Source organism: Corynebacterium sp. HMSC034B08 (assembly GCF_001835805.1).
Classification (GTDB): domain Bacteria; phylum Actinomycetota; class Actinomycetes; order Mycobacteriales; family Mycobacteriaceae; genus Corynebacterium; species Corynebacterium coyleae.
In genome coordinates, this window is record NZ_KV825964.1 from 480,319 (window position 1) to 521,125 (window position 40,807).

Below are 40,807 nucleotides of genomic sequence, written 5' to 3' on the forward strand. Positions count from 1 at the left end.
CTCCCCTGTCGCTGGTGTGATCCTGGAGATCAAGGCTGAGGAGGACGACACCGTCGAGATCGGCGACGTCATCGCGATTATTGGCGACGAGGGCGAAACCCCGGCCGGCGACGACAAGTCCGACGACTCCGCCGACGCCAAGGAAGAGGCGAAGGACGAAGAGCCGGCTGAGGAGCCGAAGGAAGAGAAGAAGGCTGCTCCGAAGAAGTCCTCTGGTGAGGGCACCAAGGTTGAGATGCCGGAGCTCGGTGAGTCTGTCACCGAGGGCACCATCACCACCTGGCTGAAGGAAGTCGGCGACACTGTTGAGGTCGACGAGCCGCTGCTCGAGGTCTCCACTGACAAGGTTGACACTGAGATCCCGTCGCCGGTCGCTGGCACGCTGATCGAGGTTCTGGCTGAAGAGGACGACACCGTTGAGGTCGGCGATGTCATCGCCCGCATCGGTGACGCTGACGCTGCTGCTTCCTCCGACGACTCCAACGAAGACGAAGCCGAGGCCGAAGAAGAAGCACCGGCTAAGGCTGAGGAGCCGAAGGAAGAGAAGAAGGCTGCTCCGAAGCAGGCTTCCGGTTCCGCTACCGATGTTGAGATGCCGGAGCTCGGTGAGTCCGTCACTGAGGGCACCATCACTACGTGGCTGAAGGAAGTCGGCGACGAGGTTGAGGTCGACGAGCCGCTGCTCGAGGTCTCCACTGACAAGGTCGACACCGAGATCCCGTCCCCGGTTGCCGGCACCATCATTGAGATCCTCGCTGAAGAGGACGACACCGTTGAGGTTGGCGACGTGATCGTGGTCATCGGCGACGCTGACGCTGCTGCTTCCGACGACTCCGCCGACGAGGCTGAGGCCGAGGTCGAAGAGGCCGAAGAAAAGGCCGAGGAGAAGGCTGAAGAGAAGAAGCCGGAGCCGAAGGAAGTACCGAAGAAGGAAGAGCCGAAGGCTGCATCCACCGACTCCAAGAACGCTTCGGCGAAGGTCAACAACGGCGACAACGTCGCGTACGTCACCCCGCTGGTGCGCAAGCTGGCTGAGAAGCACGGCGTTGACCTGAACACGGTTGAGGGCACTGGTGTTGGTGGCCGCATCCGTAAGCAGGATGTCCTGGCTGCCGCTGAGGGTGGTAAGGCTGAGGGCACCACCGCTGCGTCTTCGACGAAGGAGCAGACACAGCAGCCGAAGGGTGAGCGCGCTAACTGGTCCACCAAGTCTGTGGATCCTGCGAAGGCGGAGCTCATCGGCACCACCCAGCGTGTGAACCGCATCCGCGAGATCACCGCTGCGAAGATGGTCGAGTCGCTGCAGACCACTGCTCAGCTCACCCACGTGCAGGAAGTCGACGTCACCCGTGTGGCGGAGCTGCGCAAGAAGGTGAAGCCGGCGTTCGTCGAGAAGCATGGCGCAAACATCACGTACCTGGCCTTCTTCATCAAGGCCACGGCAGAGGCGCTTGTGTCCCACCCGAACGTGAACGCTTCCTACGACGCGGATGCGAAGGAGATCACCTACCACGAGGACGTCAACATCGGTATCGCTGTTGATACCCCGATGGGTCTGTTGGTGCCGGTGATCAAGCAGGCGCAGAAGAAGAACCTTGCGGAGATTGCGAAGGCGATCACCGACCTGGCCGAGCGCGCACGCAACAAGAAGCTGCGTCCGGACGACCTGTCTGGCGCAACCTTCACGGTGACCAACATTGGTTCCGAGGGTGCGCTGCTGGATACTCCGGTGCTGACCCCGCCGCAGGCTGGCATTCTGGGTACGGCTGCGATTGAGAAGCGCCCGGTCATCGTGACCGAGGATGGCATTGACTCCATCGCGATCCGTCAGATGTGCTACCTGCCGTTCACCTACGATCACCAGCTGATCGACGGTGCGGACGCTGGTCGTTTCGTCACGACCATCAAGGACCGCATCGAGGAGGGTGACTTCGAGGCTGACCTCGATATCTAACCTCTAGCAGGCGAAAGCCCGGCACTGATTTATGTCAGTGCCGGGCCTTCTTTTTATGTTTACACTGGCGCGCATGACAGGCACATTCAAATCTTTCCGCAACAACACTGAACATTTCATGCGCGAGGCACTCGGCGGCCTTGTGGCCGCGCATCCTTTTGCGGAGTGGCACAACGAGGGGTTCGTGGGGCTTTTGCGTGACGACGACTCCCCCGCCCGCGTCGCCGTCATCTCCGGCGGCGGGTCGGGCCACGAGCCGATGCACGCCGGGTTCGTCGGCGAGGGGATGCTGGACGCGGCTTGCCCGGGGCTGCTGTTTACGTCCCCGAACGCGGTGCAGATTGGCGCGGCAACGGAGTGGGCAGATCGTGGCCGTGGTGTTGTGCATGTGGTGAAGAACTACACGGGCGACGTCATGAACTTCACCGTGGCGGGCAACCACGCCGATGCGGAGGTGAAGCAGGTGTTGGTGGCTGATGATGTGGCCACTGAGATCGATAACGATGACTCGCCGGGGAGGCGGGGTACGGGGGCGACGGTGATCGTCGAGAAGATTGCGGGCGCTGCAGCGGCTCGTGGCGACGACCTCGACGCAGTTGCGAAGGTTGCGCAGCGGGCGGCGGATCAGTCGCGAAGCATGGCGGTGGCGCTGCAGCCTGGCCACTCCCCGACCAGCGACCGTGCAACGTTTGATCTGGAGGAGGGCCAGATTGAGGTCGGTGTTGGTATTCACGGTGAGCCGGGTGTGGAGCGTCGTGATCAGGCAGATTCGAAGCCGTCGGCGCAGGCGCTGGTTGAGGAGTTACTCGATGCGGTGCTGGCTTCGCTCAAGGACAGTGGTGTTGCGGTGGGTGATGCCATGCTCTTTGTCAACGGCCTGGGTGGCACAAGCGAGCTGGAGCTCGATCTGGTCTTCGGCGAGGCGCTCAAACAGCTGTCGGATCGTGGCGTGACGGTGCGTCGCGGAATGCGTGGCTCGCTAGTGACGTCGTTGAACATGGCTGGTATTTCGCTGACGGTGACAGCACTCGACGATGAACTCATCGACTTGCTCGACGCTGAGACACTGGCACCAGCGTGGCCTGATCTGGTGCGTGACCCGCAGTATGCGGACGCCACCATGACGGATGACGAACAGCAGCCAGACAGTGGCGAGGCAAACGTGTGGCTTTCGGCCTTTGTGGATCGCCTCGCAGCTGCCTACGACGACCTGACGGCGCTAGACCGCGAGGCCGGCGATGGCGACTTTGGCCAGAACATGGAGGCGGCCTTCGGTGATATGACTACCCCGATTCGGGGCAATGATTCCGAGGTGCTGAACTTCTTCGCCCATCGGATGTTGGTTCGCGCGGGTGGTACGTCGGGGGCGGTGCTGGGCACGTTCTTCCGCGAGATGGCTGACGTGTTTGAGCGCGCCAATGTGGATTCGCGGGACGCGGACGGCCAGGCATTCGGAACAGCACTGGCTGAGGGGCTGCAGAGCGGCGTGAATGCCATTACTGAGCTCGGTGGCGCGAAGGAGGGCGACAACACGCTTATCGACGCCCTCGTGCCCGCCGCAAAGGCCGCCGAATCGCTCGATGGAGCGGCCGACGTGGAGGACGTTCTTGAGCACGTATTCGCAGCTGCCGTCGAGGGCGCAAAGTCCACCCGCGGCATGCAGGCGAAGAAGGGGCGGGCCTCCTACCTGGGAGAAAGCGCAAAGGACGTGCCGGATCCCGGCGCGATTGCGGTGACGTGGTTGTTTGGTGCAGCGGACGTGAGGGAGTTCTAAAACCCTGGTAGACCGCTTTGTCTTATTGGTGGGTGTCACGGACGTGTTTGCCCGCTATGCTTGGGCGTGCTCGTACGCCCCGAGATAAGGAGCCTTCAGTTGGATTACATTTCCCGTCATATTGGCCCAAACCAGGATGAACAGCAGCAGTTGCTGGACGCGCTGGGTTACGAAAGTATCGATGCGCTGATTGCTGCAGCGGTGCCAGGCGGGATCCTGGCTGAGCAGCCACTTGATCTGCCGGATGCGCTTACGGAGTACGAGGCTCAGGCTCGTCTGCGTGAGTTGGCTGGCAAGAACAAGGTGCTGCGCGCGTTCTATGGCCAGGGCTTTAATTCCACGTTGACGCCGCCGGTGATTCGTCGTGGTGTGGTGGAGGATGCGGGTTGGTACACCGCGTATACCCCGTATCAGCCAGAGATTTCTCAGGGGCGTTTGGAGGCGCTGCTGAATTTCCAGACCATGGTGCAGGATCTGACTGGTTTGGATATTGCGAACGCTTCGCTTCTCGACGAAGCCTCGGCCGCCGCGGAGGCTGTTGGCTTGATGGCTCGTGTGGTGAAGAAGGGTCGTCGTGTGTTGTTGGATGCTCGTTTGCATCCGCAGGTGGTCAACGTGGCTGCGGAGCGCGCCCGTGCGATCGACCTTGAGGTTGAGGTCGTTGACCTCACCGAGGGTGTTGTCGGCGAGGACTTGGTAGGCGCGGTGTTCGCCTACCCGGGTACCGAGGGCGACGTTGTGGATCCGCGTCCGGTGATTGAGGCGATCCACGAGCGTGGCGGTCTTGTCGCCGTGGACGCGGATATCCTCGCGCTGACGCTGCTGGAGTCCCCTGGTGAGTTCGGTGCAGATATCGCGATCGGCACCACCCAGCGCTTGGGTGTTCCACTGTTCTACGGCGGCCCGCACGCTGCCTACATGGCGGTGCGCCAGAAGCTGCAGCGTCAGATGCCGGGCCGCCTCGTTGGCGTGTCCAAGGATGCGGAGGGCTACCCCGCATACCGCCTGGCGTTGCAGACGCGTGAGCAGCACATTCGTCGTGAGCGTGCGACGTCCAACATCTGTACTGCTCAGGCACTGCTTGCGGTCACCGCGTCGATGTACGCGGTCTACCACGGCCCGGACGGGCTGACGCAGATCGCTCGCACGATTCACCAGCGCGCGACGGGTTTTGCTGCCGCTCTTGAGAAGGCTGGCGTGAAGGTCAAGCATGCTGAGTTCTTCGACACTGTTGCGGTGGAGGTTGACGGGGCGCGTGGTGTCGTCGATAAGTTTGCGCAGGCGGGCTACCTCGTTCGCGCGATTGACGACAACACGGTCGGCGTGTCTTTTGGCGAGGACACCACGGATGCGGATGTTTCGGCGCTGCTGGCCGGCTTCGGCGCGGAGGCTGCGACCGGCGAGTCTCGTATCCCTGCGGCACTTGTGCGCAAGACCGAGTTCCTCACCCACGAGACGTTTAACCGCATCCACTCTGAGACCCAGATGATGCGCTACATCCGCGAACTCGGCGACAAGGACCTGGCGCTGGACCGCACGATGATCCCGCTGGGTTCCTGCACGATGAAGCTCAACCCGACCGCGGGCCTTGAGGCGATTACCTGGCCTGATTTTGCCAACGTGCACCCCTTCACCCCGGACGAGTACACCGAGGGATGGCGCGAACTTATCGACGAAATCCGCTCCTGGCTGGTCGAAATCACCGGCTACGCCGAGGTGTCCGTCCAGCCGAACTCCGGTGCGAACGGCGAGTTGGCCGGTCTGTTGGCGATCCGTCGCTACCACGTGGCCAACGGCGATACCGAGCGCAATATCTGCCTGATTCCGGCGTCGGCGCACGGTACGAACGCGGCGTCTGCGACGCTGGCGAACCTGCGGGTGGTCGTCGTCAAGACTGCTGCCGATGGCTCCATCGACATCAACGACTTGGACGAGAAGCTGGCCAAGCACGAAGGCCACGTCGCAGCCATCATGCTCACCTACCCCTCCACGCACGGCGTGTACGAGGAAGACGTTCGCGTGGTCTGTGACAAGGTGCATGCGGCTGGCGGCCAGGTCTACATCGACGGCGCGAACATGAACGCCCTGACCGGCATCGCCCGCCCGGGTGACTTCGGCGGCGACGTGTCTCACCTGAACCTGCACAAGACGTTCACCATCCCGCACGGTGGCGGTGGCCCGGGTGTTGGCCCGATCGGTGTGGCCGAGCACCTCATCCCGTTCTTGCCGTCCAACCCGAACGTGCCGCTGGAGCAGGCCGCTGCGGAGATCGACGGCTCGGCTGGCGTGCCGGTGGCCTCCACCCTGTTTGGCTCGGCTGGTGTGCTGCCGATTTCCTGGTCGTACATCGCCATGTCCGGTGCGGAAGGACTGCGCAGTGCCACGGCGCACGCGGTGCTGAACGCGAACTACATTGCGAAGGAACTCAACGACTCCTTCCCAGTCCTCTACACCGGCAACAACGGCCTTGTCGGCCACGAGTGCATCCTGGACCTGCGCGAACTCACCGATCAGTCCGGTGTGACCGCCGCCGATGTGGCCAAGCGTCTGGTGGACTACGGCTTCCACGCCCCCACCCTGGCATTCCCGGTTGCGGGCACGCTCATGGTGGAGCCGACCGAGTCCGAGGACCTGGCTGAGATCGACCGCTTCATCGAGGCAATGCGCTCCATCCGTGCGGAGATCCAAGAGATCATTGACGGCAAGATCGAGTACGAAAAGTCCGTGGTCCACAACGCGCCGTACACCGCGCACAGCGTGGCCCGTGACGAGTGGCCGTACGAGTTCACCCGTGAGCAGGCCGCCTACCCGGTGGATCGTCTCGTCCACCAGAAGTACTTCCCGCCAGTGCGTCGTGTTGACGAAGCATTCGGCGACCGCAACCTCCAGTGCGCATGCCCGCCGCCGGAGGCCTTCGACATCACTGACGACACTAACGGCACCGACAACTAGGAGTAAGGAGAACACCCATGCCACAGACTCCCCTGTTTGCTAAGCACGAGGCGCTCAACGCCTCCTTCACCGACTTCGGTGGCTGGACCATGCCGCTGAAGTACGCCTCCGAGTTGGAAGAGCACCGCGCGGTGCGCAACGACGTTGGCATTTTCGACCTGTCCCACATGGGCGAAATCGACGTCAAGGGCCAGGACGCTGCAGCGTTTTTGGACTACGCGTTGATCTCCAACATGTCCATCCTGAAGGTGGGCAAGGCGAAGTATTCGATGATTGTCGATGAAAACGGCGGCATCCTCGACGACTTGATCACCTACCGCTTCGACGACGACCACTTCATGGTTGTGCCCAATGCTGGCAACACCGCAGCCGTATGGGCGGCGTTCGAGGCACGCAAGGGGGACTTCGACGTCGAGCTGCGCAACGACTCCGAAGCCACCGGCCTGGTTGCCGTACAGGGACCACGCTCCCTCGAGGTGCTCACCCCACTTTTGGACGGCGACGCCAGCGCACTCGAGTACTACTCCGGCGCCTGGATGACCCTCTCTTCCGTCGACGATGCGAAGCGAGTCGACGTGTTTGTCGCTCGCACCGGTTACACCGGTGAGGACGGCTTCGAACTGTTCTGCGCGGCCGAAGACACCGTTGCCGTGTGGGACGCCGTCATCGGCTCCGGTACCCCGTGTGGTTTGGCTGCACGTGACTCGCTGCGTCTCGAGGCATCCATGCCGCTGTACGGCAACGAATTGACCACCGACATCACCCCGGTGGAGGCCGGGATGGGCCGTGCGTTTGCAAAGAAGGAGGCGGACTTCGTCGGTAAGCAAGCGCTCACTGGTCGCGAGCCGAGCGTTGTCATCGTCGGCCTGACGTCTGAGCAGCGCCGTGCCGCACGTCAGGGCGCCGAGGTGTACCTGGCGGGTACTGAGGACAAGATCGGCGTGGTCACCTCTGGCCAACCGTCGCCGACGCTGGGATACCCGGTCGCACTCGCACATGTGGATCCGGCACACACGGAAGTGGGCACCGAAGTGGAAATTGATATCCGCGGACGCCGTTACCCGTTTACTATTGCAGCAACCCCGTTTTACACCCGAGAGGACGCATAACTATGGCTCTGAAGCAGGACTTCTACTACTCAGAGGACCACGAGTGGATCAACGCCACCCCGGACACCGCCGTTGGCCAGACCGTACGCGTGGGCATCACCCACGTCGCTGCTGACCGCCTCGGTGAGGTTGTGTTCGCGGAACTGCCGCAGGTCGGCGACACCGTCACCGCAGGCGAAACCTGCGGTGAGATCGAGTCCACCAAGTCGGTCTCTGATCTGTACTCCCCGGTCACCGGCACGGTCACCGCGGTCAACGAGGACATCGACGGCGCGTATGAGGCCATCAACAACGACCCGTACGGCGAAGGCTGGCTCTACGAGGTTGAGGTCGAAGAGGTCGGCCCGCTCATGACCGCCGACGAGTACGGCGCCGCTAACGGCGTGTAGTACACATCTCTGCCGGGGACTAGGGTTGGGCGCATGACTGCGCCACGTGACCCGTTTTTCCCCGCCGAGAAGTCCATCCGAGCCTCAGACTCGCCCATTGACGTGCGCGAGCTGGGGCTCGTGGACTATCAGCAGGCCTGGGACCTTCAGGCCGAGATTGCCGCGCAGCGCGCCAAGGACGAGGTGGGCGACACCATCCTGGTGTTGGAGCACCCCTCCACATTCACTGCCGGCAAGCGCACCCAACCAGAGGATATGCCGGATGCTTCCTACCCCGTCCCGGTTGTGACGGTGGACCGTGGCGGTCGCATCACCTGGCACGGCGAAGGCCAACTCGTGGTGTACCCGATTATTAAGTTGGCCGAGCCGGTAGACGTCGTCGATTATGTGCGCCGCCTCGAAGAAGCCCTCATTCAGACCGTGCGGGCAGCCGGGGTGACCACCGCAGGGCGTATCGACGGCCGCTCGGGCGTCTGGGTACCCGCTGAAACCAAGGCGGCCTCCCCTGAGGCCTCGACACGTGAGCGCAAGATCGCAGCACTTGGCATCCGCATCACCCGCGGGGTGACCATGCATGGGCTGAGCCTGAACTGCGACAACACCCTCGAACACTACGAACACATCGTCGCCTGCGGTATCGACGACGCCGACGTGACCACCATGTCGCTCGAACTCGGACGCGACATCACGCCTGCCGATATGGCTGGCCCTGTCGTGCACGAACTCAAACGAGCTTTGGCTGGTGAACTGGTGGTTGCGGACCATACGTTTGCCACTCGGCCGGACCCGTCGAAGGGTTTGACAAAACATGTACGGTAGGGGGCGTGACTGTAGCACCAGAAGGACGCAAGCTGCTGCGCGTTGAGGCGCGCAACTCGCAGACACCAATTGAGAAGAAACCACGCTGGATCCGCAACTCTGTAAAGACCGGTCCCGAATACGAGGACATGAAGCAAAAGGTCAAGGGAGCGGGGCTGCACACCGTGTGCCAGGAAGCCGGCTGCCCCAACATCCACGAGTGCTGGGAATCGCGTGAGGCAACGTTCCTCATCGGCGGATCGCGTTGCTCGCGCCGTTGCGATTTCTGCGACATCGCCTCCGGCAAGCCGGATCCGTTGGACCGCGACGAACCGCGTCGCGTGGCAGAAGAGGTCAAGAGCCTCAACCTGAACTACTCCACCATCACCGGTGTGACCCGCGACGACCTCGAAGACGAGGGTGCTTGGCTATACGCAGAGGTCGTCCGCAAGATCCACGAACTTAACCCAAACACCGGCGTGGAAAACCTTACTCCGGACTTCTCCGGCAAGCCGGATCTGCTCCAGGAAGTGTTCGAAGCACGCCCTGAGGTCTTCGCCCACAACCTGGAGACTGTCCCGCGCATCTTCAAGCGCATCCGTCCGGCGTTCCGTTACGAGCGATCTCTGGACGTTATCCGCCAGGCACGTGACTTCGGTTTGATCACCAAGTCCAACCTCATCCTCGGCATGGGTGAGACCCGTGAAGAGGTCCTGGAGGCACTCAACGACCTCGTTGATGCCGGCTGCGACATCATCACCATTACGCAGTACTTGCGCCCAGGCCCGACCTACCACCCGATCGATCGTTGGGTGAAGCCGGAAGAGTTCATCGAATACCGCGACGCTGCTTACGAGATGGGCTTCGGCGCTGTCATGTCCGGCCCGCTGGTCCGTTCTTCCTACCGTGCAGGCAAGCTCTACGTGGAAGCAATGAAGCACCGTGGGCTCGAACTGCCGGAGAACCTGAAGCACCTCGCGGAAACGTCTCAGGGTGAGACCGCGCAGGAAGCCTCGTCGCTGCTGAAGAAGTACGGCGCGTCTGAGGACCACCCTGTAGAGACCCGCTAGGGGTCTTTGGCCCGCGTCTTAGCTGTGGCATACAGTATTGGCCATGGCTAAGACGCAGGACAAGGCAGCCGCAAAGGCTGCGAAACAGGAACAGCGCGCGGCGAAGCGCGCGAAGAGCAAGGCAACGCGCGGGCAAATCGTCCAGGCGTTTAATATTCAGCGTAAGCGCGACAAGGCGCTTATCCCGATCATGCTGGCCTGTGTGCTCGGCGTCGGGTTGCTATTCTTCCTCCTCGGCCTGTGGTGGGGCATGAAGTGGCTCTGGCTCGTCTTCGGCCTCGTTCTGGGTGCCGTGCTGGCAATGTTTGTCTTCTCCCGCCGCCTGGAGCGCTCCATGTACGAAGAGGTCGGCGACACCCCCGGCGCTGCCGGCTGGACACTGGAGAACATGCGCAACACGATGGGCATCGTGTGGCTGACTAAGACCGGCGTGCAGGCGAATACCCACATGGACACCGTCCACCGCGTAGTGGGCAACCCGGGTGTGGTCCTGGTCGGCGAGGGTAACCCGAACCGTTTGAAGGCCCTGATGTCCAAGGAGCACAAGCGCGTCGACCGTCTGCTGGCTGGTGTACCGATCTACGAGGTGTACGTCGGTGAAGGCGAAAACCAGGTGCGCACCCGCGACCTGCAGAAGCACCTGCTGAAGCTGCCGAAGAACTACCAGAAGAACGAGGTATACAACCTCGCAGCGAAGTTGGACGCAATGGATTCACGCGCACGCAACGGCCAGATGCCGGGCCTGCCGGGTGGTCCACTGCCAAAGCAGGCACAGAACATGGCGGGTATGAACCGCAAGATGCGCCGTATGCAAGAGCGCAAGGGCGGTAAGTAACCCCCGAATCCCCCCTATGATCCGCTCGCTACCTGGAGCGGATCACTGTTGTGGTGGTGGCGCGGTCATGCATGCCGCGCCCGTCGGCGTCGACAAGCGCTGCGGGCAACACGAAGCCGGTGAGGATGGTGCGCAACGCTGCGCGCCACAGTCCCACCGGCGCTTCTTCGTCTACACGCGCCACCCCCATGCCGAGTGCAGCCATACCGGGTGTGCGGGCGAACAACCAGCCTCCCAGGATTCCCAGCACGATCCACAGCAGGTAGGTCAGCGTGTACTTGTCCCCCAACGCTGCGGTGTTCTGGGTGATCAGGGATGCAGCGATCGCGCAGATTGTCCAGTCGATGAGCACCCCCACCATGCGTCGCGCCACCGAAGCTTGCGAGCCGGCACCTTTCTCCGGCATGCCGAGGAACTCCCCCGGATAGGACGGCAGATGGTCCTCGCCGTTGAATTGATTAGGGATTTCTGGGCCGTTGCGCCAGTCAGGTCGTCGATTAGCAGCCATACTCTATGAGCCTAGCGGTGTACAGGTCTACACTTGTAACCGCTTATGACAGCCGACCGACGAGGAGTACCGCCCGTGTCCTTCGACAACATCGAAGACGTTAAAAAGTTCATTGTCGACGAGGGGGTGGAATTCGTTGACGTGCGCTTCACCGACGTGCCCGGCATCGAACACCACTTCTCCATCCCGGCCTCCATGTTCGACGAAGACGTGATGGAAGAGGGCCTCGCTTTCGACGGCTCCTCCATCCGTGGCTTCACCACGATCGAAGAGTCCGACATGACGCTCATGCCGGACCTGGCCACCGCGAAGCTCGACCAGTTCCGTGGCTCGAAGACGCTAAACGTGAAGTTTTTTGTCAACGACCCGTTCACCCACGAACCGTTCTCGCGCGACCCGCGCAACGTAGCCAAGAAGGCCGAGGAGTACCTGCGCTCCACCGGCATCGCAGACACCTGCTCGATCGGCGCCGAGGCCGAGTTCTACCTGTTTGACTCCATCCGCTACGAGGTGGACGCCCATACTGCGTTCTACGAGATCGACGCGGAAGAAGGCTGGTGGAACCGTGGTGCCGAGGCTGATGTCGATGGCGGCCCGAACCTGGGCTACAAGAACCGTGTGAAGGGTGGCTACTTCCCCGTCCCGCCGCACGACAAGACCGTCGAGGTGCGCGACGCGATGGTGCGCAACCTGGCTGAATCCGGTTTTGAGATCGAGCGTTTCCACCGCGAGGTGGGCAACGGCGGCCAGCAGGAGATCAACTACCGCTTCAACACCCTGCTACATGCGGCGGATGACCTGCAGGACTTCAAGTACATCATCAAGAACACTGCCACCCAGTTCGGTAAGACCGTCACGTTCATGCCGAAGCCGCTCGCTGGTGACAACGGCTCGGGCATGCACGCCCACCAGTCCCTCTGGAAGGACGGCGAGCCGCTGTTTTACGACGAGTCCGGCTACGGTGGCCTGTCCGACATCGCCCGCTGGTACATCGGCGGCCTGCTCGAGCACGCAGGTGCCGTACTCGCCTTCACCAACCCGACGCTGAACTCCTACCACCGCCTGGTGCCGGGCTTCGAGGCCCCGATCAACCTGGTGTACTCCCAGCGCAACCGTTCCGCTGCCATCCGCATCCCGATCACGGGTGCGAACCCGAAGGCGAAGCGCATCGAATTCCGCGCACCGGACCCGTCGGGCAACCCCTACCTCGGCTTCGCAGCCATGCTCATGGCAGGTATCGACGGCATCAAGAACCGCATCGAGCCGCACGCCCCGGTGGACAAGGACCTCTACGAACTGCCACCAGAAGAGGCCAAGGACATCCCGCAGGCACCGACCTCGCTTGAGGCTGCCCTGCAGGCGCTTGAGGCTGACCATGACTTCCTCACCGAGGGCGACGTGTTCACCGAAGACTTGATCGAGACCTACATCAAGCTGAAGTACGACAACGAGATCACCCCGGTGCGCCTCCGCCCAACGCCGCAGGAATTCGAGATGTACTTCGACTGCTAAATCAGAGGCAAAACAGCGGCTCGACGGTGGCTGAAATAGGCGGTGGTTCTCCGCTAAGCCTTAGATAACTTTGTATAGCCTGACCTGCGGAAGGTCAGGCTATACATGCTTGCGCAGGCAAAACAATCGGTTCATAGTGGGCGCTATGACTGATCTGATGGCACGCCCCAATGACTGCTCCGCCGACTGCCCGGTGGTGTACGACCTGCACCCGATGCAGCACGTTGAGCCTGGCACCAGCGAGCGGCTCAACCGCCTCCGCGCGGCCGTCCTTGGCGCGAACGACGGCATTGTCTCCACGGCGGCTGTCGTCGTGGGTGTAGCGGGCGCGACCGCGAACCAGACGACGATTGCCATGTCCGGTTTGGCCGCCGTCGTTGGTGGTGCTGTGTCGATGGCGCTTGGCGAATACGTCTCGGTGTCGTCGCAACGCGACTCAGAGCGCTCCATGGGCTTTGCGGAGCACCAGCAGGTCAATCCATGGTCAGCCGGTATCGCGTCGTTCCTGTCGTTCATCTTGGGTGCGGTGCTGCCATTTGTGACCGCGATACTGGCACCGGAGTCCGTCCGCATTGTGTCGATCTTCGCTGTGACGCTCGTTGCGCTTGCACTCACCGGCGCACTGTCAGCAAAGCTTGGCGATTCCCCGGTGCTCCGCCCGGTTCTGCGCATCGTCGTCGGTGGAACACTCGGCCTAGCGATGACTTTTGCGGTGGGTTCGCTCTTCGGCGCCGCTGCACTTTAGTGTCCAGAGTGGCGGTAGCGATTTGGATCGTATCCGTTTGACGTGGGAAAACACCCAAACCACACAACTCCACACAAAGTACACAACTCCACACAAACCACATAACTTCACATAACATCGGTAGTGTCGCCGACATCCTGCGCGTGCCAGAGGATGAGTATCCCGAACTGCCGAATGGCCAGGTACAACAAAAGGGATTACCATACATGGGGTGATGAACAAGCTCCGCCAACTTCCTCCGGCCGGCCCCGCATGGGGCGGCAGCCTCATGGGTACGTCGATCGTGTCGCGACTGCTCGTCGAAAAGAACATGATGCTTGGCGCGAGCATCTTCGCAGCGATCGCCTCCGCAATCCTCGTTGTATTGGTGGTTGGCTTTGTCACATACCGCCAGCCGAGCTTCAAACGCACCTCAATGGCGGAATGGTCGATGCTCTTCATCGGAATCCTCGCGCTCGGCGCCGCACTGTCTGGGTTGACGGATGTGCCGGTGTACCGCCTGGTCGGCTTTTGGATCGGCGCGCCCGTCACCACCTTGACCTGGGCGATCCAACTCACGCGATTCGAAGGAAAACCACGGTTTACGTGGGGGCTGCCGCTTGTCGGCCCGATGATCTCCGCGTCTGTGGCCGGCTGGCTGGCCCGCGACTACGGGCAGATTTACCACGTCATGGGCACAGTGTTTTTCTTCATGTCGCTGCTGACCGCAGTGCCGGTGTTCATGCGCGTCTACTGGGCTGCCTGGCACGGTGAGGTTGATCTGTCGGGCCCGAACTCTGCGACCGCATGGGTGCCGCTCGGCGTGATCGGCCAATCCACTACCGCGTTGCAGATCCTCTACCCCGGCTACTTCTCGGTCCACTACGGCTACGTGGCGCTTATGCTGTCCATCCCGCTGGCCATCTACGCCATGGTCACCTTCTACCCCAACGTCGCACGCTGGACGCAGTACTCCCCCGCCTGGTGGTCGTGCACGTTCCCGCCGGGCACGGTGAGCATGGGTGGCCACCAGGTGGCGCTGGTCAACGGGTCGCACTGGCTGGACGCCGTTGCCTTGGCAATTCCGTTCCTGCTGCTCGCTCACTGGACGGTGTGCTCGAGCAGGTTTATCAGTTGGGTTATCGAAGGTCGCCGGGACAACAACTCGCAGTCGACGCAGACGCCCCAGACCTCGAAGGCTGCGCGCCAGATGGCGGCCTAGCGCGCCACGTTGAGGTCGACCTCGATCCCGCCAACGCGCCCGCGGGAGGTGAACTGCCACACCGCGGGTTCCGGGAACCCGAGCGGGCGCGGCCACTTCCCCAACTGCGCCGGGTCCGTCACGGTGTTGTCGCCCCAGTGCGCGAGCCACAGTTCCCCAAACTGTGCAGGGCTGGCCAGCCCCATGTGCCGGCGCCAGTACCAGGCGTTGGTGTAAACTCCGGCCACTTCCACGCCAGCTTGGGTGAAGCACTCTACAGCGGTGTGGACGTCGTCAAGCGTAAGCCCCGCGGGTGACTCCACGTCGAGCCACATGGGCAATTGCGTATCGACGAGCACCTCACACGCCACCTCCACCTGCCGCTGCACCGTCGTGCCCTCTGAGGGGGCGCGGAGAAAGTGGTAGGTGGAGGTGACGCAGCCGGCGGTGGTGGCGTCGAGAAGCAATTGCTCAAAACACGGGTCGCGGTAGGTGCCGTCCGTGGTGCGGATGATGGCGAAGTCGAAGCCGGTGAAGTCGAAGCCTCGTTGGTATTCGGAGACGTCGACGCCGAATCTCACCGCTTCTTCAGCCCCATGCGCGGGGTGAAGCTGCCTGGGTGGCGGCGCTGCGCTGCGGCATCAGCGATGGTCAGGCGCCACTTCGGGTCGGTCACCGGCATGTTGGAAATCGGGAACCAGCCGACCTCGATCGACTCGTCGTCACCGACGATGGGCACGGCGGTGGGGTCTGTAGCCTCGCAACGAATCTGCACCGACATGTACGTCGCCTTATCCCCGTTGTCGTGCGTGACCGGGCCAACCACGCCAACGCCGAGGATTGCCGCCGGCTCGACCTCCACACCAGTCTCCTCGAGCACCTCGCGCACCGCGGCCATGTGAGGCTCCTCGCTCGGGTCCGCGATGCCGGTCACCGGGGTCCAGTTCCCATTGTCGGCGCGGCGCACGAGCAGCACGTCCGGCACCGCCCAGTCGGAGGTGTCCGCTGAATCGCGCAACACCACCGCGCACACGCTGGGCACCCACATCAGGTCGGTGCCGATCTTTTTACGGGTTTCCACAATGAACTCCGGGATAGGCATGGGTGCGAGTGTACAATCCCTTCCGATATGAGCACTTCCGTGACCGAACCCGAACAGCCCACGCGCACCTTCCTGCAGCGCGTGCCCACGCCGGTGTTTGTCACGGTCTACGGCGCACTCGTCGTCGCCGCGGTGGTGGGGGCCGTGTTCGGGCTGCGATACACCGCAGACGCGGAAAGCACCGAGGCGTCCCTGCCACAACCGGTGCGCCCGTTTAACCCGGCCCCGGCCGATCCTGCCAATGTGGCGGCGAGTGTGCGCCCCCACCTGATCCAGAACCTGCAGGTAGGCAAAACCAACACTGGTGTGATGGCGCGTGGCGATCTCGCCGAGTACGTCATGAGCGATTCCACCGAGTTCGCCGGCCACGTCTCACGCCTGCTCGAGCAGAACTGCCTAGACACGCTCGAGCTGACCACCCCAGACGGCATGCGGGTGAACTTCTGGGGCTTTTGCTTTGCGACGATACCCGCTACCACCATCCAAAACACCTTCGATTTCGCGGTGGCCCAAGGCGCTGACTCCGCGTCCTTCGCCGTCTACCCCGCCCAGAACAACTTCCACGAAATCAGACTGATCTGGACCGACGCGGAAGCAACCGGCTACGACGCGAAGCAACTCGAGCGGCAGTGGAAGCAACTCGACCGCCCCGACGAGATCGACCGCATCGCGTTCTTCGGCTACTACGACGACGAGGTCATCGTGGTGGACAACGACAAGAAGGACGGCAGGTCCACCAAGACGTTCCCCGCCGGTGAGGCGTTCAACGAGAAGTGGGGCCTCGAGCGCTAACTACCAGCGCTCATTACCAGCGCTGGGGCACGAGATCCGCGTCAGGCACGACGTGGTTGATCACGGCCATCACCTGGTTGATGTTGGAGTAGCTCATCAGCAGCGGATCCTCCATGCCTTCGAAACACTCCTCCCCCGCACGGCCAGCCTCGGTGCCTGAGACCACTCCGATGACCGTGGCCCGGCCGTTGATCTCGGTGAACACCGGCCCGCCCGAGTCGCCCGAAGCGGCGCAGACGGAGGCGATGTCGCCGTGGGTTTGGGCCTCGGCGTCGTCGTCAAGGTTCACGATCTGCACACGCTGGGTCGCCTCAAACTTGCCGCAGGTATAGCCGGTGGTCGCGCCGGTTTTGCACACGCGGTCGAGATCGTGCAGGTCCTTGGCGATACCGGTCGCGATCGGAGCACCAACGACATCCATGAACCGCTCGGTATCGGTGATCTCGATGATGCCGACATCGATACCTTTCGTTTCCTCATTCGCGTCGCCGTACATGCCGGAATAGATGAACTTGCCTACCTCGTGCGCGTAGTCGAAGGCGGTCTCCGCATTCGTCGGCCACACAAGGTCACCCGCACGCCCGCAGTGGCCCGCAGTCACGGCATAGGCTCGGCCGTCAGCGCCAGTAAACGAGAACGCTGCAGTGCACGACTGCGCGGTGAAGTGCTCACCCGGCTCCGGGTAATGGTCCGTGGACTGAATGCGCGTACCCGGCGCCCACGGCGCGAACGCAGGCACGAGCACGTTGCTCTCCTCCACCGGTGCAGGCGCGGCCTCATCCGGCGTTTGCACACGCTCAAGCGCGTGGCGCTCCTCCACCGTGGGAGTTGGGAATTGGCTCGTGGTCAGCCCGAGCCACACCACCATCGCAACAGCAGCAAGCGTTGCGACGATCACCGTAATCCACCCGCCGGTCCGCAAACCCGTACGCCGCTGAGTGGGCGGCGCAGACAGGGCAGGCTGCGCAGGCATGCCGGGCACGCCGGGCATGTCCGGGAACTGCCACTGCTGGCCATCCTCGGGCTGGTAGCGCCTCGCCAGGTTATCGTCGCCTGCCTGATGTTCAGGGAAGGTCAAGCGCGAGCCTTACTTGTCGGCGTCGTCGGTGCTGTCGGCGTCGGTGTCGTCGTCAAGAAAAAACTTGTCACCCTTGGCGGCTTCCTCGGCCTGGATCTTGATGTCGCGCAGGAACTTCTCCGGATCGAACTCCGTGTACTGCTCAGGGCCTGCGAACTGCTCTTGTGCCATCGGTGGGGATCCTTTCCTAGACGTCCGTGCGCTCGATTGCGTCGGCGATGAATGCCTTGACCTGCTCGGCGTCATTCGGCAGATCCACAACGTGGCGCTCGGCGTCCATAATCGCGGCGAAGCGCTCCGGCACCTCCGGAAGCTCGCCAATTGCCTCCACAATGGTATCCGCGAATTTCACCGGCAGCGCAGTCTCCAGCACAACAATGGGAGTTTCTACGCTGTCTGCCAGCTGCTGCGCCACGAACACGCCGTCGGCGGTGTGCGGGTCAATAACCACGCCGTACTCGTCCTTGATGCGCTTGATCGTGGCAATGCGGTCCGCATGGGTCGAGGTGCCCGACCCGAAGCCGTACTCATCAGTGATGCGCTTAAGCGCGTCCGCCTCGAGCGAGAAACCACCATCTTTGACCTTGGTGCCAAACAGTTCACGGGTGGTGTCGGCATCGCGGTCCAGCGCGTCGAAAATCATGCGCTCGAAGTTCGACGCCTTCGAGATATCCATCGATGGCGACGACGTGGCGTACGTGTCGGCTGCGGAACGCGGACGGTAATCACCGGTGGTGAAGAACTCGTGCAGGACGTTGTTCTCGTTCGTCGCCACGATCAGGCGATCAAGCGGCAGCCCCATCTGCTTCGCAATATGGCCTGCGCACACGTTGCCAAAGTTACCGGTAGGCACGCAGATCGAAACCTGCTCCTCGTTCGTCTTCGTCGTCTTAAGGTATGTGGCGATGTAGTACACCACCTGCGCAAGCAAACGCGCGAAGTTAATGGAGTTGACCGCGCCGATCGAGTACTTCGACTTAAACTCCGCGTCCGCGCTGACTTCCTTGACCACGTCCTGGCAATCATCGAAAACGCCGTCGAGCGCGATGTTGAAAATGTTCGGGTCGTCCAGGCCGAACATCTGGGCCTGCTGGAACGGGGTCATACGCCCGGCCGGGGTGAGCATGAACACGCGGATGTTGTCGCGGCCACGCATGGCGTACTCGGCCGACGAGCCGGTATCGCCCGAGGTCGCGCCCAGAATATTGATCTCTTCGCCGCGGCGCCCGAGTTCGTACTCGAACAGCTCGCCGAGCAGCTGCATCGCCATGTCCTTAAACGCAGCGGTCGGACCTTCGGAGAGGTGCGCGATGTGCAGGCCGTCGTTCAGACGCGTAACCGGCACGATCTCCTCGTCCGCGAACACCGGGGTGCGGTACGCACGCTTGGCAATCGCCTCGAGGTCCTCCGCCGGGATGTCATCGACGAACAGCTTCAACACCTCTGCGGCAAGTGCGGCGTAGCCGTCGTTGGCCAAAAGGGTGCGCCACTCGTCGAGAAGCGCCGGCGAAAGTGTCGGGTACACCGCCGGCATAAACAGCCCGCCGTCCGGGCTTAAGCCGGTGAGCAGGATGTCAGTGAAGGAACGGGCCTGGGCAGTTGCGTCGCGCGTCGAAATGAAGTCCACGCCGGGCAGTCTACGTGATCGGTGTATGCCCTTGGCCGGAATGGGCATTTACGTTCAGCGCCGGCAGGCCCGGAAAGCCGCACTTTGGTGCGGTCGTGGGGCCTCGATTCGTTCATATGCAGGGCTCGATATGCGTAACTGCAGGTCAGCGCAAAATCGGAAAAACGGCCCGAAAGGTATCTCCAAAGCCGTGACCAGGACTTACGCATATCGAGCCCTGCATATGAACGTTGGAGGGGCGGTGGCGCGTTAGCGGTGCCGGGGCGCCGGGGGCGGTGGCGCGTGAGCGCGCACCGGCGGGGTGCTGCGGCGGTGCCGGGGTGCTAGTGGCGCGGGGGCTCCTGGCGGCCGGTGAGGATGTCCACGACGGAGCGGATTGCGGCGTCGCCAAGCGGTGCCACCGAGCGCTCCTTCGGCTGCTCCGGTGTGGATGCCCGGCGCGGGCTCGGCTCGACGGTGACGTTAAGCGTCGTGTCGTCGAGTTCGAGCTTTGCGGATGGGTCGATGCCGGCGACGCGGGCGGCGTCGACGAGTGCGACGAGGTCGGCGAAGGTTGCGTTGTCAAGGTCGATAGTCATGTTCACTGCCATGCCCACAGAGCTTATTGATTCCGCAACCGCCGCGCCTAGTCGAATTCCAGAGACTGCTTTTCGCCCCAGAACACCTCCTCCACCACGCGGTGGGCGCGCCGGGTGATGCGCAGGTAGTCCTCGAGAAACTCTTGCTGGTCGTCGGGGTCGTATCCGGCAGAGCCAGCGACCTGAGCCAGTTGCGGGCCCGGTGCGGGGAGCTGGTCCTCACGCTTGCCGGAGACGAGCACAATAGCGTTGCGGGCGCGGGTCGCGGTGAGCCACGCGGTGCGCAGGGTTCGCGCCTTGTCGGCGGAAAGCACCTCGGGGTCGTCGAGCTCCACGAGGAAGTCCAGTGCGTCGAGTGTGGACGGGGTGCGCAGTTCGTGATGACGATGCGCGTGCGCCATGGTGATCAGTTGGACGGTCCACTCCACATCGGCAAGCGCGCCGCGGCCGAGTTTGGTGTGGGTGGACCGGTCGGCGCCTCGGGGCAGGCGTTCGTTGTCTACGCGGGCTTTGATGCGGCGGATCTCGCGAATACCGGCGGGCGTTGCGCCGGCCTCGGGGTAGCGGAACTCGGCGATGGCCGAAAGGAAGCGCTCCCCTACCTCGCGGTCGCCGGCGACGACGTTGGCGCGAAGGAGTGCTTGGCGCTCCCAGACTTCGCCCCACTCGCGGTAGTAACGCACGTAGGAGGCAATGGTGCGCGTCACCGGTCCGGAGCGACCCTCGGGGCGCAGACCCAGGTCCACCTCCAGCGGCGGGTCGCCGGATGGTTTGGACAGGCGGGTACGGATCTGGTCGAGCACCTTCGTGGCCCAAGCGATGGCTTCTGTTTCGTCGACGCCGTCTGCTGGTTCGGTGACCACCATGACGTCGGCGTCAGAGCCGTAGCCCAACTCGGCGCCGCCAAGCCGGCCCATGCCGATCACTGCGATTCGTGCGGGGGCCTCGTCGAGACCAGCGGCGGCAGTGGTCGAATACACCTCTGCCTGCAGCGCGGCCTCAAGGACCGCGTCCCACACATACGTCAGTTCCAGACAGACCTGGCGTACCTCCATCAGGCCCAGCAGATCAGCCGCAGCGATACGGGCCAACTCGGCCCGGCGCAGGGAACGCGCCACCGACACCGCTTTCTCCGGGTCGGCTTGGTGGCGCTTCGCCGAGGCAATGATCGCCTTATGCACCTGATCCGGAGCCACCTCGAGCAGGCGCGGACCGGCAGAGCCATCCCCGAGGAGTTTCACCACGTCAGGTGCGGAAATGATCAGATCGGAGGTGTACGGGGAGGTGCCGAGGATGTGCATGAGGCGTTGGGAGGCCACGCCTTCGTCGCGAAGCATGCGCAAGAACCAACTGCGATCCACCGCTGCCTCGGAGAGTTTGCGGTAGTTGAGTAGGCCCTGGTCGGGATCGGCGGTGTCGGCCAGCCAGTGCATGAGTGTGGGCAGCAGGATCTCCTGCAGTTTCGCCTTGCGGGAGGTGCCCTTGATCAGCGCGGTCAGGTGGTCAAACGCGCGCGCCGGGTGGCGGTAGCCCAGGGCTGCCAACTGGTCCTTCACACCGGCGGCGGAAAGTGTTGCTTCACCGACGGTGAGGTCAACCACGGCGTCCAGCAGCGGGCGGTAGAAGAGACGCTCGTGCAGCGTGGCCACCTCGTGGCGGATGGCCTTGAGATGCCGGTTCATCGCCTCAGGGGCGGTACCGCGTGGCCCGGCTGAGAAGCCTGCGGCGCGGGCGAGCCACCGGTTGCGCTTCTCATCATCGGCATCTGGCAGTTGGTGGGTGCGCTTGAACCGCTGCAGTTGGAGACGGTGCTCAAGCAGGCGTAAAAACTCGTAGGCATCGGTGAGCACTTTGGCGTCCTCGCGGCCCACGTATCCGCCTTTGGCCAGGTCGGCGAGGGCTTCGAGGGTGTTGCGGGCGCGCAGGGTGTCGTCGATACGCCCGTGCACGAGTTGGAGCAGTTGCACGGCGAACTCGACGTCGCGAAGCCCACCGGGGCCGAGCTTGAGTTCACGGTCGCGCACGTCTGCGGGCACGTTCTCCAGCACGCGGCGGCGCATGGCTTGGACGTCTTCGACGAAGGAGTCGCGCTGGGAGGCCTCCCACACCAGCGGCGACAACGCGTCCGAATACGCCTGGCCCAGATCCATCGATCCGGTCATCGGACGGGCCTTGAGCAGTGCCTGGAACTCCCAGGTCTGCGCCCACTTTTTGTAGTACGCCACGTGCGAATCAAGCGTGCGCACCAGGGCTCCGGCTGCCCCTTCGGGCCGCAGGTTCGCGTCCACTTCGAAGAAGCAGGCGGAGCCGATGCGCATCATCTCGCTGGCCACGCGCGTGATCTTGGTGGTCACAGGCTCGGCGACGAACACGACGTCCACATCAGAGATGTAGTTCAGCTCCCATGCGCCGCACTTGCCCATGGCGATCACGGCCAGGTCAGCGTCGATGTCCTCGTCGCCGTAGACTTCCCGCACCGCGACCGCAAGCGCAGCCGTCAGCGCCGCGTCCGCCAGGTCCGTGAGCCGGTCCGTGGTGTAGGCGTACGTCATCGGCTCGCCCTCGCCGAAGCCCTTCACCGCGGCGAAAGTGCCGGCCAGGTCTGCGGCTGCAACGCGCATCACGAGGTTGCGGTGGGCTGTACGGAGCTTTTGCTTTGCGACGCCAACCTCACCCACCTCAGCCCGATACAGACCCGGGGTGTCCGCATCCACGCCAACCGCGCCGAGCATGGTGCGGAACATGTCGGGACGGGACGGGAGGTCGTCGCAAAGCAATCGCCACTGCTCAGGGTTGGCAATGAGGTGATCTGACAGCGCGGTCGAGCCGCCGAGCAGGGCGAAGAAGCGCGTGCGGAAAATCGAGTTCACGCGCAGTTCGGCAAGCAGCTCGTCCCACGAATCCAGCGCCCCGTGCAGACGGTAGGCGTTGTTCAGCGCCAGATCCGGATCCGCGGAACCCGCCAACGTGTAGCCAAGCTCCTCGGCATCAAACCGAGCTCGGCTAAATCCTCGGCGGCGCGCGGTCTGGTCAGGCCAAGTTTCGCGGGCTTCACTACAAATCAATCCCGGTTTCGATCTCCCACGGGGTGATCTTCGAGGTGTACTCGTGCCACTCCTGCCATTTTGCACGCAGGAAGAATTCGAAGACCTGCTCGCCAAGCACTTCCGCCATGAACTCGGAGCGCTCCAGGTGGCGCAACGCCTGATCGAGCGAGGTCGGCAGGTCCCGGTAGCCCATCGCGCGGCGCTCCCGGCGGGTCAGGGCGAACACGTCGTCGCGTGCTGGCTCGTCGAGCTCGTAGCCCTCCTCGATCCCCTTCAGGCCAGCGGCGAGGATGGCCGCGTATGCCAGGTATGGGTTGCAGGCCGAATCCAGCGAGCGCACCTCCGCCCGGCGCGACTCCGCCTTGTGCAGGCGGTAGGTGGGCACGCGCACCATCGCGGAACGGTTCGAAATGCCCCAGGTCGCCGCGGTCGGCGCTTCGGAGCCGAACTGGAGGCGCTTGTACGAATTCACCCACTGGTTGGTCACCGCGGAGATTTCGCTGGCGTGCTCGATGATGCCGGCGATGAACTGGCGGCCGGTGGCAGACAGGCTGATTTCGTCATCAGGATCGTGGAACGCGTTAGTGTCGCCTTCGAACAGGGAGAAGTGCGTGTGCATCGCCGAGCCTTCAAGGTCCGCGAACGGCTTGGGCATGAACGTGGCATGCACCCCGTTAATCTCCGCGACGGTCTTGACCAGGTAGCGGAAGGTCAGGATGTTGTCCGCCATGGTCAGCGCGTCGGTGTGGCGCAGGTCGATCTCCTGCTGGCCTGGGGATCCCTCGTGGTGGGAGAACTCGGTGACAATGCCCATGTACTCCAGCGCGGATACCGCCATGCGTCGCAGGCGCGGGGCCTCGTTGCGTTTGGCTTGGTCGAAGTAGCCGCCCTTGTCCGCAGGGGTTGGTGGCTGGTCGCCCTCGCCGGGTTTGACCACGTAGAACTCAATCTCGGGGCTGGCCAAAAACTCGAATCCCATGTCGCGGGCGTTGTTGATCTGGCGGCGTAGTACCTGGCGCGGATCCGCGAACAGCGGGCCGCCGTCGGGCATGGTGATGTCGCAAAACATGCGCGCGGTCTGCAGACCAGAGTCCTCATCGAACGGCAACGGCTGGTACGTCGACGGGTCCGGGCGCAGCAGTGTGTCCGACTCGGAGACGCGAGAGAAGCCCTCGATCGAGGATCCGTCGAAACCCACGCCCTCTTCGAAGGCGCTCTCGAGTTCCGCAGGCGACATCATCACCGTTTTCAGCGAGCCGAAAATGTCGGTGAACCACAGGCGGATAAATGCAATGTCTTGCTGCTCGACGAGTCGCAGCACGTTGTCGGTTTGGGCGCTCATGGCACATAACTGTAGCGGGCGCCGCGATTCGAAAACGGGCCAAGCGCAAATCGGCGTGCGCGCTAGACTCGGAGGCATTACATGCGCTGAAACTGCGTCGATCACATGTCGAACCCGCGTCGGTGAGGAGAACACACGCACCATGTCCGAACAGGCTGAACAGACACCCCAAAACTTCCTCGAGGTGGAGATCAAGTTGGCGGTGGACGAGGACACCGGCATTCCAGATCTCATCCAACTGCCGGGGGTGACGTCGATTGAGTCCACGCAGGAGCACAACCTGTCCGCGGTCTACTACGACACTGCGGATCTACGCCTGACGCGTTCCAAGATCACGCTGCGTCGCCGCACCGGCGGTTCGGATGACGGCTGGCACATGAAGTTGCCGCAGGAGGGTGGCCGCAAGGAGGTGCGCATGCCTCTCGACGACCCCACGACCGTGCCCGAAGCCCTCCTTTCGGAAGTTCGTGCCATTGTGCGCACGCAACCGCTCGAGCCGATCGCCCAGGTGGATAACCGCCGCGTAGAGATCACGCTTGCAGGCGAGGGCCGCTCTGTTGCGGAGTTTTGCGACGACCACGTCACCGCCTGGTCCCTCCTGCCCGGCGGTGAGCGCACCACCTGGCGCGAATGGGAGCTTGAACTCGCCGACGCCCTGGCTGGCACCGAGGCGGGCGATGACCTGATTACCCAGGCAGGGTCTTTCCTGATCTCCGCGGGCGCGCGCAAGTCGTCCTCGCCGTCGAAGTTGGCCACGGCACTTGGGGATTCGATCAAGTCCGCTCCCCTGCCCCCGCACACCCGGGGCGCGGTTGAGGAGGGGACGCCGGCGGCGGCGGTGGTGTCGTCGCTACGCAAACAGCGCGATGCGATCGTGGGTTGGGAACCGCGCGTGCGCGACGATGAGTTCGATTCCGTCCACCAACTGCGCGTGGCCACCCGCGAGATGCGCTCCCTGCTGGAGACGTTCGAGGGCATCCTCGAAGGCGAAGCGCTTGCGACGCTGGAGGACGAACTGAAGTATTCCGCCGGCGTGCTCGGTGTCGCGCGCGATGCGGAGGTTGTTGAGGAGCGCTTCCTCGCACTGCTGGATTCGGACGAGTCTGGGCTTATCGACGACACCGCGCGCACCCACATCGAACACGACATGCGCCGCGACTACGAGGCCGCCCACGCCGACATTGTGGAGATGCTGGACTCCGAGCGGTTCATGTCGCTGCTGGATGCCGTAGATGCGTTGCTTGCGGAGCCGCCGGTGGCGGTTACTGGCGGCGCTGGGGATGCCGATGGTGCCAAGTCGGAGAAGAAACAATCCAAGGAGGTCCTCTACGACCACCTCAAGCGCGGCTACAAGAAGTTGAAGAAGCGCCACAAAAAGGTCGCCGAATACTACGACGACACCACCCTGCCGCTGCACGAGCGCGAGAATTACGTCCACGACGTGCGCAAGGCTGCCAAGAAGTTGCGCTACTCCGCCGTCGCAGCACAGGAAGCAGGCCTGAAGGCAGGGCGTTTGGCTAAGGCATGCAAGGCGCTGCAAAGCCAGTTGGGTGACTTCCAGGACGCGGTGACCTCACGCGAGCGCATCGAGCGGCTCGCTAACGAGGCCCGCGAGCGCGGCGAGGACACCTTCTCCTACGGCATGCTCTACCAGCGCGAACTCGACCGCGGTGAGGAAGCACTTCGTGATTACGACGACACCGTGCGCGAAGTACGCAAGGCGTTTAAGAAGATCAAGCCGTAAGACACGGCCCGGCGGGGATTACTTCTCCCAGGAGGCAGCCTCGCCCCAGTCATCGTCGGCTTCGTCGGCGGCATCCGCTGCTTTGTTGCGCTGCGCTGCAATCGCCAGGGCGTTTTCAGCTTCCTCGCGCGTGGCGTACGGGCCCATGCGGTTATCCCAGGAGGCTTCCTTGCCCTGGGTGACCTCGCCGGTAGACGGGTTGTAGTAGTACTGCTCGTCAGCCATGATCTGCTCCTTTATGTTCGTTGCTTTTACCGCCCCTACCCTACCGAGACGGTTGGTAGTGTGGTGGCCGTTAAGGAGCGTGTAATGGCAGCATTTCAAACCCCCAAAACTTCCCCCGCCCAGCGCGTCCGCGCAGCTCACCCAGGCAGCGGACATGTGGCATCCGCACCGGCGACGTGGGTGTTGATCGGCGAGAACGTTGACCACTTTGGTGGCGTGACGTTGGCTGGGACGGCGTCGCTACGTGCGGCTGCGGCGGCGAGCCCGCGTGACGACGACACCATCGCCCTGACCGCCCGCGGCCCCTTCGGCGACTTCACCGCCAAAACAACCCTGGCCGCGCTGCACGAGGACGAGATTGAGGACCCGCTCGCACGACGCTGGACTGGGCTGGTGCAGTCGCTGATCCAACGCCAGGTTCTCTCCCGCGACACTGCAGGCCTGGACATTACGGTGGAGTCCGACGTGCCGCTCGGTGCCGGTCTTGGCTCACTGTACGCCGCCGACGCCGCGATCGCGCTGGCGTTGGCGGGCGGTCACGGCGACATCGATACCGCCCCCTTCCGCACCCGGCTCGCCGAGATTTGTTCACACGCCGTGGCCACCTACTCATCGCTCGCTGTGCTGCGCGCCCGCCACTCCGTGGCCCTGCGTGGCGGTGGCACAGGCGTAAGTGTTCTCGACTACGCCGACGGGTCACTGACCGAAGCACCTCACCCGGCCCGCCATGGCGTGCGCGTGTTCTCCCTGGCTAAGGAACTGGGCAAGCCGTACGACGTGCAAACCAAAGCGATCGCCAACCGCCGCGAGTTTATCGACGCCGCCTGCTCCAACTTCGGCGTCGAATCGCTGCGCCAACTGCCCGATGCCACCAACCGCGTCGTCCAATGGGTCGAAGCGCGCCGCTCCGTCGGCGACGAAACCGCGCCCGATCCCGACATTGCCCGCCAGTGGGTGCAGTTCTGCGAAACCGAAACGCTGCGCTCGCTTGCCGCAGCCAAGGCGCTACGCTCCCGGCGCGCCAACGAACTGTTCACGCTGCTGAACTCCCCGTCCGAAGCCCACGACCTGGTTACCCCGGATGCGCTGGTCGCTCTGGCGCGCGAGCGCGGTGCCATCGCCACCCGCCCGGCCGCCACAGGCACCTCCGACGCGGTGATTGCGTTCGTGCCGGTGCAAGCCGCCGACGAGTTCGCCGCCGTAATGGCGAAGGATCTCCAGGTCGTGGAGATCACCCCGGGTGAGGTCGCCCGCCTCGAGGACTAAGTACTCGCCTGGACCGCAGCGCTAGTCCGCGGGCCAGGCGAAGCCGACCTCGCGGGCGTCGATGTCGGCGTGCACGAGTGAAAACTTCGTGGATACGCCTTCCTCAGGCGCGCCGGCAGAGGGTGCGAGCACCGGCGGGTCGACGATGAACACGCGGGACTGTTCCTCGCCGGATTTCAGCGTGACGCCGTCGAAGTTGTGGCCCACCCACGGCTCGAGCACCGTCGCCTCCGTGAGGTGCAGGCAGGCCTTTTCCACGGTGTTGGCCAACTGGGAGGAGCGGCCCATGGTTTTCAGCATGCGTGCGGCGTCGCGCGTGACCCACTCCGGCACGGGCGTCCCGGCGCAGATGGCAAGGCAGACTTCGGTGGCGAAGCGGTCGATGAGCCTGCGCAGCGGTGCGGTGACGTGGGCGTAGTATCCGCCGATACCGGCGTGGATCTCGGGGGCGTCCTCGGACAGGTCAACGTAGCCGGAGCCGCGCAGGAGTTTTTGGGCTTCGCGCATGATGGCCATGCCGTGCGGGGTATCGGCATCCACGCCGGCCAGGAATTCGCCGATGTCGCCGGTGACGTCGAAGCCCAGGTTGCGCGCTTCTCGGCGGAACTCGGCCTCGCTTTCCGCTGACGCCGGCTGGAGGGTACGCAGGAACCCCACGCCGGCGTCCACCATCATCTGGCCTGCAACCATGCCGGTGAGCAGGGAGATCTCCGAGTTGTAGTCCATGATCGGGTGGCGCGGCTCAATGGCGAGTTCGTAGGCGTTCCCGTCGCGGGCCACGCGCACGGACGGCACGCGCAGGTTGATGGCGTGCCTGCGTAGCGACGACTGCTGACGCAACCGGCCAACCTCCGGCAACAGCGCAATCGAGGGGTGTATTGAGCCATCCTCCAGGGAGGCGTGCACGCCCTCGTAGTCCAAACGCGCCACCGAGTGGACGAGTGCGCGCTCGACGTGGGCTGACTCGACCTCCCCTTCCCCGTCCACGTCGAAGGTCCACAGCACGGCGGGCCTATCCACGTCCGGCAGCAGCGACGCCGACCCTTCGGACACTTCCTCCGGGTGCAGGCGTGCCGGCTCGTCGGGCAGGTAGATCGTCTGGCCGCGCTGCAGCGACTCCTCGTGCACAGCGGAGTCACTGTCCACGAACGCCGCCACGTCCGCAATCGCATACCGCACCCGGTACCCGCCACCGGCACGCTGCTCCACGAACACGGCCTGGTCCAAATCTTTAGAGCCGGCCGGGTCGATGGTGACAAAGGGGATATCGCGGGCGTCGATACGCACATCTGCGAAACGGTCCACCAACTCCGAGGCCTCTGCGTGCAACGATGGCGCAAAGTCGGTGGGCACGTCGAATTCGCGCGCAATGGCGCGGAAGTTCAGGGGTGCGGCGTAGAGCTTCATAAAACGCCATCGTGCCACGAAGTGGGCGAATGAGTCGGCCTATGAGCCGGATTCTGTCCCCCGCAAGCGGGGTGGCGACCATCCATCTGGGTCACCCATCGCTGGGCGCCTCAAGCAGCTACCTTCGGACTGGGCGGGCAGCCTCATCACATCCGACGACCTCTGCGCACGCGCAGGGGTTCTTGCCTTGCTCCCGGTGGGGTTTACCTGGCCACACGTGTTGCCACGCATGCCGGTGCGCTCTTACCGCACCCTTTCACCCTTACCCCGCACAAGGCGGGGCGGTTTACTCTCTGTTGCACTTTCCCGCGGATCACTCCGGGTTGCTGTTAGCAACCACCGTGCCGTATGGAGTCCGGACTTTCCTCGACGTGCGCCTGCCCCAATGCTGAGGTGGTTCGCGCCGCCGCGGCCGCCCGGCCGGCTCATTCGCGGTCTAAAGCATACGCCTTTAGAGCGCGTGAGCGGAACCGCCACAAGCACGCCGGGTTAGAACGGGACCCCGCTGCGGAAGATGATGTTGGCGTACGGGGTTGTCTCACCGGTGCGAACCACGAACTTGCAGTCCGCAAGGGCCTGTTTGAGGTGTTCGTGGTCGACGCGGGTGGGGTCGTCGCAAAGTAAAGCGACCTCATCGGGCGCTTGCGTAGCGACGACCGCACCTTCCACCACAACCTCATCCAGAATCGCCCGGACGACATCGGCGAAGCGGGGCACGCCGAAGACCAGCGCGAGGTCCACGACCTCTACCCCGGCCGGGATGGGCAGGCCGCAGTCCGCCACGGCGAACGTGTCGGTGTGGCCGAGGCCGTTGATCGCGCGGGCCAGTTGGGCGTTGAGAATGCCTGTCTTGCGCATTACTCGAAGTCGCCTACGTTTTCCTTGGTCACGGTGACAACGTCGACCGGGACGATGGCGGTGGCGTCTTCGTCGCGAAGCAGCTTCGCAGCCTCCTCAACCGCACGGGCGCCGAGCTCGCCCGGCTGCTGGGCGATGGTGGCGTGCATGCGGCCGTCGGTGACTGCCTTGAGCCCGTCGGTGGTGCCGTCGAAACCAATGACCTTCACGTCCTGGCCGGCACGAGCGCCGAGCGCCTCGATGGCGCCGAGGGCCATCTCGTCGTTCTCCGCGAAGATGGCCTTCACGTTCGGGTACGCCTGCAGCAGGTTGGTGGCCACGTTGAGGCCCTCGGTGCGGTCGAAGTTAGCGGTCTGCTCGCCGACAACCTTGATGTTCGGGTAGTTGGCAATGCCCTCCTTGAAGCCCTTGCCGCGGTCGCGGGAGGCGGAGGAACCGGCGATGCCCTGCAGGATCAGGATCTCGCCCTCTTCGCCGATGGCCTTGGCCAGCTCGTCGGCTGCCTGCTTGCCACCAGCGACGTTGTCGGAGGAGATGAAGGAGGCGACGTCGCCACCGTTGGAGGAGCGGTCCACGGCGATGACCGGGATGCTCGCGTTGTTCAGGGCTTCGACGGCCGGGACGACGGCGTCGGAGTCGGTCGGGTTGACGATCACGGCGTCGGTGCCGGAGGTGATCGCGTTGTTGAGCTGGTCGATCTGGGTCGCAGCGTCATCGGATGCATCCTGGACGTTCAGGGCGATGCCGAGTTCGTCGGCTTTGTCCTGGGCGCCGTCGCGAAGCTGGACGAAGAACGGGTTGGTCTGGGTAGACAGTGCCAGGGTGACCGCGCCCTCGTCGGCGGAGTCACGGTTGCAAGCGGACAGGGACAGGGTCATCGCCGCAGCAGCAACGATGGCGGTGGCCTTACGAGCGAAAGACATTTCGGGTTCTCCTTGAAGTTGTGAACAGGGGGTCTTGTTCAGGGGTTAAACGGTGGTCTTTTTGCGCAGCACGTCGAAGCCGACGGCTGCTGCGATGACCACGCCGATGACAATCTGCTGCCAGAACGAGCTGACATTGAGCAGGTTCAGGCCGTTGCGGATCACGGCGAGCAGGATCGCGCCGACGAGCGTGCCGGTGGCCTTGCCGGTGCCGCCGGCCAGCGACGCGCCACCGATGACCACGGCGGCAATCGCGTCGAGTTCGTAGCCCACACCGGCCTGCGGCTGCGCGGACGACAGGCGGCCCGCCATGACCAAACCGGCAAGCGCGGCGAACAGGCCGCTGAGTGCGTACACGGCGACGAGCACACGCTTGACCGGGATACCGGACAGGCGCGCGGCCTCCTCGTTGCCGCCGATGGCGTACATGGAACGACCCAGCACGGTGCGCGAGAGGATGAACCAGCACAGCACGCCGGCCAGCAGCATCATCAGAATCGGGATAGGGAACTTGCCGGCGTTGGAGCCGAGCCAGTTCACCTCGTCGGCGGTGGCCATCGGCGAGCCCTGGGAGATCACCAGGGTCGCACCGCGGGCAATGGACATCATGGCCAGGGTGGAAATGAACGCCGGGAGTTTGCCGTAGGCGGTGGCGATACCGCTGACCGCGCCGGCAGCAAAGCCGGTGAGCAGGCCCGCGATCAGCGTGATCCAACCGGGCAGGCCTGCCTCGACGAAGAAGTGCGCCGAGACCATGGCACTGAGCGCCGCTACCGCGCCGACCGACAGGTCAATGCCAGAGGTGACGATGACGAACGTCATGCCGAACGCCAAAATGGCCACGGTGGCGGCCTGCACGCCCACGTTGATCAGGTTGTTGACCGTGAGGAAGTGCGGGGTGGCGATGAACAGCGCGATGCACAGCACGATCAGGCCGACGAGCGCGCCGTTGTTCATGATCCAGTTGATGACGCGCTGGCGAGTACTCAAGCGCTCATCCGTAGTCGTTCCCGTCATGCGCGGGCCTCCGTTTCTGTAAGTGGCGTTTCTGTAAGTGGCGTTTCTGTAAGTGGTTCGACGTGGTCTTCGACGTGGGACACCGCCAGCGCCATAATCTCGTCCTGGGTGGCACCCGCGGGCAGTTCGCCTGCGATGCGGCCGCCGGACATCACCAGGATGCGATCCGACATGCCAATAACCTCAGGCAGTTCCGAGGACACCATGAGCACCGCGCCGCCGGCCTGGGTGATGTCGTTGATGATGTTGTAGATCTCCACTTTGGCGCCGACGTCGACACCGCGCGTGGGTTCGTCGAGAAGCAAAATGTTCGAGCCCGCCAGCACCCAACGACCGAATACGGCCTTTTGCTGGTTGCCGCCGGACAGGTTGCGGATCTCCTGATCGATGCCGGCCATGCGCACGCGCAATTGCTTGGCGACGTCATCCGCACGCTTGCGCTGACCACGCACATCCGCGATCCCCGCGCGTGACGACGACCGCAACGTGGCCAGCCCAATATTCTCCCCCACCGTGGCCCCAAGCACGAGGCCTTGCGCCTTGCGGTCCTCCGGCACATGGCCGATGCCGCGCTTGATCGCCTGGGCGACCGAGCCGGACGGGAGCGGCTCGCCGTTGATGGAAACGGTGCCTGAATCGACGTGGTCAGCACCCGCGATCGCGCGCACGACCTCGGTGCGGCCCGCACCGACAAGGCCCGCCAGGCCGACAACTTCGCCAGCGCGGATCTCGAAGGAGACATCCTTGAACTTGCCCTCCGAGGTGAGGTTTTCCACGGTGAGCAGCGGCTCGCCGATTTCCTTGTCCACCTTCGGGTACTGGTCCTCGATGTCGCGGCCGACCATGTAGCGCACGAGTTCCGCCTCTGGGGTGGTGGCGGGGACCTCGGCGACAAAGTTGCCGTCGCGAAGCACCGCCACACTGTCGGCGATACGGGCGATCTCGTCCAGGTGGTGCGAGATAAACACCATGCCCACCCCGTTGGCCTTCAAGTCGTCGACCACCATGAACAACTGGTCGACCTCGTGGCCGGTAAGGGCCGCGGTGGGCTCGTCGAGAATCAGCACACGCGCATCCATGGACAGTGCCTTCGCGATCTCAACCAACTGCTGGCGCGCAATACCGAGCTCGCCGACCGGCGTGTCCAGGTCCACCTTCAGGCCGATGCGGTCGATGGCTTCAGCGGCGATGCGGCGCATCTCCTTGAAGTTCACCAACCCCATCCGGCGCGGCGTGCGCCCGAGCGTGATGTTTTCTGCCACCGACAGCGTCGGCACCAGGTTTAACTCCTGGTGGATCGTGGCAATACCGTGCGCTTCTGCGGCCTTGGTGTCGGGCAGGGTGACCGGTTGGTCGTCGATAAGAATGCGCCCCGACGTGGGTTGGTACACGCCCGACATCATCTTGATCAGCGTGGATTTACCCGCGCCGTTCTCGCCGAGCAGCGCAAGCACGCGACCCGGCTCGACGGCGAGCGAGACGTTATCAATCACGTTGATCGGCCCGAACGACTTCGAAATGCCGTCCAACCGGATCAGGGGTTTTACCGCTGTGGTCATCTGCTGCACCTCCTTGGAGTGAAGTTGAAATTGCTGGATTCTCGGATAGTCAATGTGGTGGGTAACACCTCGTGCTGCGAGGTCGGCTCCCCGCGGATCAGCGCGGCGATCTTCTCCCACGCACGTCTGCCGACGTCCTCCACATGCTGCTCAATCACCGTCAACGGAACGGGCTGCATCTGAAACGCCGGCTGGTCATCAAACCCAACCAGCGCGAGGTCCTCGCCCAGACCGATCTTGTGGTCCAGCACGTACTGCAGCGCCCCGACCGTCATCATGGAATCCCCCGCGATAATCGCCGACGCGCCACGCTTGAGCAGGTCCGCGGCACCCGCGAAGCCCTCCGCGCTGCTGTAGCCGCCGCGGAAGATCAGACCGTTCGTCTCTGGGGTGTCGCGGATGGCGTCGTGGAAGCCTTCCAGGCGCTGCAGCCCCGTCGACGTACTCGACGGGCCCGCGATATAGCCGATCTGCGTATGCCCGTTGTCCTTGAGGTGCTGGACGGCCTTGCGGATGGAGGCCCGCGCGTCCGTAATCACCGACGGCACCTCCAGCCCCGGCAGCACCCGATCCACCTGCACAATCTTCTGGCCCCGATCCAGCAGCGACTGCACCATCGGCGCGCTGTGCATCGACGGCACGATGATCGCCCCGGCCAGCTGCTGGCCGCTAAAGGTCTGCAACGCGGCGTCGAGTTGGCCGGCGTCCTCGTTGGTGGTGGCGATCATCACCGAAAACCCATCGGTGTCCGCTGCCTGCTGAATCGACGCCGCCATCTGCGCGAAGAACGGATTGACCAGGCTCGGGATGGTTAGCCCCACCGCGGTCGACGCTGCCGAGCGCAACCCCCTCGCCTGCAAATTCGGCACGTAATTCAACTTCGCCGCCGAATGAAACACCCGGTCCCGCGTTTGTTTCGAGATCGCCGGGTTCCCCGCTAGTGCCCGCGACACCGTGGACGGCGAGACACCGGCGTCGAGCGCAACCTCGCGCAACGTGGCCCGTGCTGCCATGGGTCCCTCCGTGTGTGTCCGGATCGTGTTGGGTGCTAGTGATGTGTGCAAACGTTTGCACCATGTGCAGAACAACCTAAACTGCAGCTGAGTGTCAGGTCAATAGCGCCACACCCCCACACACCCCCGAACGTTGGGTTGCCTGTGCTGTTTCGTGTGGTTTTGAGGGCCGCGTTGGCGGTCACCGCGCAGCAGCAGGCCTACCCGCGGTGGTGGGCGACGTCGTTGACACAGCGAACTACACCGAATTCACCGAAGTAATCCACGACAGAGATGCTGGCAAGATCCAAAAACAGGTGCTTGAACAGTTCGGCGTTCGCGCCGAGAGCCTGGCGGACCATGGATTTGATCGGGGTCATGTGGGTCACCACCAGCACGTTCTGGCCCTCGTAGCGCTCCTGAATTTTCAGTCGGGCGCGGGTGACGCGGCGGTGGAACGCCGTCAGCGACTCGCCGGCAGGGGGCGCGTTGTTTGGCGATTCCTGCCACGTCGCATACGTCTCCTCCCCCTTCGCAATCGCCTCGTCGCGGGTCAGGCCCTCGTAGTCGCCGAAGTCGAGCTCGCGGAAGCCCTCGTCAGTACGAACTTCAAGGCCAAGCACCTCGGCGGCGAACTGCGCGGTTTGCTGGGCGCGCGCCTGCGGGGAGGCAACGATGGCGTCGATGCGCCCGAACGTGCGCAGCGCCTCTGCGGCACGCTTCGCCTGCTCACGGCCAATATCGGTGAGGTCCGGGTTAGAAACGCCGGAAAAACGCATCTCGGCCGAGTGTTGCGTCTGCCCGTGCCGCAGCAGAATGAACCGCGTTCGCGGTTCGGAGTTTCCAGCCCAGTGGCCAGCGGCATCGCGCTTTTTCTTTTCGACGACCGGCCCCTCCGCCGGCTTCTCCTCTTGGGCCGAAGCCTTGCCACCGCCGCCCCACACGCCGGTGCCCTTCACAATCCCCGGCTTGTCGCCACGCGCGGCCGCGTCCATGGCCACGTTGGACAACTCGTCGGCCTTCTTGTTCTTCGCACGCGGAACCCAGGTGTAGGTGACCTTCTCAAAGGAGGAGGCGAGGTCGCGGGCTTCCCGGGCGAGTTGTTGCATGTCCGGGTGTTTGATTTTCCACCGGCCGGTCATTTGCTCGACAACGAGCTTGGAGTCCATGAATACATCCACCCGCGTGGCGCCGACCTCGCGGCACGCCTCCAGCCCGCGGATCAGTCCGTAGTATTCGGCGACGTTGTTGGTGGACTTTTTGCCCACCACATACGCGATCTCACCGAGGGTTTCGCCGTCGGTGTCGTAGACCACGGAGCCGGATCCGGCGACCCCCGGGTTTCCGCGGGAGCCGCCGTCGCAGTACATCTTGACCTGCATTTACACCTCGTCGGTGGCTGGGTTCACGCGCACGAGCAGGGTGCCGCAGTTCGGACAGGCCGGCAGGGTGTCCTCCGGCTCGGCGAGTACTTCGGCGCGCTCGGACGGCGGGAGTTGGATGAAGCAGCCGCCGCAGGCGCGGCCGTTGAACTTGGCGGCGCCGATGTCGTCGTACGCCTTCAGCACGTCCTCCGGCAGGCGGGAACGCAGCGCGTCGGTGTCCACCGCTTCTTCTTCCGGCAACGCATCGACGGCGCGCTGGGCGGCCTCGACCTTGCGGTTGAGTTCATCGACGCGGGCGGCGTGAATGTCGCGGTTGTTGCGCAGCGCAGCGATCTCGTTGTGGGCTTCCTTGAGTTCGTAGAGCAGGTCCGCGATGCGCGACTTCGCGGCGTAGCGGTCGTGCTCCAGGTCCTTGCGACGCTCCGGGTCGGTCTCTGCACTGAGCTGGCGCTTGTCGTCGAGTTCGCGCTTCTTCAGTTTCCGCTCGTCTTCCTGGATGCGCAGGATTTCTAGTTCCATGTCATCCACGGCCAGTTGGGCGGAGGCGGAAGCCTCGGTCATGCGCGTGCGTTCGTCGAGAAGCTTCTGTAGCTCTTGGACTTCGGGACGAACGCGCGTCTGCCCCTTGGAGGCGTCGGCGAGCGCGAGCTCCAGGAGGACGGGTTGCAGGTCTTGGGATAGGTGCATCAGTACTCCTTTAGTTCGCGGGGTGCGCGGACACGGTCCAGGGATCCGTGCGGATGTGCAGGATCTCGGTGTCCACGCCTAGAGGGGACACGATACTCTCTGCCTGCTCGGTCCAGGGAAACTCGCTGGCCCAGTGGGCGGTATCGATCACGGCAGGCCCACCGGCGCGCAGGTGCTCGTCGACCGGGTGGTGGCGCAGATCCGAGGTGACATACACGTCCACACCGAGTTTGGACACATCCGAAAGGAACGAGTCGCCGGAGCCGGAGGACACCGCGACCTTTTGCACGATCTGGTCCGGATCGCCGGCGGCGCGCACGCCCCAGGCGGTCTCCGGCAGGGCGTTGGCCACCTGTTGGGTGAACTCGCGCAGGGTCATCGGCTCCGGGAGCGTGCCGATGCGCCCGAGGCCCGTCGCGTTGTCCAGATCCGCGGTGTGCTCCACCTGCACGATGTCGAACGCCGGCTCCTCGTACGGATGGTGCGCGCGCAGCGTATCGACGAGACCACGCCGCAACCTCGCCGGCGCCACAAACTCCACCCGTAGCTCCCGGGCGGTGTAGTGCTCGCCGACCGTGCCGTCGGTGGGGTCCGCGCCCTCGACCGGGGTGAACTCGCCGGTGCCCTCGGTGGTGAAGGCGCACTCGCGGTAGTTGCCAATCTCGCCCGCGCCGGCCTCGAACAGGGCACGCTTCAACGCATCGGCATCCGCTGGCGGGACGTGGACGCCCCAGCGGTCGGTGGCGTTAAGAAGCACTGGCTTGATCGGACGGCCGGGTTCGATGCCGACGAGTTCGGCGAGTTTGTCCGACACACCCGGGCGCGCCGAATCGGCGTTCGTGTGCGCGGCGAACAGCGCGCAGCCGCCAGCCAGCAACGTGTGGATAACCTTGCCCTTCGGGGTATTCGCCGCCACCGAATGCACACCACGCAGCAGCAACGGGTGGTGCACAACGAGCAACTGCGCACCCTGCGCCACGGCCCGTTCGGCGACCTCCAGCGTGCAATCCAACGCGAACGCAACCTTGGTCACCTCAGCATCCGGATCACCGCAAACCAGGCCAACCTGGTCCCAACTTTCCGCCAACGCCGGCGGGTAGGCAGCCTCGAGGGCATCAACAACGTCTTGCACAGTCACAGCAGTCATGGCAGCCAGCCTACAAATTTGGAACAGTGGTGAGGTGTGAACACCACATTGCTTTTCGACGTCGACGGCACCCTCATCGACTCATTCCCCGGCATCCGCCACGGATTCCTCCTCGGATTAGAGGCCGTGGGCTGGGATAAACCGGACGAGGAGTTCATCAAACGCATCCCCGGGCCACCGATGCCGGAATCGATGCGCGCGCTCGGCATGTCGCCTGACCAGGTCGAACAAGCCATGCAGGCCTACTCCGCCTACATGTCCACCGAAGGCTGGCAACGCTTCGAGGTTTTCGACGGCATGGCCGACCTGCTGGCCAGGTTGAAGGGGGAAGGTTTTGGGGTGTGCACGGCGACGTCGAAAAGCGAACGCTTCGCGCGAGCCGCCCTCGAGCGCGCAGGGATGCTCGAACACATCGACTTTTTGGGCGCTGCATCTAACGACGGCGTACGCGCCAAGAAGGCCGACGTGATCCGGTACGTGCTGGACAACGTCGCGCCAAAACGTCCCCTGATGATTGGGGATCGCACCCACGACTTCACCGGCGCCACCACCTTCGACATCCCGAGTGTTGCCGTGACCTGGGGTTACGGTGCCACACCCGAATGGGACGAGGCGACCTACGTAGCATCGGACGCGACCGAGTTGGAAAGGATCATCCGTGCTGCATATTGATTTCGTCTGCACTGGCAACATCTGCCGCTCCCCGATGGCGGAGGTCATCGTGCGCTCCAAATTGGAGGACGCGGGACTGGGCGATGCGGTGCGCGTGTCATCGTCAGGCATCGGCGACTGGCACGTCGGCCACAAAGCCGACGAACGCGCCCGGCGCGAACTGGCCAACCACGGCTACGACGGCGAAGCCCACCGCGCCCAACAGTTTGGCTACGAGCAGGAGCAAGCCGACCTGATCGTCGCGCTGGACACCAACCACGTGTCGGAGTTGGTCGTGCGCGGCGTGCCCGAAGACAAGGTCCGTCTGCTGCGCTCCTTCGACCCCGCCGCACCTGAGGGCGCTGGCGTTGCCGACCCGTACTACGGCGGGCCCGAGGGCTTCACCGTGGTGCGCGAGCAGATCGAAGCCGCCGCCGACGGCATTATCCGCTGGGTGCGCGATCAGCTAGGCTAAGTGGGCGTGAATGCCAACAAGTCCTCCCAAAAGCCGTGGTGGCGCCAACTGCTCAACCCCGGCTGGATCATCGCGGCGATCGTCGTCGGCATTTTCTCCTACTTTGCCTTCACGTTCCTCGCGCCCTGGCAACTCGGCAAGAACGAACAGTTAGTCGAGCGCAACGAACACATCTCCGCGGCGTTCGACCACGATCCCGAACCGCTGGTGGACCGCCTGCCCGGCACCACGCTCGCCCCCGCCGACGAATGGTCACGTGTGGTCGCCACCGGCCACTACACCGGCAACGACGTGCTGCTTCGCCTGCGTTCCGTCGACCGCACCCCTGCGTTCCAGGTGCTCACGCCGTTCACGCTTGACGACGGCCGCACCATCCTTGTCAACCGCGGCTGGGTCCCCGCCGAAGGCTCCACCGGTGTGCCGGACATCGACGCAGCACCCACCGGCGACATCACCATCACCGGCATGCTACGCGCCGGCGAAGCCGTCCACCCCACCGCACCGATTCACGACCAGGGCTTCGACATGGTCCACTCCATCAACCCCACCCAGGTTGGGGAGCTGACCGGAGTCGACGCGGGGGCGGACATGGTCGAGCCGTACCTCCAACTACTCTCAGACCAACCCGGCACCCTCACCGCCATCCCCCTGCCCCAACTCGAAACCGGCAACCACCTTTCCTACGGCCTCCAGTGGATCCTGTTCGGCGTCGCCGCCCCCGGCGCCCTGCTCTACTTCCTGTTCTCCGAAAGCCGCGAACGCCGCCGCTACGTCGAGGAGCAGAAGCAACTGCTTAACGACGACACCGTGGCCGGCAGCGGCCCCGAGCCTTCCCCTGTCCCCGGCGAAGAAACCGCCCCGGCGCCGTCCGCTCAGACCCCGACTGCGGCTCCTACGCGTTCCCGCCAGCGCTACGGTTCTTCCCGCACCAACCCGTGGGCCAAGGCTTACGATAAGGAACAAGAACGCTAACTCTGTCCCATGGTCTCTGAAGGGGTTTTGATGTCGCTCGATTCCGTCCTCCGCACCCTCGCCGACGCCTTCGTCGTCCCCGCCTCGGGCGTCGAACCTGCCGATATTGAAGACGCCGCCTTCGACCACGCCGTCGCCTTCGCCAACCGCCCCTTCGCAACCTTGTCGCTTCTCACCGACCCCGAAGGCCAGCCCCTTTTCGCCCTGTCCGACGGCGGTACTTTGCCAGCCCGCGCCGGCTTAGCCTGCGCCGCGCTTGGCCACTCTCTCCACGACATCTCCATCGTCCCCGACTCCCCCACCGCCACCACCGGCTCCGCTCGGGTGCAGTTCTCCGAATGGGACGTCGCAGACGTGGAGTTCGACGGCAACACCCCGGCGTTCGAACTGGGCATCCTCGCCGCCATCGAGAACCGATCGCTCTAGGTACCGGTTCGGGTTAAGCGACAAAATGTGTGTCTGGATTCGTCGATTTGTTTGAGATGATCGGGGGTTTTCCTGAAAGTATATGCTCCTGGGGCTTATATCCGCGCCATGGTGACGAAAAACCGGGGGGTGACAGCAGCGTGTGGTAGGGGCTGGTGTTGGCTTGATCAATGCCGAAGAACAGACCACGCTGCCAATGCGGTGGGGAAATGAAACGCAACGGTAAGACCTCCGCTAACCGCAGCCGGTGACGGTGCAAAATGTGCGGCGCTTCCACCACCAAGCAGCTCCCCGATATCACCAACTCCGCTGCCTTCGCAGCATTTATCACCCACCTCACAACCGGTGCGAGCTTGGAAACCGCTGCCGCCGGAGCAGGATGTCATCCGCGTACGCTGCAACACCGGTTTGAACACTTCTGGCTAGTTGATGTCCCCGATCCCACGATCGGGCACGAAGGCTGGGTCTACGACCAGGTCTTTCTTGACGGCACCTACACCGCCGGCGGATGCTTGATTGTTGCTGCCACCTTGGATCACGTCATCGCTTGGCACTGGTGCACACGTGAAACCACCCGCGACTACCAACGACTGCTCGAACGTATCCCCGCGCCCCTGATCCCTGTCATTGACGGCGGCCAAGGCGCTGTGTGTCTGATCTGATGTAGGTGGTCCAGTTCGG

37 protein-coding genes, 1 other RNA gene and 1 pseudogene are annotated in these 40,807 nt (G+C 63.8%); 19 read left to right on the forward strand and 20 right to left on the reverse strand.

Annotated elements, in window-relative coordinates:
- The 8 genes from sucB to HMPREF2656_RS08750 all read left to right on the forward strand — a co-directional run.
- The coding region (gene sucB, locus HMPREF2656_RS08715; RefSeq protein ID WP_070816340.1) for a 2-oxoglutarate dehydrogenase, E2 component, dihydrolipoamide succinyltransferase at window positions 1–1,954 on the forward strand (1,954 nt) is incomplete at its 5' end.
- A 73-nt stretch (window positions 1,955–2,027) separates the two neighbouring features.
- Window positions 2,028–3,728: a dihydroxyacetone kinase family protein gene (locus HMPREF2656_RS08720; RefSeq protein WP_246825140.1), complete on the forward strand. Its 1,701-nt coding sequence runs from the start codon at window positions 2,028–2,030 to the stop codon at window positions 3,726–3,728.
- A 99-nt stretch (window positions 3,729–3,827) separates the two neighbouring features.
- Window positions 3,828–6,680: an aminomethyl-transferring glycine dehydrogenase gene (gene gcvP / locus HMPREF2656_RS08725; RefSeq protein ID WP_070816342.1), complete on the forward strand. Its 2,853-nt coding sequence runs from the start codon at window positions 3,828–3,830 to the stop codon at window positions 6,678–6,680.
- A gap of 17 nt (window positions 6,681–6,697) precedes the next feature.
- Window positions 6,698–7,789, forward strand: a complete 1,092-nt coding sequence (gene gcvT / locus HMPREF2656_RS08730) for a glycine cleavage system aminomethyltransferase GcvT (protein WP_070816343.1) — start codon at window positions 6,698–6,700, stop codon at window positions 7,787–7,789.
- A 2-nt stretch (window positions 7,790–7,791) separates the two neighbouring features.
- The gene (gene gcvH / locus HMPREF2656_RS08735; protein WP_070422154.1) at window positions 7,792–8,178 is read left to right on the forward strand and encodes a glycine cleavage system protein GcvH; all 387 of its coding nucleotides are present in this window, start codon (window positions 7,792–7,794) and stop codon (window positions 8,176–8,178) included.
- Window positions 8,179–8,211: 33 nt separating this feature from the next.
- Window positions 8,212–8,997 carry a lipoyl(octanoyl) transferase LipB gene (gene lipB / locus HMPREF2656_RS08740; RefSeq protein WP_070614604.1) on the forward strand — a complete coding sequence of 262 codons (786 nt, stop codon included), beginning with the start codon at window positions 8,212–8,214 and terminating at the stop codon, window positions 8,995–8,997.
- Between the two features lie 5 nt (window positions 8,998–9,002).
- Window positions 9,003–10,046: a lipoyl synthase gene (gene lipA, locus HMPREF2656_RS08745; RefSeq protein ID WP_070816344.1), complete on the forward strand. Its 1,044-nt coding sequence runs from the start codon at window positions 9,003–9,005 to the stop codon at window positions 10,044–10,046.
- 43 nt (window positions 10,047–10,089) lie between these two features.
- Window positions 10,090–10,881 carry a DUF4191 domain-containing protein gene (locus tag HMPREF2656_RS08750; protein WP_070816345.1) on the forward strand — a complete coding sequence of 264 codons (792 nt, stop codon included), beginning with the start codon at window positions 10,090–10,092 and terminating at the stop codon, window positions 10,879–10,881.
- 28 nt (window positions 10,882–10,909) lie between these two features.
- Here HMPREF2656_RS08750 and HMPREF2656_RS08755 read toward each other — a convergent pair whose 3' ends face one another.
- Window positions 10,910–11,389, reverse strand: a complete 480-nt coding sequence (locus HMPREF2656_RS08755; RefSeq protein WP_070816346.1) for an RDD family protein — start codon at window positions 11,387–11,389, stop codon at window positions 10,910–10,912.
- Between the two features lie 45 nt (window positions 11,390–11,434).
- Between HMPREF2656_RS08755 and glnA the strand changes: the two genes are divergently transcribed.
- The 3 genes from glnA to HMPREF2656_RS08770 all read left to right on the forward strand — a co-directional run bounded on the left by glnA (window position 11,435) and on the right by HMPREF2656_RS08770 (window position 14,847).
- A complete protein-coding gene (gene glnA / locus HMPREF2656_RS08760) occupies window positions 11,435–12,901 on the forward strand; it encodes a type I glutamate--ammonia ligase (protein ID WP_222599920.1) in 1,467 nt (488 codons plus the stop codon).
- A gap of 214 nt (window positions 12,902–13,115) precedes the next feature.
- Window positions 13,116–13,646, forward strand: a complete 531-nt coding sequence (locus HMPREF2656_RS08765; protein ID WP_208856598.1) for a VIT1/CCC1 transporter family protein — start codon at window positions 13,116–13,118, stop codon at window positions 13,644–13,646.
- A gap of 214 nt (window positions 13,647–13,860) precedes the next feature.
- Entirely contained in the window at window positions 13,861–14,847 is a 987-nt protein-coding gene (locus HMPREF2656_RS08770) for a TDT family transporter (protein ID WP_083319490.1), read from the forward strand.
- On the opposite strand, the gene HMPREF2656_RS08775 is transcribed toward HMPREF2656_RS08770, so the two are convergent.
- Window positions 14,844–15,407, reverse strand: coding sequence for a glycoside hydrolase family 25 protein (locus HMPREF2656_RS08775; protein ID WP_070816348.1), 564 nt, complete (start codon window positions 15,405–15,407; stop codon window positions 14,844–14,846). The genes HMPREF2656_RS08770 and HMPREF2656_RS08775 overlap by 4 nt on opposite strands.
- The gene (locus HMPREF2656_RS08780) at window positions 15,404–15,928 is read right to left on the reverse strand and encodes an NUDIX hydrolase (protein ID WP_070422147.1); all 525 of its coding nucleotides are present in this window, start codon (window positions 15,926–15,928) and stop codon (window positions 15,404–15,406) included. The genes HMPREF2656_RS08775 and HMPREF2656_RS08780 overlap by 4 nt, the downstream gene beginning before the upstream one ends.
- Before the next feature lie 27 nt (window positions 15,929–15,955).
- Between HMPREF2656_RS08780 and HMPREF2656_RS08785 the strand changes: the two genes are divergently transcribed.
- Complete coding sequence (locus HMPREF2656_RS08785) at window positions 15,956–16,720, forward strand: hypothetical protein (protein WP_070771556.1); 765 nt, start codon at window positions 15,956–15,958, stop codon at window positions 16,718–16,720.
- A gap of 13 nt (window positions 16,721–16,733) precedes the next feature.
- Here HMPREF2656_RS08785 and HMPREF2656_RS08790 read toward each other — a convergent pair whose 3' ends face one another.
- The 6 genes from HMPREF2656_RS08790 to HMPREF2656_RS08810 form a co-directional block, all read right to left on the reverse strand.
- The gene (locus HMPREF2656_RS08790; protein WP_246825141.1) at window positions 16,734–17,798 is read right to left on the reverse strand and encodes a S1 family peptidase; all 1,065 of its coding nucleotides are present in this window, start codon (window positions 17,796–17,798) and stop codon (window positions 16,734–16,736) included.
- A 9-nt stretch (window positions 17,799–17,807) separates the two neighbouring features.
- Window positions 17,808–17,969 (reverse strand): hypothetical protein, encoded by a 162-nt coding sequence (locus tag HMPREF2656_RS13110; RefSeq protein ID WP_168167553.1) that lies wholly within the window; start codon window positions 17,967–17,969, stop codon window positions 17,808–17,810.
- Between the two features lie 16 nt (window positions 17,970–17,985).
- Window positions 17,986–19,425 (reverse strand): threonine synthase, encoded by a 1,440-nt coding sequence (gene thrC, locus HMPREF2656_RS08795; protein WP_070816350.1) that lies wholly within the window; start codon window positions 19,423–19,425, stop codon window positions 17,986–17,988.
- Window positions 19,426–19,748: 323 nt separating this feature from the next.
- Entirely contained in the window at window positions 19,749–20,015 is a 267-nt protein-coding gene (locus HMPREF2656_RS08800) for a hypothetical protein (RefSeq protein ID WP_070422144.1), read from the reverse strand.
- A gap of 35 nt (window positions 20,016–20,050) precedes the next feature.
- Window positions 20,051–23,068 carry a bifunctional [glutamine synthetase] adenylyltransferase/[glutamine synthetase]-adenylyl-L-tyrosine phosphorylase gene (locus tag HMPREF2656_RS08805; RefSeq protein ID WP_141761048.1) on the reverse strand — a complete coding sequence of 1,006 codons (3,018 nt, stop codon included), beginning with the start codon at window positions 23,066–23,068 and terminating at the stop codon, window positions 20,051–20,053.
- Window positions 23,058–24,392 carry a glutamine synthetase family protein gene (locus tag HMPREF2656_RS08810; protein ID WP_070816351.1) on the reverse strand — a complete coding sequence of 445 codons (1,335 nt, stop codon included), beginning with the start codon at window positions 24,390–24,392 and terminating at the stop codon, window positions 23,058–23,060. Before HMPREF2656_RS08810 ends, HMPREF2656_RS08805 begins: the two co-directional genes overlap by 11 nt.
- 142 nt (window positions 24,393–24,534) lie before the next feature.
- Between HMPREF2656_RS08810 and HMPREF2656_RS08815 the strand changes: the two genes are divergently transcribed.
- Window positions 24,535–26,136 carry a CYTH and CHAD domain-containing protein gene (locus HMPREF2656_RS08815; RefSeq protein WP_070816355.1) on the forward strand — a complete coding sequence of 534 codons (1,602 nt, stop codon included), beginning with the start codon at window positions 24,535–24,537 and terminating at the stop codon, window positions 26,134–26,136.
- Between the two features lie 18 nt (window positions 26,137–26,154).
- On the opposite strand, the gene HMPREF2656_RS08820 is transcribed toward HMPREF2656_RS08815, so the two are convergent.
- Complete coding sequence (locus tag HMPREF2656_RS08820; protein ID WP_070816357.1) at window positions 26,155–26,361, reverse strand: hypothetical protein; 207 nt, start codon at window positions 26,359–26,361, stop codon at window positions 26,155–26,157.
- Between the two features lie 84 nt (window positions 26,362–26,445).
- Here HMPREF2656_RS08820 and HMPREF2656_RS08825 point away from each other — a divergent pair, with 84 nt between their 5' ends.
- The gene (locus HMPREF2656_RS08825) at window positions 26,446–27,627 is read left to right on the forward strand and encodes a galactokinase family protein (RefSeq protein ID WP_070816359.1); all 1,182 of its coding nucleotides are present in this window, start codon (window positions 26,446–26,448) and stop codon (window positions 27,625–27,627) included.
- A 21-nt stretch (window positions 27,628–27,648) separates the two neighbouring features.
- Here HMPREF2656_RS08825 and HMPREF2656_RS08830 read toward each other — a convergent pair whose 3' ends face one another.
- The 10 genes from HMPREF2656_RS08830 to HMPREF2656_RS08875 form a co-directional block, all read right to left on the reverse strand.
- Window positions 27,649–29,034: an RNB domain-containing ribonuclease gene (locus HMPREF2656_RS08830; protein WP_070816360.1), complete on the reverse strand. Its 1,386-nt coding sequence runs from the start codon at window positions 29,032–29,034 to the stop codon at window positions 27,649–27,651.
- 26 nt (window positions 29,035–29,060) lie between these two features.
- Window positions 29,061–29,462: RNase P RNA component class A (gene rnpB, locus HMPREF2656_RS08835), an RNA gene on the reverse strand.
- Window positions 29,463–29,523: 61 nt separating this feature from the next.
- The gene (locus HMPREF2656_RS08840) at window positions 29,524–29,892 is read right to left on the reverse strand and encodes an RbsD/FucU domain-containing protein (protein WP_070816362.1); all 369 of its coding nucleotides are present in this window, start codon (window positions 29,890–29,892) and stop codon (window positions 29,524–29,526) included.
- Window positions 29,892–30,815: a D-ribose ABC transporter substrate-binding protein gene (locus tag HMPREF2656_RS08845; RefSeq protein WP_070816363.1), complete on the reverse strand. Its 924-nt coding sequence runs from the start codon at window positions 30,813–30,815 to the stop codon at window positions 29,892–29,894. Before HMPREF2656_RS08845 ends, HMPREF2656_RS08840 begins: the two co-directional genes overlap by 1 nt.
- Window positions 30,816–30,860: 45 nt before the next feature.
- Window positions 30,861–31,832: an ABC transporter permease gene (locus tag HMPREF2656_RS08850; protein ID WP_070570152.1), complete on the reverse strand. Its 972-nt coding sequence runs from the start codon at window positions 31,830–31,832 to the stop codon at window positions 30,861–30,863.
- Window positions 31,829–33,391 (reverse strand): sugar ABC transporter ATP-binding protein, encoded by a 1,563-nt coding sequence (locus HMPREF2656_RS08855; protein WP_083319492.1) that lies wholly within the window; start codon window positions 33,389–33,391, stop codon window positions 31,829–31,831. The genes HMPREF2656_RS08850 and HMPREF2656_RS08855 overlap by 4 nt, the downstream gene beginning before the upstream one ends.
- Window positions 33,388–34,404, reverse strand: coding sequence for a LacI family DNA-binding transcriptional regulator (locus HMPREF2656_RS08860; protein ID WP_070614619.1), 1,017 nt, complete (start codon window positions 34,402–34,404; stop codon window positions 33,388–33,390). Before HMPREF2656_RS08860 ends, HMPREF2656_RS08855 begins: the two co-directional genes overlap by 4 nt.
- Before the next feature lie 200 nt (window positions 34,405–34,604).
- A complete protein-coding gene (locus tag HMPREF2656_RS08865) occupies window positions 34,605–35,765 on the reverse strand; it encodes a bifunctional RNase H/acid phosphatase (protein WP_070816365.1) in 1,161 nt (386 codons plus the stop codon).
- Window positions 35,766–36,455, reverse strand: coding sequence for a zinc ribbon domain-containing protein (locus HMPREF2656_RS08870; RefSeq protein ID WP_070816367.1), 690 nt, complete (start codon window positions 36,453–36,455; stop codon window positions 35,766–35,768).
- A 10-nt stretch (window positions 36,456–36,465) separates the two neighbouring features.
- Window positions 36,466–37,602 carry a Nif3-like dinuclear metal center hexameric protein gene (locus HMPREF2656_RS08875; RefSeq protein ID WP_070816368.1) on the reverse strand — a complete coding sequence of 379 codons (1,137 nt, stop codon included), beginning with the start codon at window positions 37,600–37,602 and terminating at the stop codon, window positions 36,466–36,468.
- Window positions 37,603–37,638: 36 nt separating this feature from the next.
- Here HMPREF2656_RS08875 and HMPREF2656_RS08880 point away from each other — a divergent pair, with 36 nt between their 5' ends.
- From HMPREF2656_RS08880 to HMPREF2656_RS08900, 5 genes and pseudogenes are all read left to right on the forward strand, one after another.
- Window positions 37,639–38,274 carry an HAD hydrolase-like protein gene (locus HMPREF2656_RS08880; RefSeq protein ID WP_070450802.1) on the forward strand — a complete coding sequence of 212 codons (636 nt, stop codon included), beginning with the start codon at window positions 37,639–37,641 and terminating at the stop codon, window positions 38,272–38,274.
- Window positions 38,261–38,728, forward strand: a complete 468-nt coding sequence (locus HMPREF2656_RS08885; protein WP_070450800.1) for a low molecular weight protein-tyrosine-phosphatase — start codon at window positions 38,261–38,263, stop codon at window positions 38,726–38,728. The genes HMPREF2656_RS08880 and HMPREF2656_RS08885 overlap by 14 nt, the downstream gene beginning before the upstream one ends.
- 6 nt (window positions 38,729–38,734) lie before the next feature.
- Window positions 38,735–39,700 carry an SURF1 family cytochrome oxidase biogenesis protein gene (locus HMPREF2656_RS08890; protein ID WP_246825142.1) on the forward strand — a complete coding sequence of 322 codons (966 nt, stop codon included), beginning with the start codon at window positions 38,735–38,737 and terminating at the stop codon, window positions 39,698–39,700.
- Between the two features lie 30 nt (window positions 39,701–39,730).
- Window positions 39,731–40,126 (forward strand): hypothetical protein, encoded by a 396-nt coding sequence (locus HMPREF2656_RS08895; protein ID WP_070570161.1) that lies wholly within the window; start codon window positions 39,731–39,733, stop codon window positions 40,124–40,126.
- Between the two features lie 170 nt (window positions 40,127–40,296).
- Window positions 40,297–40,785, forward strand: a pseudogene (locus HMPREF2656_RS08900) (IS256 family transposase); the annotation flags it as partial.
- Between the last annotated feature and the right edge of the window lie 22 nt (window positions 40,786–40,807).

Bases quoted from the DNA above. Each gene is read 5' to 3' on its own strand.
- HMPREF2656_RS08720 (WP_246825140.1), top strand. From the start codon at position 2,028: ATGACAGGCACATTCAAATCTTTCCGCAACAACACTGAACATTTCATG.
- gcvT (WP_070816343.1), top strand. From the start codon at position 6,698: ATGCCACAGACTCCCCTGTTTGCTAAGCACGAGGCGCTCAACGCCTCC.
- gcvH (WP_070422154.1), top strand. From the start codon at position 7,792: ATGGCTCTGAAGCAGGACTTCTACTACTCAGAGGACCACGAGTGGATC.
- lipB (WP_070614604.1), top strand. From the start codon at position 8,212: ATGACTGCGCCACGTGACCCGTTTTTCCCCGCCGAGAAGTCCATCCGA.
- HMPREF2656_RS08750 (WP_070816345.1), top strand. From the start codon at position 10,090: ATGGCTAAGACGCAGGACAAGGCAGCCGCAAAGGCTGCGAAACAGGAA.
- HMPREF2656_RS08755 (WP_070816346.1), bottom strand. From the start codon at position 11,389: ATGGCTGCTAATCGACGACCTGACTGGCGCAACGGCCCAGAAATCCCT.
- glnA (WP_222599920.1), top strand. From the start codon at position 11,435: ATGACAGCCGACCGACGAGGAGTACCGCCCGTGTCCTTCGACAACATC.
- HMPREF2656_RS08765 (WP_208856598.1), top strand. From the start codon at position 13,116: ATGCAGCACGTTGAGCCTGGCACCAGCGAGCGGCTCAACCGCCTCCGC.
- HMPREF2656_RS08770 (WP_083319490.1), top strand. From the start codon at position 13,861: ATGAACAAGCTCCGCCAACTTCCTCCGGCCGGCCCCGCATGGGGCGGC.
- HMPREF2656_RS08780 (WP_070422147.1), bottom strand. From the start codon at position 15,928: ATGCCTATCCCGGAGTTCATTGTGGAAACCCGTAAAAAGATCGGCACC.
- HMPREF2656_RS08785 (WP_070771556.1), top strand. From the start codon at position 15,956: ATGAGCACTTCCGTGACCGAACCCGAACAGCCCACGCGCACCTTCCTG.
- HMPREF2656_RS13110 (WP_168167553.1), bottom strand. From the start codon at position 17,969: ATGGCACAAGAGCAGTTCGCAGGCCCTGAGCAGTACACGGAGTTCGAT.
- HMPREF2656_RS08800 (WP_070422144.1), bottom strand. From the start codon at position 20,015: ATGGCAGTGAACATGACTATCGACCTTGACAACGCAACCTTCGCCGAC.
- HMPREF2656_RS08810 (WP_070816351.1), bottom strand. From the start codon at position 24,392: ATGAGCGCCCAAACCGACAACGTGCTGCGACTCGTCGAGCAGCAAGAC.
- HMPREF2656_RS08815 (WP_070816355.1), top strand. From the start codon at position 24,535: ATGTCCGAACAGGCTGAACAGACACCCCAAAACTTCCTCGAGGTGGAG.
- HMPREF2656_RS08820 (WP_070816357.1), bottom strand. From the start codon at position 26,361: ATGGCTGACGAGCAGTACTACTACAACCCGTCTACCGGCGAGGTCACC.
- HMPREF2656_RS08825 (WP_070816359.1), top strand. From the start codon at position 26,446: ATGGCAGCATTTCAAACCCCCAAAACTTCCCCCGCCCAGCGCGTCCGC.
- HMPREF2656_RS08830 (WP_070816360.1), bottom strand. From the start codon at position 29,034: ATGAAGCTCTACGCCGCACCCCTGAACTTCCGCGCCATTGCGCGCGAA.
- HMPREF2656_RS08840 (WP_070816362.1), bottom strand. From the start codon at position 29,892: ATGCGCAAGACAGGCATTCTCAACGCCCAACTGGCCCGCGCGATCAAC.
- HMPREF2656_RS08845 (WP_070816363.1), bottom strand. From the start codon at position 30,815: ATGTCTTTCGCTCGTAAGGCCACCGCCATCGTTGCTGCTGCGGCGATG.
- HMPREF2656_RS08850 (WP_070570152.1), bottom strand. From the start codon at position 31,832: ATGACGGGAACGACTACGGATGAGCGCTTGAGTACTCGCCAGCGCGTC.
- HMPREF2656_RS08855 (WP_083319492.1), bottom strand. From the start codon at position 33,391: ATGACCACAGCGGTAAAACCCCTGATCCGGTTGGACGGCATTTCGAAG.
- HMPREF2656_RS08860 (WP_070614619.1), bottom strand. From the start codon at position 34,404: ATGGCAGCACGGGCCACGTTGCGCGAGGTTGCGCTCGACGCCGGTGTC.
- HMPREF2656_RS08865 (WP_070816365.1), bottom strand. From the start codon at position 35,765: ATGCAGGTCAAGATGTACTGCGACGGCGGCTCCCGCGGAAACCCGGGG.
- HMPREF2656_RS08870 (WP_070816367.1), bottom strand. From the start codon at position 36,455: ATGCACCTATCCCAAGACCTGCAACCCGTCCTCCTGGAGCTCGCGCTC.
- HMPREF2656_RS08875 (WP_070816368.1), bottom strand. From the start codon at position 37,602: ATGACTGCTGTGACTGTGCAAGACGTTGTTGATGCCCTCGAGGCTGCC.
- HMPREF2656_RS08895 (WP_070570161.1), top strand. From the start codon at position 39,731: ATGTCGCTCGATTCCGTCCTCCGCACCCTCGCCGACGCCTTCGTCGTC.